The sequence below is a fragment of the Pectinatus frisingensis genome, from assembly GCF_015732285.1.
In the GTDB taxonomy this organism is placed as follows: domain Bacteria; phylum Bacillota; class Negativicutes; order Selenomonadales; family Selenomonadaceae; genus Pectinatus; species Pectinatus frisingensis.
Genome location: NZ_WIQU01000016.1, coordinates 57,672 through 115,342 on the forward strand (window position 1 = coordinate 57,672; position 57,671 = coordinate 115,342).

At 37.4% G+C, this 57,671-nt stretch carries 48 protein-coding genes and 1 pseudogene (1 of these 49 only partly in view); 30 read left to right on the top strand and 19 right to left on the bottom strand.

From position 1 onward, the window contains the following. The 6 genes from I6751_RS02235 to I6751_RS02260 all read left to right on the top strand — a co-directional run. Positions 1–656, top strand: partial view of a M48 family metallopeptidase gene (locus tag I6751_RS02235; RefSeq protein ID WP_196590479.1) — the 3' portion only. Its footprint begins 448 nt before the window's first position; only the last 656 of its 1,104 coding nucleotides appear in the window; its start codon lies beyond the left edge, outside the window; its stop codon occupies positions 654–656. Positions 657–675: 19 nt separating this feature from the next. Next, a complete protein-coding gene (locus I6751_RS02240; protein WP_182185631.1) occupies positions 676–1,410 on the top strand; it encodes a hypothetical protein in 735 nt (244 codons plus the stop codon). A gap of 475 nt (positions 1,411–1,885) precedes the next feature. Beyond that, positions 1,886–3,214 (top strand): tRNA (N6-isopentenyl adenosine(37)-C2)-methylthiotransferase MiaB, encoded by a 1,329-nt coding sequence (gene miaB / locus I6751_RS02245; protein WP_231037803.1) that lies wholly within the window; start codon positions 1,886–1,888, stop codon positions 3,212–3,214. Then, positions 3,204–5,816: a DNA mismatch repair protein MutS gene (gene mutS, locus I6751_RS02250; RefSeq protein WP_231035013.1), complete on the top strand. Its 2,613-nt coding sequence runs from the start codon at positions 3,204–3,206 to the stop codon at positions 5,814–5,816. The genes miaB and mutS overlap by 11 nt, the downstream gene beginning before the upstream one ends. Then, on the top strand, positions 5,813–7,696 hold the full coding sequence (mutL, locus tag I6751_RS02255) for a DNA mismatch repair endonuclease MutL (protein WP_196590477.1): 1,884 nt from the start codon (positions 5,813–5,815) through the stop codon (positions 7,694–7,696). Before mutS ends, mutL begins: the two co-directional genes overlap by 4 nt. 24 nt (positions 7,697–7,720) lie before the next feature. After that, on the top strand, positions 7,721–8,500 hold the full coding sequence (locus I6751_RS02260; protein WP_182185637.1) for a class I SAM-dependent methyltransferase: 780 nt from the start codon (positions 7,721–7,723) through the stop codon (positions 8,498–8,500). Between the two features lie 130 nt (positions 8,501–8,630). Here I6751_RS02260 and I6751_RS02265 read toward each other — a convergent pair whose 3' ends face one another. The 5 genes from I6751_RS02265 to I6751_RS02285 form a co-directional block, all read right to left on the bottom strand. Then, complete coding sequence (locus tag I6751_RS02265) at positions 8,631–8,897, bottom strand: pro-sigmaK processing inhibitor BofA family protein (protein ID WP_182185639.1); 267 nt, start codon at positions 8,895–8,897, stop codon at positions 8,631–8,633. A 135-nt stretch (positions 8,898–9,032) separates the two neighbouring features. Continuing rightward, positions 9,033–9,629, bottom strand: a complete 597-nt coding sequence (gene recR / locus I6751_RS02270; protein WP_182185641.1) for a recombination mediator RecR — start codon at positions 9,627–9,629, stop codon at positions 9,033–9,035. Continuing rightward, positions 9,629–9,961: a YbaB/EbfC family nucleoid-associated protein gene (locus tag I6751_RS02275; protein WP_182185643.1), complete on the bottom strand. Its 333-nt coding sequence runs from the start codon at positions 9,959–9,961 to the stop codon at positions 9,629–9,631. Before I6751_RS02275 ends, recR begins: the two co-directional genes overlap by 1 nt. Positions 9,962–10,169: 208 nt before the next feature. Further along, complete coding sequence (locus I6751_RS02280) at positions 10,170–10,565, bottom strand: bacteriohemerythrin (protein ID WP_182185645.1); 396 nt, start codon at positions 10,563–10,565, stop codon at positions 10,170–10,172. Between the two features lie 129 nt (positions 10,566–10,694). Beyond that, on the bottom strand, positions 10,695–11,150 hold the full coding sequence (locus I6751_RS02285; RefSeq protein ID WP_182185646.1) for a CBS domain-containing protein: 456 nt from the start codon (positions 11,148–11,150) through the stop codon (positions 10,695–10,697). Between the two features lie 751 nt (positions 11,151–11,901). Here I6751_RS02285 and I6751_RS02290 point away from each other — a divergent pair. Then, entirely contained in the window at positions 11,902–12,882 is a 981-nt protein-coding gene (locus I6751_RS02290) for an alpha/beta hydrolase (protein ID WP_196598976.1), read from the top strand. 227 nt (positions 12,883–13,109) lie between these two features. Here I6751_RS02290 and I6751_RS02295 read toward each other — a convergent pair whose 3' ends face one another. Continuing rightward, positions 13,110–13,370: a glycine zipper domain-containing protein gene (locus tag I6751_RS02295; protein ID WP_182185650.1), complete on the bottom strand. Its 261-nt coding sequence runs from the start codon at positions 13,368–13,370 to the stop codon at positions 13,110–13,112. 237 nt (positions 13,371–13,607) lie between these two features. On the opposite strand from I6751_RS02295, the gene I6751_RS02300 reads away from it, so the two are divergent. The 7 genes and pseudogenes from I6751_RS02300 to I6751_RS02330 all read left to right on the top strand — a co-directional run bounded on the left by I6751_RS02300 (position 13,608) and on the right by I6751_RS02330 (position 21,310). Continuing rightward, the gene (locus tag I6751_RS02300) at positions 13,608–14,009 is read left to right on the top strand and encodes a DUF805 domain-containing protein (RefSeq protein ID WP_196590475.1); all 402 of its coding nucleotides are present in this window, start codon (positions 13,608–13,610) and stop codon (positions 14,007–14,009) included. A gap of 29 nt (positions 14,010–14,038) precedes the next feature. Beyond that, positions 14,039–15,055 carry a DUF1848 domain-containing protein gene (locus I6751_RS02305; RefSeq protein ID WP_196590474.1) on the top strand — a complete coding sequence of 339 codons (1,017 nt, stop codon included), beginning with the start codon at positions 14,039–14,041 and terminating at the stop codon, positions 15,053–15,055. A gap of 119 nt (positions 15,056–15,174) precedes the next feature. Then, entirely contained in the window at positions 15,175–15,321 is a 147-nt protein-coding gene (locus I6751_RS02310; RefSeq protein WP_196590473.1) for a sugar phosphate isomerase family, read from the top strand. Between the two features lie 946 nt (positions 15,322–16,267). Continuing rightward, positions 16,268–17,188 (top strand): DUF6765 family protein, encoded by a 921-nt coding sequence (locus I6751_RS02315; RefSeq protein WP_196590472.1) that lies wholly within the window; start codon positions 16,268–16,270, stop codon positions 17,186–17,188. A 252-nt stretch (positions 17,189–17,440) separates the two neighbouring features. Next, positions 17,441–20,050, top strand: coding sequence for an HD domain-containing phosphohydrolase (locus tag I6751_RS02320; protein WP_196598977.1), 2,610 nt, complete (start codon positions 17,441–17,443; stop codon positions 20,048–20,050). A gap of 104 nt (positions 20,051–20,154) precedes the next feature. Next, positions 20,155–20,722, top strand: a pseudogene (locus I6751_RS02325) (lactate utilization protein). A 309-nt stretch (positions 20,723–21,031) separates the two neighbouring features. Next, positions 21,032–21,310 (top strand): hypothetical protein, encoded by a 279-nt coding sequence (locus tag I6751_RS02330; protein ID WP_196590469.1) that lies wholly within the window; start codon positions 21,032–21,034, stop codon positions 21,308–21,310. A gap of 170 nt (positions 21,311–21,480) precedes the next feature. Here the strand turns inward: I6751_RS02330 and I6751_RS02335 are convergent, their stop codons facing one another. After that, complete coding sequence (locus I6751_RS02335; protein WP_196590468.1) at positions 21,481–22,008, bottom strand: YfbU family protein; 528 nt, start codon at positions 22,006–22,008, stop codon at positions 21,481–21,483. Positions 22,009–22,368: 360 nt separating this feature from the next. Between I6751_RS02335 and I6751_RS02340 the strand changes: the two genes are divergently transcribed. Both I6751_RS02340 and I6751_RS02345 read left to right on the top strand, forming a co-directional pair. Then, on the top strand, positions 22,369–22,599 hold the full coding sequence (locus I6751_RS02340) for a hypothetical protein (RefSeq protein ID WP_196590467.1): 231 nt from the start codon (positions 22,369–22,371) through the stop codon (positions 22,597–22,599). A 409-nt stretch (positions 22,600–23,008) separates the two neighbouring features. Beyond that, positions 23,009–24,163, top strand: coding sequence for a DUF362 domain-containing protein (locus I6751_RS02345; RefSeq protein WP_196590466.1), 1,155 nt, complete (start codon positions 23,009–23,011; stop codon positions 24,161–24,163). Between the two features lie 391 nt (positions 24,164–24,554). Here the strand turns inward: I6751_RS02345 and I6751_RS02350 are convergent, their stop codons facing one another. The 8 genes from I6751_RS02350 to I6751_RS02385 all read right to left on the bottom strand — a co-directional run bounded on the left by I6751_RS02350 (position 24,555) and on the right by I6751_RS02385 (position 36,880). After that, the gene (locus tag I6751_RS02350) at positions 24,555–26,612 is read right to left on the bottom strand and encodes an alpha-glucoside-specific PTS transporter subunit IIBC (protein WP_196590465.1); all 2,058 of its coding nucleotides are present in this window, start codon (positions 26,610–26,612) and stop codon (positions 24,555–24,557) included. Between the two features lie 176 nt (positions 26,613–26,788). Beyond that, on the bottom strand, positions 26,789–28,123 hold the full coding sequence (locus I6751_RS02355) for a 6-phospho-alpha-glucosidase (protein ID WP_196590464.1): 1,335 nt from the start codon (positions 28,121–28,123) through the stop codon (positions 26,789–26,791). Between the two features lie 227 nt (positions 28,124–28,350). Beyond that, positions 28,351–29,121: a MurR/RpiR family transcriptional regulator gene (locus I6751_RS02360; RefSeq protein ID WP_196598978.1), complete on the bottom strand. Its 771-nt coding sequence runs from the start codon at positions 29,119–29,121 to the stop codon at positions 28,351–28,353. 494 nt (positions 29,122–29,615) lie between these two features. After that, entirely contained in the window at positions 29,616–31,205 is a 1,590-nt protein-coding gene (locus I6751_RS02365; RefSeq protein WP_196590462.1) for a type I restriction-modification system subunit M, read from the bottom strand. Then, positions 31,198–31,827 (bottom strand): protein adenylyltransferase Fic, encoded by a 630-nt coding sequence (gene fic / locus I6751_RS02370; RefSeq protein WP_196590518.1) that lies wholly within the window; start codon positions 31,825–31,827, stop codon positions 31,198–31,200. Before fic ends, I6751_RS02365 begins: the two co-directional genes overlap by 8 nt. A gap of 22 nt (positions 31,828–31,849) precedes the next feature. Further along, positions 31,850–33,061, bottom strand: coding sequence for a restriction endonuclease subunit S (locus I6751_RS02375; protein ID WP_196590461.1), 1,212 nt, complete (start codon positions 33,059–33,061; stop codon positions 31,850–31,852). 28 nt (positions 33,062–33,089) lie between these two features. Further along, positions 33,090–36,308: a type I restriction endonuclease subunit R, EcoR124 family gene (locus I6751_RS02380; protein ID WP_196590460.1), complete on the bottom strand. Its 3,219-nt coding sequence runs from the start codon at positions 36,306–36,308 to the stop codon at positions 33,090–33,092. Next, positions 36,305–36,880 carry a restriction endonuclease subunit S gene (locus tag I6751_RS02385; RefSeq protein ID WP_196590459.1) on the bottom strand — a complete coding sequence of 192 codons (576 nt, stop codon included), beginning with the start codon at positions 36,878–36,880 and terminating at the stop codon, positions 36,305–36,307. The genes I6751_RS02380 and I6751_RS02385 overlap by 4 nt, the downstream gene beginning before the upstream one ends. Positions 36,881–37,529: 649 nt before the next feature. Here I6751_RS02385 and I6751_RS02390 point away from each other — a divergent pair. The 10 genes from I6751_RS02390 to I6751_RS02435 all read left to right on the top strand — a co-directional run bounded on the left by I6751_RS02390 (position 37,530) and on the right by I6751_RS02435 (position 48,627). After that, positions 37,530–38,264, top strand: coding sequence for a GntR family transcriptional regulator (locus tag I6751_RS02390; protein WP_196590458.1), 735 nt, complete (start codon positions 37,530–37,532; stop codon positions 38,262–38,264). A gap of 144 nt (positions 38,265–38,408) precedes the next feature. After that, positions 38,409–39,785 carry an aminotransferase gene (locus I6751_RS02395; RefSeq protein WP_196590457.1) on the top strand — a complete coding sequence of 459 codons (1,377 nt, stop codon included), beginning with the start codon at positions 38,409–38,411 and terminating at the stop codon, positions 39,783–39,785. A 14-nt stretch (positions 39,786–39,799) separates the two neighbouring features. Continuing rightward, positions 39,800–40,615, top strand: a complete 816-nt coding sequence (locus tag I6751_RS02400) for an ABC transporter permease (RefSeq protein WP_196590456.1) — start codon at positions 39,800–39,802, stop codon at positions 40,613–40,615. An 11-nt stretch (positions 40,616–40,626) separates the two neighbouring features. Continuing rightward, positions 40,627–41,661, top strand: coding sequence for a taurine ABC transporter substrate-binding protein (locus I6751_RS02405; protein WP_196590455.1), 1,035 nt, complete (start codon positions 40,627–40,629; stop codon positions 41,659–41,661). Between the two features lie 21 nt (positions 41,662–41,682). Next, the gene (locus I6751_RS02410) at positions 41,683–42,492 is read left to right on the top strand and encodes an ABC transporter ATP-binding protein (RefSeq protein WP_196590454.1); all 810 of its coding nucleotides are present in this window, start codon (positions 41,683–41,685) and stop codon (positions 42,490–42,492) included. A gap of 194 nt (positions 42,493–42,686) precedes the next feature. After that, positions 42,687–43,688: an aliphatic sulfonate ABC transporter substrate-binding protein gene (locus tag I6751_RS02415; protein WP_196590453.1), complete on the top strand. Its 1,002-nt coding sequence runs from the start codon at positions 42,687–42,689 to the stop codon at positions 43,686–43,688. 16 nt (positions 43,689–43,704) lie between these two features. Further along, the gene (locus tag I6751_RS13855) at positions 43,705–44,481 is read left to right on the top strand and encodes an ABC transporter permease (protein ID WP_196590452.1); all 777 of its coding nucleotides are present in this window, start codon (positions 43,705–43,707) and stop codon (positions 44,479–44,481) included. 11 nt (positions 44,482–44,492) lie between these two features. Beyond that, the gene (locus I6751_RS02425) at positions 44,493–45,263 is read left to right on the top strand and encodes an ABC transporter ATP-binding protein (RefSeq protein ID WP_196590451.1); all 771 of its coding nucleotides are present in this window, start codon (positions 44,493–44,495) and stop codon (positions 45,261–45,263) included. 31 nt (positions 45,264–45,294) lie between these two features. Beyond that, the gene (gene hpsG, locus I6751_RS02430; RefSeq protein ID WP_196590450.1) at positions 45,295–47,781 is read left to right on the top strand and encodes a (2S)-3-sulfopropanediol dehydratase; all 2,487 of its coding nucleotides are present in this window, start codon (positions 45,295–45,297) and stop codon (positions 47,779–47,781) included. 3 nt (positions 47,782–47,784) lie between these two features. Further along, on the top strand, positions 47,785–48,627 hold the full coding sequence (locus I6751_RS02435) for a glycyl-radical enzyme activating protein (protein ID WP_196590449.1): 843 nt from the start codon (positions 47,785–47,787) through the stop codon (positions 48,625–48,627). A 173-nt stretch (positions 48,628–48,800) separates the two neighbouring features. On the opposite strand, the gene mnmA is transcribed toward I6751_RS02435, so the two are convergent. Continuing rightward, positions 48,801–49,889 carry a tRNA 2-thiouridine(34) synthase MnmA gene (gene mnmA, locus I6751_RS02440; RefSeq protein ID WP_330998244.1) on the bottom strand — a complete coding sequence of 363 codons (1,089 nt, stop codon included), beginning with the start codon at positions 49,887–49,889 and terminating at the stop codon, positions 48,801–48,803. Next, positions 49,882–51,039 (bottom strand): cysteine desulfurase family protein, encoded by a 1,158-nt coding sequence (locus tag I6751_RS02445; protein ID WP_231037801.1) that lies wholly within the window; start codon positions 51,037–51,039, stop codon positions 49,882–49,884. Before I6751_RS02445 ends, mnmA begins: the two co-directional genes overlap by 8 nt. Before the next feature lie 422 nt (positions 51,040–51,461). Between I6751_RS02445 and I6751_RS02450 the strand changes: the two genes are divergently transcribed. Further along, the gene (locus I6751_RS02450) at positions 51,462–52,655 is read left to right on the top strand and encodes a trans-sulfuration enzyme family protein (protein WP_196590448.1); all 1,194 of its coding nucleotides are present in this window, start codon (positions 51,462–51,464) and stop codon (positions 52,653–52,655) included. Between the two features lie 141 nt (positions 52,656–52,796). On the opposite strand, the gene amrS is transcribed toward I6751_RS02450, so the two are convergent. Both amrS and amrA read right to left on the bottom strand, forming a co-directional pair. Continuing rightward, entirely contained in the window at positions 52,797–53,654 is an 858-nt protein-coding gene (amrS, locus tag I6751_RS02455; RefSeq protein WP_196590447.1) for an AmmeMemoRadiSam system radical SAM enzyme, read from the bottom strand. Positions 53,655–53,755: 101 nt separating this feature from the next. Beyond that, positions 53,756–55,102: an AmmeMemoRadiSam system protein A gene (gene amrA, locus I6751_RS02460; RefSeq protein WP_196590446.1), complete on the bottom strand. Its 1,347-nt coding sequence runs from the start codon at positions 55,100–55,102 to the stop codon at positions 53,756–53,758. Between the two features lie 425 nt (positions 55,103–55,527). On the opposite strand from amrA, the gene I6751_RS02465 reads away from it, so the two are divergent. The 3 genes from I6751_RS02465 to nifH are packed head-to-tail and all read left to right on the top strand — an operon-like array spanning position 55,528 to position 57,659. Continuing rightward, entirely contained in the window at positions 55,528–55,878 is a 351-nt protein-coding gene (locus tag I6751_RS02465; protein ID WP_196590445.1) for a NifB/NifX family molybdenum-iron cluster-binding protein, read from the top strand. A 21-nt stretch (positions 55,879–55,899) separates the two neighbouring features. Beyond that, positions 55,900–56,775, top strand: coding sequence for a radical SAM protein (locus tag I6751_RS02470; RefSeq protein ID WP_231037800.1), 876 nt, complete (start codon positions 55,900–55,902; stop codon positions 56,773–56,775). 41 nt (positions 56,776–56,816) lie between these two features. Further along, positions 56,817–57,659 (top strand): nitrogenase iron protein, encoded by an 843-nt coding sequence (gene nifH / locus I6751_RS02475; RefSeq protein WP_196590515.1) that lies wholly within the window; start codon positions 56,817–56,819, stop codon positions 57,657–57,659. Positions 57,660–57,671 lie beyond the last annotated feature (12 nt).

Sequence of the window (57,671 nt, forward strand, 5' to 3'; positions counted from 1 at the left end):
TTGTTGTTGGGCATGAAATGGCACATGGACAGCAGGAACATGTAAAAAAAGGAATAAAAAAATCATTGCCGATAAATATCATTGCCAGTGTTTGGGGATCACAGGCAGGCAGCAGCCTGGAAATCATAGGTATAGATGTACTTGCCAAACAGGCTGATGCCAATATTATTACCAAACCACAAGAATGGCAGGCAGATAATATTGGTTATGGTTATGCAGTCGGTGCCGGTTATAATCCGGGTGCAGGTGCCGCCGTATGGCAGCGATTTATTGAAAAAATGGGAAAAGACCGATCCAATTTTGTTGGCGAAATATTTTCTCCTTCGGACCATCCTAAGGAAGCTGACCGACGTGACAACTATTCCCAAAAAATCACTCAGTACAGCAATAATCATGTCACGGTAAAAGATGGTATAGTTAAAATCAATGGTAAAGAATTTTTACATGCCGCCAATACTGAAATAATGAGTGGTGATGAACGGGCTTTTCTGATTGGCGGTGCATTGGCTGCTGTCTATCACAATAACACTACCATACCTCAAGCATATATAGGTTCAAATAATTATCTCTATTTGGGCAATCAGGACATTTTTATCCCGACAGTAAATGATGGAGCTCCACAATTTCTGGTAAATAAATTAAATATGATAAAATAAATGAATGTGAGGTTAAAAATTGCTTAACAAGAAACGTAAAGTATTAATCGCCGCATTATCCACTGCTATAATTGTTATCTGCGGCCTAATTGCTATTTATTCTATGCGGGGACTTTCCCTGTTAAACACCAGTGTTGATGATTCCTTAAAAATCTTCACACAAATAACTTTACAAAATGATTTCACAGATGCTTCTAAAGTAGGTCTTGGCAGCCCGGCAACTATAAAACAATGGCAGGATAATAACTTACAAATAAATAAAGATTACTTTAAAAATGAATTTAAAAATACTTTGTCAGACGAAAAGCTTAACCAACTGGCAGCTGCTGAACTGGACATGAATAAAAAACGTATTATCAAAATAAGTGATGTAAAAATAACCGGCGATACCGCTACTGCTACCGTAAACATCAGCAAAGTAAATTACAGTGCCATTGTCGATACAGCTGTAAAAAATCTCACCGCGCGAAAAGAGCAGGAAAACCTCTCTTCACCGGAAAAATTATCAGCCGCACTGGCCGATGAATTGATCAGCGGCTACGAAAACGCCAAGCCATCCGATGAAATGACAAGTTTTTCTGTCACTTGTCAAAAGGGCCTTATTAATAATGATGTAAAACATTCCGGTAATGATTTAGCTAAAGCATCCGATACGTTGGCAAAATATATTTTGCCATATATAGCAGGACATTATTGGTACCCACAAAATTTTGATGATTACTTTGCTAATGTTACCAGAGCCGTTGAATCGTAAAATAAAGAGTTGGGCTAAAATGATTTCTCTCATTTTCCCAGCTCTTTACTTTACAGTTGAAAAACCGGCATTAACCACTATAAAATTGCATAATTATGGACAGGTTCATTTGTACCACCAGATATCCTGCACTGTATTCATCATCAATATTATCTACCGTCACTCGTCACATCCACTTGCACATGAGTTTATCATTATCAGCAAAACCGGAATACAGCTTTCTAAAAGTGTTCGATTTAGTAGTATAACAATTTTTTAAAAGACTGACAATATAATATTTGTTCAGCATCTTTTATCGATAATTTATCTTTTTTACTTTTATTAAAAGTTCATGTGTATCCATATCATATTCCTAGCTTATTTATTTTTATTATACAATATTTACCGCTTTTTAAAATATTGCACATTATATAATATTTGGGCTATAATAATTAATGACGACGATTTATAAATAGTTTTTATGGGAGCATTTTTAATGAAATATAATGACACATACAAGATCTTAACTTATGGATGTCAAATGAACGAAAGCGATTCGGCCCGCATGAGTATGCAGCTTGAGAGCATTGGTTATAAAGCTGTTGATTCGTTGACGGATGCCGCAATAATTTTAATAAATACCTGCTGTGTACGGGAAAGCGCTGAAAATAAAATTTATGGTAAGATCGGTGAAATAAAGCACCTGAAACAACAAAACCCATCTTTAATTTTCGGCGTTGTCGGCTGCATGGCGCAAAAAAATGGTGAACAATTATTCCACAGGGCACCGCATATTGACTTTGTCCTCGGTACCAATAAAATACACGAACTAAATAATGTAATCAATGAAATAAAACACTCTGGGCATCACTTGACTGACCTTGCACCGGCTGACGGTGGTGTACCTCAGGAAGTTTTGCCACCAAGCAACAACAATTTTTCAGTATGGGTACCAATTATGTACGGTTGTAATAACTTCTGTACTTATTGTATTGTTCCTTATGTCCGCGGCAGAGAACACAGCAGATCTTTACAATCCATCCTTACTGAAGTAACAAATCACGCCAAAAATGGTGTCAGGGAAATAACCCTGCTGGGACAAAATGTCAACTCTTATGGCAAAGACCTGCCGGATACGAATTTTGCCAAGCTATTATACGAATTAGATAAAATCACCGGCATTGAACGTATTCGCTACATGACTTCACATCCACGTGATCTTAACGATGAAGTTATCAATGTAATAAAAAACGGCCGTCATATATGCACACATTTCCATTTACCCGTCCAGCATGGCAGTGACCGCATTCTTAAAGCAATGAATCGCGGCTATACCACAACAGAATATAAGACTCTTATAAAGAAAGTCCGCTCTGCTGTTCCTGGCTGTAGTTTGACCACAGATATCATAGTAGGATTCCCTGGTGAAACAGATGAAGACTTTATGTCAATGCTTAACTTTCTTCGGGAAATCCGCTATGATGCCGCCTATACTTTTTTGTATTCTCAACGGTCAGGTACCCCGGCAGCCGCAATGGCTGAACAAGTACCGGAAAATATAAAAAAGAAACGTTTAAAGCAATTAATGGATTTACAAAATTCCATCAGCCTTGACATTAATAAAACATTTTTGGGAAAAACCGTTGATGTTATGGTAGAAGGTCCCAGCCGGACTGACGCGCAGGTATATACCGGTCGTACATCGAATAATAAAATTATTTTGTGGAAAAAATCAGGCAATGAAAAACCCGGTGATATCGTAACTATAAAAATTACTCATCCACAAACCTGGGTGCTAAAAGGTGATGCACAATATGCCAAATAATGATGCAGATCTTAAAACTGCCGTACCGACAGAAATAACCCCAATGATGCAGCAGTATTATGCCATGAAAGAACAATCCGGTGACTCTATTTTATTCTTTCGTCTGGGCGATTTTTATGAAATGTTTAATGATGATGCCAAAACTGCCTCGAAAGAGTTGGAACTGACACTCACTTCCCGAAGTAAAATGCCGATGTGCGGCATTCCCTATCATGCAGCTGAAAACTACATAAACCGCTTGATAAACAAGGGATACAAAGTAGCCATCTGTGAACAGATTGGTGACCCCAAAGCTAAAGGTCTTACCAAAAGAGAAATAATCAAAATCGTAACGCCTGGTACTGTGATGAATGAATCAGCTTTACCCGGTGTTCAAAATAATTATATATCCCTTATTTACGAACATGATGGACAATTAGTTTTAACCGGTGCCGATATTTCAACCGGTGAATGTTTCTATGGAATATACGAGGGAGCTGACCGGTGTCAACTACTGTGCGATGAACTTTACCGTCTGATGATGGCAGAGCTGCTGCTTGTAGGACAATTCCCCTATGAGAGTATTCTGCAGGAATTTTTAAATTTGCGAATTCCTAAATGTGTCATTACTAAAATGACCTCTGTTTCAGAAAATATCAGTGATCGTATCACTGAACATTTTGACGCAGCCAACCGACCGTCAAATAAAAATGCTCAAGCCGCCATTGCAACATTACTTGACTATCTGCATGAAACGGTAAAAACTGATTTAAGTCATTTAAATCGTCTGACATATATTGACACTTCCTCCAGTCTGGTCATTGACACATATACATTACGTAATTTAGAAATAACCCATAACCTGCATGACGGCAGTAAAAAAGGGACTCTATTTTCCGTTCTCGATTTCACATCTACGGCTATGGGCAGTCGCAAACTGGCCAAATGGCTGGAGTATCCTTTACTGGACCGCTATAAAATTGAACAGCGGCTTGACGCTGTTCAAGAACTGGTCAACGACTTTTCCCGTCGTACACAATTACGGGAACTATTGAAAAATGTATACGATTTTGAACGTCTCTTAACCAGAGTAGAAGTTGGTACGGCCAATGCCCGTGACATGCTGGCATTAAAAAACTCTTTGTATGCTCTGCCACAAATAAAGACCAGTTTAAGCAACATAAAAACACAGTTATTACAAAATGTTTCTGCAAACATAAGTGTTTATACAAGACTTGCTGATTTATTAGAAAAATCAATTGCTGAAAACCCAGGGTTATTACTCAGGGACGGTGGTATAATAAAGGACGGTTTCAACGAAGAACTTGATGAATATCGACGGTTGGCATCCGACAGCCAGTCACTCTTGCAGCAGATGGAAGAACAACAACGCCAGATAACCGGTATAAAATCACTGAAAGTCGGTTATAATAAAGTATTTGGTTATTTTATTGAAATACGCAAAAGCAATATTGATCAAGTTCCGCTCAATTATATTCGCAAACAGACATTAGTAAACACTGAACGATATATAACACCTGATTTAAAAGAATTTGAAACTAAAATATTAGGGGCCAAAGAAAAAATTCTTCAGATAGAATATCAATTATTCACACAGGTACGGGAAGAAGTAAAAAAATATATTCCCAGCATTCAAGTAACAGCACGTAATATTGCAACACTTGATGTCATCACCGCTTACGCAGAGGCTGCATCTGAATATAATTACATTCGACCGGCAATAAGCAATGATGGTAATATAATTATTCGTGACGGCCGTCATCCGCTTATCGAACGCATTCTCACCCGGGAAATATTTGTACCCAATGATACAGTACTTGATAATCAGGAAAATGAAATTCTGATCATAACCGGACCCAATATGGCTGGGAAATCAACATATATGCGTCAAAGCGCTCTTTTGACACTTATGGCCCAAGCAGGCAGTTTTATTCCGGCGCGCGAGGCAATAATCTCCCCAGTTGACAGAATATTTACCCGGATAGGAGCCAGTGATGATCTTGCCAGTGGACAGAGTACTTTTATGGTTGAAATGAATGAAGTAGCACACATACTAAAATATGCCACTAAAAATAGTTTGATCATTCTCGATGAAATAGGTCGTGGTACAAGTACTTTCGATGGTATGAGCATTGCCCGAGCGGTAATTGAATACATTCGTGATAAAATCAGTGCTAAAACTTTGTTTGCTACTCATTATCATGAACTCACCGATTTGGCTGATAATCAACATATTAAAAATTGTTGCGTTGCCGTCAAAGAAAAAGGAAGTAAAGTTGTATTCCTGCGCCGCATTATCAGTGGAAGCGCTGATAAATCATATGGTATCCATGTAGCCAGGCTTGCCGGCTTGCCAAAGCCAGTAACAGACCGTGCTGAAAAAATACTGACTGATTTAGAAAATAATGAACCGGCTAAAACTTCTGCGGTTAAAACCGATACTGATAAATCGATCTCAGCACCGGCAATGGATACATTGTTCACTGCAACGCTGCCGGCTGAACTGCTAAAGCTTGATGTCATGACTATGACGCCATTGGAAGCAATAAACACTCTATATAAATTACAACAACAGGCCCGGCAGGAGGCGGGAAAATTATGAACAAAGTTCATGTACTCGATGAAAATACAATAAATAAAATAGCCGCCGGTGAAGTAGTCGAACGTCCTTCATCTGTTGTTAAGGAACTTATGGAAAATTCCATCGACGCCGGAGCCACTAAAATTGAAGTAGAAACAATGGCCGGCGGTACTAGTTTTATCCGTATCAGCGATAATGGACATGGCATGAACAGAGATGATGTACAAATAGCTATACTGCGTCATGCAACAAGCAAGATAACAGCTGTCGATGATTTGCAGCATATTTCCACATTGGGATTTCGCGGCGAAGCTTTACCATCCATTGCAGCCGTATCACGCTTTTCTATTCTAACACGGCAACCGCAGGATGAGCTGGGAACCAGTGTGAAAATAACGGGAGGTCATCTTGAAGACATTGGTGCGGCAGGTTGTAATATCGGTACCACAATCAAAGTGGAGGATCTTTTCTTTAATACACCTGCCAGAAAAAAATTTCTTAAAACCAATAATACCGAATCTAACAAAATCAATGATTTTGTAATAAAATTGGCTTTCTCCAATCCCCAAATAGCTGTAAAACTGATTAATAATAATAAACTTACTATAACCACACCGGGGAATGGCTCACTGCGTGATGCCATTCAAAGTGTTTACGGTCGAACCGTAGGACAAGAACTTTTGCCACTCACGCTCAATGATGAGACAATAACCATAAATGGTTTTATTACTAAACCTGCTGTAATTAGAAGCAGTCGTGCATGGCAGACTTTTATTGTTAACGGCAGAATAATTTCCAACAGCATGATCAGTCGTTCCATCGATAACGCATATCATTCCCTATTGCCTAAATCCGGTTATCCACTGGCAGTGTTAAATATTACCGTTCCAAAGAATAGTGTTGATATAAATGTTCATCCACAAAAAATTGAAATGAAATTTGCCGAAGATAGCTTACTATTTAAAGCCGTATATAAGTCAGTACTTGATGCTGTGCGTCCTGATAAAACAGATAATGATAATTCATTAGGATCATTTGCCGCACCGGCAGACTATATAAAACCCCATTATGAAGAAAACAGCCTGCTTATTCCTAAAAAAATAGCTTCGGCTCCAATGACAACATTTACAGCTAAAGCATCTGTTCCACAGCAAAGTCATAACTATTCTCCTGTCAATGGTATAGATCAACCGATCCTGAGAGAAAATACAGCCGATTTCGATATAGCCAGAGAAAAAATATATGCCATCAAAAATACTGCTATCTTAACACAAAACATGAATGATTCCAATATTCTCGACGACCCTCAGTCGGCAGAATCTATTGCCGCGGGCAATCTGATGCCTCTGGGACAAATCGACTTATGCTATATCATCGCCCAAGGTGAGGATGGTATGTATATCATCGACCAGCATGCGGCACACGAAAGAATATTATATGACAAATTTGGCTTGGCTAAAGATCGAATCGTATCACAGCAGCTTTTAATTCATTTGATACTTAATTTATCACCCGCTGAATATGATTTATTGGAAAATAACCAAGAAACCCTCTATAATCTGGGATTTCGTATAGAAGCCGCTGGTCCGCAGCAGTTTCGTCTTTGTGAGCTGCCTGCCGATATACCGCAGGATGCTGCCGAAAATACTATCAGAGATATTTTAGCATCATTAGAAGAGATGCATACGCCCACACCGCAGGAAATACGGCATACCTGTCTGGCTACAGCAGCTTGCAGGGCAGCAATAAAAGCCGGTGATAAATTGACCATTCAACAAATGAAAATTATTTTAGACGAATTAGCCAATACTAAATTGCCATATACCTGTCCACATGGCCGACCGACTATAATTAAATTTGAACACCATGATTTAGCAAAAATGTTCAAACGAATACCATAAATTAATGTAATACTATAGGGAAAAATGGACAAATTTTTTATAACTACCGGACGAAATACCAACGCATCATGTATAAAGAAAGCCGAGCTATTGGCTGCACAGCATAATGTTCCCTTTATTTTTCGTTCCGACAAATCATTGCAGCAGCTAAAGGCCGAACAAACTTACGCTGTTGCCTTATTAGTGAAAAAAACCGGACTATACATTGATACACCGAACGGCACAATTTTTTTTCATCCTAATATGGCTCAATTGCGCATAAAAAAACTATTGGAAAATAAACCTGATAATATGATCACAGCTATGGATCTGCGAAGGGGAATGTCAGTGCTTGACTGTACCCTTGGATTTGCATCAGACGCACTAGTCAGTGCTTTCATTTGCAAAACCCCTGTGATAGGTCTTGAGAGCAGTTCTCTTTTGTATGCGGTAATTACTGATGGTCTGCAGAATTTTTCTTCAAATATTCCGAATATAAATGAAGCAGCCCGGTTAATCAAACCTGCCAATCTCAATCATATTGACTATCTGAAAAAACTGCCTAATAAAAGTATAGATATAGTATACTTTGATCCAATGTTTCGCCATCCTTTAATGAACAGTACGAACCTACAGCCATTGCGCTGTCTTGCCGACACTGCACCAGTAACATCAAAAAGCATTCATGAAGCCTGCCGTATTGCCCGACATCGAGTGGTATTAAAAGAAAACAGCAAGAGTCACGAATTTCTCCGGCTGGGATTTAAAGAGCGTATAGGAAGCCGCTACAGTTCAGTGCATTATGGTATCATCAAGATTGAATAATATAAAGCAAATCAACAAACATTCGAATAATCACATGCTAAAAAGCAGCTAAAATCGTCTCACACGATAATAGCTGCTTTTATTTTACAATTAGTTCTACTGAAATAACTTTAATATTGATTGACCAAAATCATTTCAATAAATAATATACCGTTACCAACAAAACACCAGGAATACCAAAGATACCAGCAATTAAAGCTGTAACAAACTTTATTGGGATCGCTGCCAAACCCAGGATTCCCAAAAGTATATTGACACCCCAAAGACATATGGCACCAATAATACTATTATAAATCATTTTACACAACAGTCTCACTGGTAATGATAAAATTTTGGTCACCAAACACAAAATTAACAATCCAATAAAAAATGCTGCAATTAAAGTAAAATCTAACATATTTGATCCTTTACAAAATTTTATTATTACACTTGTCATTGCAATAGAAAAAATTACACTGCATCTCCAGCTTTCGAACCTGAATAATAAATTCAATTGAATTTTAGTTATACAGCATAAATAAAACTATATTAATCAGATTTCACGGCGATTTTCCAACGCCTTGGCCAATGTAATTTCATCAGCATATTCTAAATCACCACCGACAGGCAAACCATGCGCTATACGAGTAACTTTTATTCCGGCGGGTTTTACCAATTTTGCAATATACATTGCCGTCGCTTCACCCTCAACGTTGGGATTAGTAGCCATAATCAACTCTCTTACCGAGGTTGTCTGCAGACGTACTAAAAGTTCCTTTATTCTTATATTATCCGGTCCAATTCCATCAAGCGGAGATAGTGCACCATGCAGCACATGATAAACCCCCTTATAATCACGCATGCGTTCCATAGCCGCCACATCACGTGGCTGTTCAACCACACAGATAATTGAATGATCCCGGCTGGGTGAAGAACAAATGCTGCACGGATTTACATCACTTAGATTAAAACAGGTATTACAAAAACCAATCTTTTCTTTTGCTTCTATTATTGATTGAGCCAACGCCTTAGCCTGTGATGGTTCCATATCAAGAATGTGATAAGCAAGACGCGCTGCCGTCTTGGAACCTATTCCCGGCAGTGCGCGCAAATGCTCAATTAATTTGGCCAAGGGTTCAATATACGGCATTAAAACATCCCTGGTGGTATATTAAGTCCATTGGTAAGTTTGCCCATTTCCGAAGCCATCATGTCATCAACTTTTTTAATAGATTCATTTATTGCCGCCGAGATCAGATCTTGCAGCATTTCCACATCCTGTGGGTCCACCGCCGCCGGATCTATTATTAATGATTCTACCTGCTTTTCACCATTCATGACAACTTTTATTACACCGCCACCGCTGGAAACTTCAACTGTTTGTTTCTTTAAGTCATCCTGCATCTTAGCCATTTGCTGCTGCAGTTTCTGTACTTTTTTCATCATGCCGGCCATATTGCCGCCACCCATAGGATTGAACATTAATTATGCCTCCTGTGAATTTAATTAACTTCCTTCATCAGGACAAAAATCTAGCCTGACAATTAATATGTATATTATTCAGTTTGCACCACTTTCAATATTATACATTTAATAAGTATATAATATCAGTGAAATACTTGCAAGTATACCTCATAATATGCAGCATAATAACCGGAAGTTACAAATCGGTATGAAATTGGCTATATACTTATTTATCGGCAAAAAAATCACTATATTGTTTATCATCATGGCAAATATGATTAAGCAGCCAATTTCTTAAAGTATTGAGCAGCTGTATAGGTGACAATAAATGTCTTTCATGCAGCTTAATGTCCCTTTTTACTTTGTCAACAAAATCATCATGTATTTTCTTATGCCATGCGTATTTAGAATAATTGTATTTTTTCATTAACTCTTCCTCATGGGAAAAATGCGTGTTGACATAGTCAACCAATCCATCGAGAAGCGGCGCTATCATTTCATCACCACGCCCCGCCTCAATGGCATCATGTAATTGATTTATCATCCTGAGCAATTTCTTATGTTCAGCATCAAATTTCGCAACTCCAACAGAATAACTTTGATCCCAGTCAATGTAAGACATACGATTACCCCCTTGACAAATAAAAATTAATATTCAATAGTAATTATGCAAAATTAAACTATTTTTAACTTAATTACTATTGACTTATTCTCCATTAATAAAGAAAATCCTATTAAATGAGCATATTTTTTAATTTGCAATTGCAGGAGTTATTTGTTTTATTTGTGAAGCAATATTATTACTATAATAATATTGCTGAGCAAAATAACCGATAATTTCCCGCCGTCTTATTATACCTATAAATATATTTCGATCGTCAATCACCGGAACAAAATTTTGGTTCATTGTCAAAACAAGCAAATCTTCAATTTCAGCATCTATATGAACTACTTTATTATTAATATGTTTATTAATCATTTGCAGATTTATATGTTCCAAATTTTTACTATTAATATTACCTTTATCAGTCAGTGCCCATAATAAATCGCCCTCCGTAAGTGTACCGGCATACTTTCCTGCATCATCTATTAATGGAATTGCAGTATAGCGATGATACTTCATTTTTTCCATTGCCTGTCTTATTGTTGATGTTGCATTAAGATATACTACCTTATCCTTAGGAGTTAAGAAAAAAGTTATTTTCATTACCTTGCCACCTTCCAGCGTCAATCCTAAATATTATTTTCATAATTTTCTCATAAGCTTATTACTCTTCAATTCTATACTAAAGACAATCGGCAATTCAAGATAATAATTACGGCAAACTAGCTGTCGACGACCGGTTTATTGTCATATAAGCATTTTGTGTGCGATATCCGCAGCTTATCTCGTAAATTCATACAATATACCCACTTGCAATAGAAAGAAAACAATGGGTTATAAGGTAGTATAAAACAGTTTATGTTTTTAGAAAAAATCTATAAATTCAGTAAAATAATAAACAAAACTTTTTGTATAGACAATACTATGTTAATTGACATAACATTTTTTAAAGTGTACACTGAATCCAAGATAAAATCTGTAAATAGATTTTTTATACTGAGTGGCATCTGGAATTTTTCAGCGGACACACAATTGATCAATATAGTGAAAATGTGCAATGGTTAATTGAATATTTGGATTTATATGATTTAATCTTAATCGGATAACCGCTGAGAGAACCGATCATACTCTCATATTAAAAGCAATATAATTTTAACACCATTTAAAGTGGTCAGGGCTTGAATTCTCTGCATGTTTTTGACTGATAATGAACATTATCCTATTCAATAAAAAATCGACTATTCTTATGATATTTATCATCATAACCATTTACTACCGCTATAATTGCAATGTATAATTATTGTCGAAACCATCATATTATCCGAATTCTACTATTTATAAGGGAGCAGATATTTTGTTAAAGCATAATTTGAATTTAATTATAATCATATTATTTTTTATGTCTTCAGCCTCAGCTGCCAGCATATGCTCTGCCACTTCTATAGAAGAAATGCCACTGCAGCTGCCAGTTTCGTCAGGCAGCCTGACAGGTACTTTGGAAATGCCGTCTACGGTTTCCCCTCCCCCCGTGGCACTGATCATTGCCGGATCAGGTCCCACAGACAAGAATGGTAACAATCCGTATGCCGGAAAAAACAATTGTTTAAAAATGCTGGCTGATGGACTGGCCCAAGCCGGTATCGCATCACTGCGTTATGACAAACGGGGAATCGGTGAAAATAATTTTGATCTGTCCGAGCAGCAACTGACTATTGAAAACTATATTGACGATGCTGATGCATGGATAAAAGCTTTACAGTCAGACGGCCGTTTTTCTAAGGTCATTGTTATCGGACACAGCGAGGGATCTCTTATTGGTGCAATATCCGCCAGACAAGCAAATGCAGCAGGATTTATTTCTCTGGAAGGTCCCGGTTTCCCATTATCAAAAATATTATTATGGCAGATATCACAACGAGCTCCTCAATACTATGACGAAAGCAGTAAAATTCTGGCACAGTTAGAACAGGGGAAAACCGTCAAACCTATCAATTCTGCTCTGCAACCGCTTTTTCGTCCCAGTGTCCAGCCATATTTGATATCTGAACTACGTTACGATCCGACCAAAGAAGTAGGTAAATTAAAAATACCAGTGCTCTTAATCCAAGGAACGCATGATTTACAAGTACAGGTTAATGATGCAAAGGCATTGCAAAATGCTGCCCCCGCAGCAAAAATGGTAATAATAAAAAATATGAATCATATTCTAAAAACTGTACCTGATGATCCAAAATCAAATATCAAATCTTACGGTATTCCTGATCTTCCATTAAGCAAACCATTACTCCCTGCTATAGAAAAATTTATTTTCAGCATACCTGCCGCAGACAAATAGTTTCATCATTAAAATACCTTTTATACAATAATTGCATAAAAATAAGGTTGTCGCACAAATGACATTGACTTCATAAAATACGGTTTACCATCACTATGAGGCTCCCCATCCTTTTAAAAATGGACAGAGAAAATGAAACACTGCGTATTATAAAGAAAATGTTTACATGCGACAGCCCTTTTAAAATAAACTTATTTCCCACCCGATATCATGAATATAATCAAATTTTAGGTATTATGTGCTATAGCTCCTCCAACGACAGCCCCGATGGCTGCATCAGCGATAGCATGTGCAGTATGTCCTTTTTTGCTGTTATGTCCGATGAGCGCACCAGCTATGCCGCCGGCTATAGCCCCGGTAGTTGTTTTGCTGTAAGTGGGTGCTGTTGAACTTCCTTCAAAAGCAGAAGCATTGGTTGTACTTATTCCAAGTGTTCCCAACACAAACAAACAAGAAAATGTAAGTGACAGAATTTTATTCAATTTCATTTTTATCACATCCTTATGCAAATTCAAGTATATCAGGTGGATTTATTTTTCAGTGTAGCACTTCATATCATAATTGGCAAACTAAACTTTTTCAATCATAAAGACTTCAAGTCTAATTGATAAACTGAAAATCACTAAATATATTTTCAAACCGTATAGCAGCTGTATCCGCTAAAAAATCATATGAGTACGTAATTTTATAACGATTTATAAAAAAATTCGCAAGGGAGTATTATAATGAATTTTATCAGTGACATAAAACGATATTTGGAGAATTTGGAGTACTCACTTTTTTGTCCTGGCGGTATGAGTATAACCGATAAGATAAAGTTATTTTTTAGAGAACGCCTTGGTAGAAAAGAATTTGCTATAAGGCTTTTTATTTATATCATTATATATATCATACTAAAAAATATAGATATATCACCTTCGTTGGTATTTCCTGTTACAATGATTTTTTTTGCTTATTTTATTTCCATTGTCATACGCCGCTGCAATGATATTGAATTATCTCGTATGAAGACTATTTTGATTATAATATTAAATATCATTCCTGTGGCATCTGTTCTCAGCGTAATTTATCTAATGCTTGCTAAAGGGAAAAATGCGTCTTCTGAAATAATTGTCAAAAACAATTAAATAATAAATCACAAAGCAGGAATCCATCTATGAAATTCAAAGGTTGGGAGAAAATATTTATAAAAACCGATTTTGGAGAAAAAGTTGAGGCCATAGCTCCTGTAATATTATCTGCCAGCAGGGCTACAGATATTCCGGCATTTCATTCTGACTGGTTTATAAACCGCTTAAACAAAGGTTACATCAAATGGATAAATCCGTTTAATAAACGACCTCAATATGTGTCATTCAAAAATACCAGAGTCATAGTGTTTTGGAGTAAAAATCCGAAAAATATGATTAAGTATTTAAATATTATTGATGCCAAAAATATAAATTACTATTTTACATATACAATAAATGATTATGAAAGTGAGAAATTGGAACCTAATATTCCTCCCTTAAAAGAAAGAATAAATACTTTTATTAAATTATCAAATCTAATTGGCAAAGAACAGGTTATATGGCGGTTTGACCCTTTAATATTAACTGATACTATCACCCTTGATAAATTGCTGGAGAAAATAAAAAATATTGGCAATGCCTTATATAAATATACCAACAAACTTGTTATAAGTTTCGCCGATATCAATATTTACAAAAAAGTTCAACATAACTTGCAAAGGGCAAATGTTAAATATAAAGGATTTGATAAAAATGATATGATTTATATTGCTGAAAATTTACAAGAATTAAATAAAAACTGGCATTTATCAATAACCACATGCGCAGAAGACATTAATTTAAATAAATATAGCATTGAAAAAAATAAATGTATTGATGATAATCTAATGGTTAAATGTTTTTCTTCTGATAAAACACTAATGAAATTTCTGGGAAAGGAAAATACAGAAATAAATTTATTTACCAATAACGATTATAATAAAAAAATAGATTTGAAAGATCCCGGGCAAAGGGATTTTTGTGGATGTATAGTAAGTAAAGATATTGGGCAGTATAATACTTGTATGCATTTATGTGCATACTGCTATGCTAACACTTCGCAAAATCTTGTAAGAAGAAATTTTGAAAAACTAAGTAAAACAGGAGAATCCATTTATATATAGTTTATTTTAAAGTAGAACCAGTATTTAATTTATTGGCTATTAACGGTTCTTTTATCATTTTGGTGAATTCCAATAATTTAAACAGCTATTATGAAATCTTAATATTCCAGGAGGCAAATATGAAACATTCAGAACAAAAAAAATGGGCCGGACAAAAAGCAGCGGAGTATATAAAAATTGGCATGATATTGGGACTAGGAACCGGCTCTACAGCCTACTATATGATTAAAAGGGTCGGAGAACTGGTTAAAAATAATTTCATTTAATTGACTTAAAATGTCATGGAATTTTCTCAATCATTATTCTTTAATTTTTAAAATATAAATCTTTCAAGATAATAAATATTCTGCGGACCATATTTATTATCTTGTCCGGAAATTCTAATATACCAGAAAAATAATATTATTTTCGGCTAAATGTAAAATATCAATTGTGATGAAAAACTTTCCGATTTATAAAGCACTTTAGGTAAACGGAATTATACAGGGAGTCAACTATGATGTATGACCGATTGGAAAAGAACATTTCTAATGTAAGAAACCACTTATTGGAGTTTAATCTTATTAGCTTATTTTTATGTGCCATAAGTTTTTATTTTATTGATACCTACATGACTGTGAACTTGTCTCATTTATTGCGCGAAATCGGTAAAGCATTTGGAAGTATCGCTGCTGTTTGTGCTGGTATATGTCTTTCTTACTACATATTCCGAGAAATATACGTACATAATGGGAAATCATTGTCCACCTCAATAAATAATATTGCAAAAAAATTATTGACTATTTTAAGATTATCTCATCCGATACTGGGTATACTAATGTTTTATTTAATAGTTCTGCATGGAAGCACTATGGTGCTGAGTGAAAGTAAATATTGGGCCAGTATTTTTATATTTGGAATAATTACAGCGGCTATAAGTTTTCTGCTTATGATTATTGGTATGAACATTAATAAAAGTAAAGCTCTCAGGCAATATCATAAAATATTATCATTTTTCTTTATTATAGGATATTTGGGTCATATATTTCTACGGTTTTAATTTTACCGTCAATTTAATATATAAAACCTGTTTCATGAAAATTATCTGTCTTAGTATAGATGATACAAAAACGCCGGCAATTTTGTAATTATATTCCTTAGCCCCATTACTTCGTAAATGTTATATAGTAATTATTAATAAATTACAAATTATTATAAAAGGAAGGTAGTAAAATGGACATTGATTTTCATTTTGGAACTATTTATGTATTGTCACGCTGGGCAGGTTTTAATGCGTTGGATGCAAAAGCATTAGCCACAACTTCGCAACTTGTAGATGATAACATACCAGCTTTAAAAGTTAGTATAAAGCATCGCAGTTCAGGGCATGAACCATTAGAAAATCTGTATGACTTAAAGGATAATAACGAAATATGGTTTCCATTTCATTTTTTACCCAACTTGAATGAAAATACTGCCAATAGATTAATTTGCAAGAAAAACAGCAATTTGTCCAATCAACTATCAGATTATTTGAAATCAATAGTTGATTTACAAGCCAATAAAAATTTGTTTAGATTGGGTATCGGCCTGCATGTTTATGCTGATACTTGGGCACACCAGGAATTTTCAGGACATATTTCCAGTGATAATATAATAACCAATCCTGATGTTATTTACCCTAGAGAGGCTCTATGGGAACGAACTGAAGATTCATTCATACACGACCTTCCTCCATTGGGACACGTGACAGCTATTCATTGGCCTGATCGTCCTTATGCATTTTGGAAATGTACTCCCAAATTTCCTGACGGAAGAAAAAACTGGTTAGAATTCATCGAAGCTGCCAGCGCAATATACTCCATATTAACAACAGTAAAAAGTTCGGAAAATACATTGACAGAAGAACAACAAGCTGTATTAACCAACTGTTTTAAGAATTTCACCGATGAAGACTGCAGCCATCGCAATACCGCATGGATAAATTATATTAATCAAGGAAATTTTGGATTTAATGATTCTCTCGAGGAATATGATAAAGATTATATATTGGGAGATTCAGACTTTTGCCCACAATTTTATGAAGCGATTGACGATCATTATTCCTGGGTGAAAAAAAGGCTTGAAACAGCAAATATAACTATACTAAATTAATTTTAAAATATTATCAAACAATATTGTTAATCATATGTGCCACTATAATATGATTAATTTAAACGAATGTTAATATTTTAACAAACTCTATCGCATCTAACACTGATTTTATTATACAAACCTCTAGTACCTACTGTATCTAAACAATAATCGTATACAAAAAACAAAAATATTTTACAGGAGAATTAATTTCAATAGAGAAAAATATCTAGTATATAATTTGTTTTATGTCATTTAAAGGGGGAGTTTGTTATGATAAATCAGGCTATTGGCAGTGTTTTACAAAGTGAGTTTAACAAAATAAAAAAACGAAATGAAATTCTTGAAACTTTGAAAAAACGCGTTGATATTATTTTTAACGGAACTCATGATGGCATGGGATTAATTATTTTTGACAAAACCAGTAATATATTTCGTTATTTATTAGTAAATAAAGCCTTTTGCAATTTTTTAAATATTGGTATTGAATCAATTATTAACAAAACACCATTGGAAATTTTTGGAATATCCGGAGGAAATCAAATAATTGATTCTTATTTTAAATGCCTCAAAGAAAAACATACTATTGAGATTGAAGAAGTGTTATATATAAATAATAAAAAAACATATTTTCAAACTAAGCTTACACCAGTGTATGAAGAAAATGATATGTTTATTATTGTTTCCAAAAAAAATGTCACCAAAGAAAATGAAAATGAATTAAAACTAAAATCTGCATTACAAAAATTAAAGGCAATAACAACAGGAATTCCTGATGTCATCTGCACTGTAAATACGAACTTTATTGTAACATATACAAATAATAGAAGCTTTGCTTATAAAAATAGACCAACAATAGGAAATAGTCTGGAACATTTCTTCATTTATCCATATAATAGGCTTTTAATCGAAAAAATAAAAAAAGTATTCAATAAAAAGTATATAGAAATTTGTGATTTATATTTAAAAAGTAAAAACAGTGAAAAGTATATTTACCGCACCAGAATATCACCAATAATATCTGAAGGTAAAGCATTAGAAGTCATTTTAATTTTTGAGGACATTTCCAAGGAAGTCGTACAAAAAAACATTATGGAAAAATGGTTTGAAATATTTGATGCTGCCGGTTGGGGAATAGTTACCAGTTTACCCAATGGCATTAATTTTGATTTAGTAAACCCTAAATTTGCAGAAATGCATGGTTATACAATCGATGAAATAAAAAAAATACCAATAAAAAATTTCTTTTCTAAATCTGAACGCAGAAAATTATTAAACACTACACCAGAAAGTAGTAAATATGTACATGATGCCTGGGAGTCAACACATATAAGAAAAGACGGCTCTCGTTTTCCGGTACTGATTGATGCCACAGTTATAAAGGATAAGAATGATATATTAAGCTATCAGGCTATAAGTGTGCAGGATATTACTTTTCTTAAAAATGTTGAAAGAAAACTATATCATGAACGTGCATTATTTGAAACAACAATTCAATCCATTGGTGATGGAATTATTTCAACTGACAGGAATGGAAATATTATTTTAATTAACCCTATTGCTGAAAAAATTACTGGCTGGTCTAAATCAGAAGCCATTGGACAAAAAGTAGATCTCGTATTTAAAATTATATCCGAAGACAGTAGGGAATATATAGATAATCCAGCAATTAATTGTATGAAGGAAAATAGAACTATTATTTTAGAAAATGATGCTATACTTATAAAAAAAGATAAAAGTGAATTGCCAATAGAAGACAGTGCCGCACCAATAAAAAATATTGACAACGAAACAATAGGCGCCATTATAGTATTTCGTGATTATAGTGAAAGAAGAGATAAGATCATGAAAATTGAATATCTAAATTTTCATGATCAATTGACAGGTCTATACAATCGTAGATATTTTGACGATGCTTTAGCAAAAATGAATGAAAAGAAAAAAATGCCGGTATCCATTATTATAATTGATGTTAATGGTCTGAAATTAACAAATGATGCATTTGGGCATACCGCGGGTGACAAACTACTTCAAGTCGTTGCAAACACTATAAAAAAAATCTGTCGCATAAATGATGTAATTGCAAGGATTGGTGGAGATGAATTTGTATTATTACTACCGCGGACCAATAATGATGCTGTTATTCATTTAAGCAAACGTATTTATGCCGAGTTTGAACATGTATCTCTTGATAATATTATAATCTCGGTGTCATGTGGCTTTGCCACTAAAACTCAAGAAACTGAAAATATTGGTGATATACTTGTAAAAGCAGAAGAAATGATGTATCACAAAAAAATTACCGAAAGCCAAAGCATGCGCAACGATACTGTCAAATTCATTATTAATACATTAAATGAAACCAATGAACGTGAACGTATTCATTCGGAACGCGTCAGCAAACTGGCCAAAAGGATTGCCCTAATGCTTCACTTAGACAGTGAAAACATCAAAAACATTGAAACAGCCGGCCTGTTGCATGATATAGGCAAAATAGCAATAAATAAGGATATACTCTATAAACCAGATAAACTTACAGCTGATGAATACAAAGAAATTCAGCGTCATTTAGAAATAGGCTACCAAATAATAAGATCAGTGCATGCATATACAAACTTGGCCGATTGCATTTTATCACACCATGAAGCCTGGGACGGATCCGGATATCCCAGAGGACTTAAGGGCGAACAGATTTCTTTAAGTGCCAGGATCATAACGATTGCAGATGCATACGAAGCAATGACATCTGATCGTCCTTACCGTCGTGCTCTCAGCAAAAAAGTTGCCATTGCAGAATTAAAACGTTGCGCGGGAAAACAATTTGATCCAAAATTAATTGACGCATGTGCTAAAACAGATTGGAAGGTATTAACAGAAATATGATAAACAATTCATTACAAAGGATAATATAATATGGCTGATATACTATATCCTAGTATATAGTATATCAGGTAAAACGAACAATAGACAGTCTTAGAAAAAATAATATGTATGGAGTATTTGCAAACAACGCGGCAGAGCTTAAACAACATATAAAGCAATTAATTCCTGAAGGTTCCACAGTTGGAATAGGAGACTCTATGACACTATTCGATACAGGAATAATTAATTTATTGCAAAATGGTTCATATAATTTTCTGGATAAATACAGAAATAGAATTACCAGTGAAGAAAAGAAGAAATTATATAGAGCAAATTTCAGCAGATACATTCTTATCTGGAACAAACGCCATAACAGAAAATGGTGAACTATACAATATTGACGGAAACGGCAGCAGAGTTGCCCCTATGATATATGGACCAGAGCAAGTTATTATTGTTGCAGGAATAAATAAAATAGTCAAAAACCTGGATGAAGCTGAAAAACGAGTAAGAAATTATGCTGCCCCATTAGATGCCAAAAGACTAAATAAAAAGACACCATGTTCCAGTTTAGGCTATTGCACTGATTGTAAAAGCCCGGAACGTATCTGCAATGATTTTGTGGTTATTAAAAAACAATTTATAAAAAACAGGATAAAAGTAATTATTATAAGGAAACATCTAGGATATTGAATATCATTGATCGGACTTTAAGATTTTTTGATTTATAACAGGATTGGAAAAGAACGTGTATTTTGCTATAGAAGTGGACGGATTTCATTATCACAAGCCTGGGACACCACAACGCGATCTAATGAAATATCACATTCTAAGTCTATATGATATTCCTCTTTTACGTTTTGCAACAAACGGAAGCAACAAAATAGGAAAATTTAAGCAGGCACTGGATGAGTATGCAGAGAAAAGTTAGCTAATTATCACCCATGTTCGTAGAAGTTTTATAGGGAAGACAAAAGTTATAAGTTTTGGAGGAATTATCAAATGATTTTTATTAAAGGCATAATCAATTCAATCGTTTATGGTGGTTTTCCTGTGCATCTTTTTGTCCTGTGCATCTCGGTTATTTTAGGAATCATGCTGCTGCAGTTATTTTCCAAATGGGTATTCCGAAAAATTGCTAAAAATGATGAAAATACATATGTATTACTTAATCAGGGTTTTCGTGGAATTCCCAGTCTTTTAGGAGTATTGGCGGGAATTTATGTGGCAAAAAATTTTCTGGATTACAAACAATGTGATTGGGATGGTCTATTTTTTTGAGTCCCAATTTGCCATGATAAAAAGGCCTCCTATGATTAAAATTCTACCATAGAAGACCTTATCACTTCGAGAGAACGTTAGTTTACAGAAATTTTTTATAAGCTCTTTAACCATTTTGGGCATAGTAAACAATATATATCCCCACCGCTTCCAACGTCTGACAACATTTATCAATTTTTATTTTTCAATATTTTAACAATATCATCTTTGCTTAAAGATATTTTGCCATTTAAAGGTTTGTAAACCGTATACATCTGTTTATAATTTTCAACCATAGGTACACGAGAATTAAGTTGACAATCTTTGAGAGATTGAAATTTATGCATTTTTTGTGTTAAAAATCCAGCGACTCCCATATAATCACATTCTGTATTTCCACCAAAACCTTTAAATATAAAGTTCTCATCAAAATTGGTAACTGCATTTTTTACATATTCTTTATCTTTAGTAGGTAAAGATTTATACGACCGTTTTATATCATCGCACATTTCAAGAATATTTTTCGTAAAATCAACTACATTTCTTTCGACTTCAGATTTAGACAAAAGTACACTATATTCTTGCTCTATTGCCCATGTATTTCCTGAAGAAATCGCATTTTCAATAAATTCACAGTCGAAATCACTTTTTATTTTTTGTTTTTTTGCCAGATCGCATAATATTAATAATAAAAGTTTTTCTACAACACTAATTTCCATATGGATATCACCCTCATCAAATTTGTAACAGCCGCTTATATATGATAAAAATAATCCCTGCAATCTGCTAAAAAATTATTTATGCATAAGAAAAACCGTTTGCTTTTCAGCTACGGCTGTCACTAAGTCTCTATGCCATTAGTATATCACAGATTTCAGCGAAAAACAGGACAAAAAACATCTTATCCTAAAAAGATCGCATTTTGCTGTAAATGAGAATTTGGGCAGTTTGGGGGCAATCTATTCATCAACAAATACTTCAAATATTATTAATAAATGTGATGATTTATAATATAAAAACTTCAAGAAGATCCATTGACAGATGGAATAAGAATGCTATACTAAGCGAGTATTAAAGGGGTGATTAAAATAAAAGATTTAGCGATATTGTCTATCATAACTGCTTTTATCGGTGGTATAGTACTTTCTTTGATAGCTGATACGTGGCTTATGTTAGCAGCATCATTGATTTTTATAGGATGCAGCATATTAATAAGTTATTTGGGTGGTGTATTGGCCACTGCGGAAAATAGATCTGGTTGTGAAGATAAAAAAAATATATATCATCAGCATGTATATGCTGATAAATGATACACTTTGAATTAATCAACAGCCTGATCATGTATTTTCGTGTTAGCAGCGCGAAACGGCTGAATTGTTTTATTTTTATAGTGGCATATAGATAATACAATATAATCTGATTTATTGAATTTAAGAGGCTGCCTATTCTGGGCAGCCTCTTTCTTTGGTGCATTTAGTGTGCCCAGCATGGGCGCAGTCTAACGGGTGAAAGTCCAGAGCGCAAGTTAATAGTGCCAAGCGCATGGCTTAAGGCAAGAGTGTCCAGCATGAGATAGAATCTGAAGGAACCCGGCGGCAAATCTTTGGTCTGACGATAAAGTGGTAAACTAAAACTGGACATGGAGGGGTGAATTTAGCACATTTTCTTTTGCGGGAACATGCTATACTTAGAAAAATGGAAATGTTAATGGAGGATAGAATGGAAAAGGTCATTATTAAAAAGTGCAGCTCTTATAATTATCAAGAAGTAGAAAGAGCCGTTTTCTCCAGTATGGAATATTGTCCGGCCTTAAAAGGAAAGGAAAAGAAGACGGGAAAAGCATTGCTTAAGGTAAATTTGTTAAAAAAAAATGTACCGGAAGATGTGGTAACAACACATCCTGCGGTAGTCGAGGCAGCAGTCCGGTATCTGCAGAACCAGGGATGGAAGGTTATCATCGGAGACAGCCCCGGAGGTCCCTTTTATAAAAAACGCCTGTATGAGATTTACAGAGCAAGCGGGATGGTAAAAGTCGCTGAAGCTACAGGCTGTGAACTCAATTATGATGTAAGCTCTGTGGAAGTGAAGAACGAAAAAGCGGCAAAGCTCAAAACAATGGAGATTATCCGCGTAGTGACTAAGGTAGATTTGATCGTTTCCATTGCTAAGTTTAAAACACATTGTATGATGCTGTACACTGGTGGCGTCAAGAATTTATTCGGTGTCATTCCAGGATTGACAAAGGCAAAATATCACTTTAAAATGCATACGATAGAAAATTTTGCAGATCATTTGATTGATATTTGCGAATACGTTCGTCCAGATTTTTCCCTGATTGATGCGATTGAAGGCATGGAAGGGAATGGGCCCTCTTCCGGCACAAAACGGCATGTCGGGTTGTTGCTGGCAGCTGAAAACCCGTATGCGCTTGATACAGTCGGAACCTATATTATGGGTATGGACCCTCTTAGCGTGCCTACGGTCCAAGCTGCCAGAAGACGTGACTTATTCAATGGTAAGTTGCATAGTGTAAAAATCGTTGGGAATGATGTTGAAACTGTTCCGGTCACTCCATTTAAGCAACCGGGTTCCATCAAAAAAAGTCTGATCAGTGGGATCGTTCCGCGTAAGGTGGAAAATTTTTTTATCAAATCTTTACGTCCAAAACCAATTTTCTATCATGAAAAATGTATTTCCTGTGGCGATTGCCTGCGGGGCTGTCCAGCCCGAATCATTGCAATGAAAAATGAAAAGCCCGTTGCTGATTTGGATAATTGTATCAGTTGTTTTTGTTGTCATGAATTGTGTCCTGCTAAAGCCATTGACATAAAAGTTCATTGGCTCTATAAAATATTGTTTGGCCGTAAACGATAAAATTTATAGTTTTCGATTAAATACAGCGTGCTAGTGTCCCGACTTCACGAAGGACACTGGAATATATTAATTTGGATATTATTAAGTTTCAAATGAAAAAAATGGCATGATTTATCATAGTTCAACTCATGGGGTAAGGTTTTCTGTGTATTTCACAAAACGATTCCGGAAACATTGGTTTCGGTATTGATAACGGCAAAGAAAGATATTTTATTAGTACGGCACTTCGGGCAGCCTGACCCGAAGTGCGTTAGGATTGAGGAGCTTATGAAGTCTTTTCATTTCACCTGCACTACCAATATGAGATTAATAGAATCTCCACAATAAGCCTCAGTTACCTACTCACATTAAAAATCTGAGTATAACGCAAGGATAATTTGGATAACAAATTCTAATAGGTAGCTATTATAGAAATACCGGCTTTTACTTTTTGCAGTGATTTAAATTCTAAGGCAGTATACTGGTCAAAATTTGTTATAACCATAATTGTAATTGGATTTAAACCAGCTTGTTTTATTTTTTCAAGATCAAATTCGATTAATTTGTCACCGGTGGTTATATTGTCGTTGGGGTTAACCAATGTTTTAAAACCTGTTCCGTCTAATGTAACGGTATCAATACCGATGTGAATAAGTATTTCCATTCCGGTAGTCAGCTTTATACCAAGTGCATGACCGGTTTTATCGGCAGTCATTATTATGGTGCCATCAGCAGGTGCAGTGATAATTCCTTTTTCAGGGATTATAGCAATACCATCTCCCATGGTTTTTTCTGAGAAAGCTTTATCTGGAACATCATCAATTGATACTACTTTGCCGGTTGCAAAGGCTAATAATGAAGGAGATATGGCATTACTTTCATTGTCAGATATATCATTTTGCAGCAAATTTTCAAACCGTTCGCGAATTTGAGGAACAGATAATCCGACAATAACCTGAACGGCATTTTTATTATGAACTAATCCGTGTGCACCGGCGGCTATGAATGTCTTCGCATTAGCTACTAATGTGCCATCTTTTACATTTACGCGTAGACGTGTAGCACAGTTGGTTACATCAACAATATTTGTTTTTCCACCAAGTCCGTCTAAAAATGCTTCTGCTTTGCTATCATACTCATCATTGGCTTTCTTAGCCTTATAATCGGCTTTGGTATATAGTTTGTCTTCTTCATCATCACCGCGTCCCGGTGTCTTGAAATCAAAGTGCAGTATCAGCCAACGAAATACAACGAAATAGATTGCCGTAAAAGCAAATCCAACTATGAATTGAAGAATATAGGTCATAGGATGATATTTGAACAAGGGAATCCAGTTTTCTACGGCACATTCAATTATCCCGCCGTCAAAAACACCTACTACACCGAAAGCATATGCAGTCATAGCCATTAAACCGGCTAATACGGCATGTACTAAAAATAAGACCGGTGCTACAAACAGAAACGTAAATTCAAGCGGTTCGGTAACACCACAAAGAATTGCAGTGAACGTAGCCGGAATCAATAGGCCGGCAATAATTTTCTTTTTCTTTTTTTTGGCTGTAGCATAAATTGCCAGGGCAATACCTGGACAGCCAAACATTTTTGACATTGAAGTTAAATCAAATCCGCCTTGTGGAAACATTTCCTTTAAGGTATGGGCTGATGTCGAAAATTCAGGCAGATGTTGAATGAAATATTGTTTGGTACCACCGTCAACGACGGCAGGGCCATATATGAAGGGCATATATATAAAATGATGCAGGCCGGTAGGAATAAGAATGCGTTCGAGAAAGGTATACAGCCATACGCCCAGTAACCCGCTGGTTTTCATAAGACCCTGAAGTGAAACAATAGCCAGCTGTACCTTAGGCCAGAATAGGCATAAAATGAATGCGACAGGCAGCATTATGAAAAAACCGGCAACTATTACCAAAACTGAGCCTCGGAAAATTCCAACTATTTCAGGCAGATTTACATCATACAATTTATTATGAAGATAAACACTTACCGCGGCTATAAAAATAGCACCAAGCATACCCATATCGAGAGTTTTAATATTGGCGACCATTGCTAAGCCGGATCCCGGTACAGCATCTTGAGCAAAATCTACATTGAACATTGGCCCCCATAATTCCAAAAAACCCGATATAAAATAATTTACTACAAGATAAATGACTAAAGATTCCATTGCGGCCCGTCCAGAATTTTTTTTTGCCAATCCGATAGGTAGGGCAACTACAAATAAAAGTGGTAATTGTGAAAATACAGTCCAGGCACCTTTTTCGATAATAAACCAAATATCATACCATATGGTTCCTTTATCAGCGATGCTTCCCATTATAGCTGTATTTTTGAATAATATTGATAAGGCAGCCATTATACCAAAAAATGTAAATAATAAAACAGGCGTAAACATTGCTCCACCGAAACGCTGCACTTTTTGCATGACAATATCTTTGTTTATGGGCATTAATAGAGCTCCTTTCTATATAAGGCAATATTGTATACAGACCATTGTTAGATTTTTCAAAAAATAGCAGACGTACTTTTACAAAGCTATATAGTCAGATTAATATACAGCTTTGTTTAAAATAGTTTTGAATCCCGGTAAATATAATAAACAGCCGGAATTCAAAACTGTCAAATTTATTTCAAGATTGGCCAGTAATCTTTATTGGCTGTTATTAAATCATCCAATATTTTTTTAGCTATTGAAACACTTGGAACAGTTTTTGATAGACTCATTGCCTGCCAAAGTTTTTGATAACTGTTGCTTATCCAAGCATCAACAACTAATTTTTCTACGGAAACTTGTTGTTCCATCAAGCCTTTTTGAAATTGAGGAATTTTACCGACGCAAACACGTTCATAGCCATTAGTACCAACAATACAAGGAATTTCTACCATTGCGGTAGGATCGAAATTAGAAATAGCACCGTTATTTTCTACAATTAGCAGCATACGGGCTTTTTTGTTAAATGTTATTGCTTCAGCTAAATCGACAATGTAGCTGGCATGCTCATCACTATGGAAGTCACAGCCGTTGGAAGTATTTTTATCTACAATTTGTTTAGCAGCAGCAAATACGTTTTTTTCACGATACTCCATGACTTCATTGGCACGAGTATGCTCAGGATGCTGATTGTCATGAGCAAATACATAATCCGGAAATAAATAATATTTAAGATAAGTATTTGGCAGTGTATCAGGATCTATAGCATAAACATCTTTGGCTTTGGCATAGGTGTCATTCCAACTGGCTTCCGTTTCGCCATGTTGTTGAGGATTGACTATGTAGCCGTATTTGGCAACATGTTCTTTGATTTTTGGCATTAGATCATTGCCCTGCTTATCACGGATATCTGTCCACCAGCCAAAATGATTCAGACCGTAATAACGAATATCCATGTCTTTACGACCGTTAGGCAAGTTTAGAATTTCGGCCATACGGTCTTCAATGCCAACTGGCATATCACATATATTTATGATTTTGGTATTGGGACGGATACGTCTGGTAGCTTCGGCTACAATAGCAGCTGGGTTAGAATAATTTAGCATCCAGGCATTTGGCGAATATTTTTCCATGAAATCAATTATTTCAATTATGGCACCTATGGAACGCATCCCGTAAGCTATGCCACCGGGACCACAGGTTTCCTGCCCGAATACGCCATATTTCATAGGAATTTTTTCATCCTTTTCACGCATGGCATATTTGCCTACACGAATATGTGCCATTACAAAATCTATATTGGTGAAAGCTTCTTTAGGATCAATCGTATAAGAAAATTGAATTTCAGGAGCACGTTCCTTTAAGAGAATAGCACAGGCTTTGGCAATTTTTTCCTGTCGGCTGGCATCATTATCATAAAATTTTATTTCTCTGATAGGAAATCTGTTCAAGTGTTCTAATAACATCATTACAATGCCGGGGGTAAAAGTACTGCCGCCACCGGCAATTACAATCGATGATTTTTTCATTACAATCCTTCCCTTCTAAAATGGAGCATTTGTATACTTATCAATTGCTGTCAAAGATATACAGCGGATAGTATTTAATTCCGGATGAAAAATTTATCCGGGACGATTCCTTATGTCCATAATAAATATAAAACAGCCCATAATCAATAGACATGGGCTGTTACGGGAACTTTCACGCTATAATGTAATTCATCACGTTCTATGTGATAAATTACATTACAACAATTTTAACAATTGTCTTGAAGCTGTTCTGTCAGATAGCGGCTATAGCTTATATACCATACTTCAACCACCAGAAAAAACATCAGCATTGATTCATAGGCAGTATCCACGGCAGTCGGCATTGCTATAGGGGTAATATAGATATGTTCCGTACTTAGACTGGCCAGTGTATTGCTTTTCAATCTGGTTAAAGATATAAAGGGAATCCCGTTCATATGTAACTGATTACCAAAATCAACCACATGTAATGACTCACCGCTAAGGGATATTATGATAAATAAATCAGTTTGGTCAATGTTTTTGAGTATCCGTTGGAACTCATCAATGCCTTTAATTTCATAAATTAGAATATTGCAGCTGATAAACAAACGTTTCATTTCATTAGCAACATTTTCCTGTACATATCCCGATGAATAAATAAAAACTCTGGTGGCTTTATATATAAGTTTATTAGCCCTGTTAAAATCTTGTTTTGCAACTTCTTCACCAACCTTTTTACATAAATCAACGGCAGCCTCACCTATATCAATCGATGGTGAAATATCATCCTGTCCCAATTCCATTTTGAGTATCATTTTAAGGTCAGAAAAACCATCTAATGATATTTTTTTAGCAAATCTGAGTATAGTTGTCCTTGAAACATTACACTCTCGGGCAATATCATAAATAGATATGTGACAGCACTTTTTTTTATTCTTATAAATATAACGCCATATTATTAAGTCTGTTGGGTTTAGTTTTCTTAGATTATGGCTTACCAACTCATCTAATTTCATACAGCAGCCTCCTATGAGTTTATGATACATATAGGTATATAGGTAAATGTTTAATAATATTGTAGCATACTATTAAATGAGCATAAAACTAAGGCAGTTTCAGCAAAATAGCCAAAACTGCCCGCGAACAATTGAATAAATCACATAAAAAACATTTACTTCGACAGCATTTAATATTTTTGTATCATGTTGATCATCTCAGCAGAATGTACAAAAAATACAGCAATACAAACACTGCATCTTTTCCAATTTAAAAAACAAAGATTACAATTTCAGTATATCAGTTCAGTTATAAGTGAACACTAATTCTTTACTTTCAATTTCAAATTTGATTCATTAAGAAATTTAATTTTTAGGATCTCGACAAGCATGCCACTATATGCAGCTGTTTGTAATTATATTTATATTTATCATATCCGTTACTCATATTAGATTCGTTTTGCAATCACGAAGTGCCTGTTCAAAATATTGGGGAATACCCTGTTTATATTGCCTCAGGGATCCACTCCCAGTATCTTCAGCTGTTCCTTGATCTCCGCTTCCAGTGCGGCAATTTCTTTATTGTCCTGTTCCAGTTGGCGGTTGACTTCGGTCAGGTCGATTTCGGCTTCTTCCTCAAAGGTGTCTACATAGCGAGAAATGTTGAGGTTAAAGTCATTCTCTTTGATTTCATCCAGGGACGCCAGATGGGCATATTTATCAACATCCTGACGATTGAGATAGGTCTGGATAATTTTTTCGATAGCGTCTTCACTGAGGTTATTTTGATTTTTGCCCTTGATGAAGTCCCGGCTGGCATCGATAAAGAGGATATCCTTGGTCGGACGTTTCTTTTTGAGTACCAGAATAATAGTCGGAATACTGGTTCTATAGAAAAGATTGGCCGGCAGGCCAATGATGGTGTCGATGCGATTTTTTTCGATAAGTGTCTGGCGAATCTTCCCTTCGGCGGCACCGCGAAAAAGCACGCCGTGCGGCAGGACGATGGCCATGGTCCCCGTGTCATTCAAATGATACAGGCTGTGCAGTACGAAGGCATAGTCGGCTTTGGAGGCCGGTGCCAGTTTGCCGTAATCACTGAATCGCGGGTCTTTGAGTTTGGAAGCGTGATTATCCCATTTCGCGGAATAGGGTGGATTGGCTACGACGGCATCAAAGCTGCGCGGCCGGTCGACGCCCTTGCTGTCCGGACCATCCGGCCAGTCATTTTCGAGGGTATTGGCATTGCTCAGCGTCATGTTGGTATAGGAAACATTATGCATCATGAGATTCATGCGCGCGAGGTTGTAGGTCGTCGTATTCAATTCCTGCCCATAATATTTAACAGGTGTACCTGCCGGCAGCTCCTGTCCTACGGTTAGCAGCAAAGAACCAGAACCCATCGCCGGGTCATAGAGCTGGAAAAACGCGTCTTTTTTCACTGCCCCCTGCGTAACGATCTTGGCCAGTATCTGGCTGACCTGATGCGGTGTGTAGAATTCGCCGCCCTTCTTGCCGGCGCTGGCAGCGAACTGGCCGATGAGATATTCATAGACTTCCCCGAGAATATCCTTGCCATCCGCACTCTTGTACTCCATCCCATCCACAAGTTTCACGATATTATTCAGCGATTTCGCCCGTTCATTCGTCGAGCTTCCAAGACGAGTATCACCTAGATTAATGTCATTGAAAACGCCTTTAAAATCCTTTTCCGCCACAGCATTGCGCTCGGCATTCGCATTGAAATGATCGAATAAGTCCTGATAGTCGCTAGGAATGACCTTTCCTTCGTTGATTTTGTACAGCAGGGACTTCCATGTATCTGCCGGGGCAATGGCATACCCAAGGCTTGCGGAAATATCTTCCAAATAGTCAGCTAAATCCTCTTTGCCAGCCTGTCGGGCATAGGCATCATTGACCGATTCACCCTCATTCACGTCAATGGCATTGCTATTGACAAGATAGTACTCCTGATGCTCGGACAGATAGCGGTAAAACATAAATGCCAGGATATAGTTCTTATACTCTGAGGCGTCCATCGTTCCCCGCAGTTCGTTGGCCATAGCCCAAAGCTTACCGGTAATCGTCTGTGTTGTATCACTCATGAATCTTATTCTCCTTCTGTAAATCACTTGTCTTATACACAATATACCCCTCGTAAAAATAGCTCATATCGATACCTTTCATATAGACCTCACGATCATGTATCTTATCCGTTAATGCTGCCCGCAACACATGTTTGATCTCGATATCCTTGACCGGACTGCGTTCCATAGCCAGCAGATAATCGGTCTTGTCCACCAGACTCCAATCCACGACCTGCTGGAGCTCCTTTCGAAACAATACATCCAGCCATATCCGCATACTCCGGCCATTGCCCTCACGGAACGGATGCGCGATATTCATTTCTACGTATTTTTCAACAATTTCATCAAAAGTTGACTGTGGCAGCTGCTCAATATTCTGCAGCGCCGCCTCTAAATACATAAGCGACGCGAAGCGAAAATTTCCCTTGGCAAGGTTCACGGTACGCAAGACACCGGCAAAATCGTAGATATCTTCGAACAAAGTGCGGTGAATCTCCACTAATGCCGAAAAAGTTCCCGGCTTTAAATGCTCCAGTTCACCGCTTTCCCACAAATGAATTGCCTTCTGCTTGCTGATTTTCTCTTCGATACGAGCCAATTCAGCCGCATTGGTAATATGAAACTTATTTTCCAAAGTCATAGTTGCTGACTCCTTTCGATTATTAAACAAACATTTGCTGCAATAAAGCTTTTTTCTGGGTTTGCAGATGGGTTAGTTTACGCTGATGAAGAGTGATAAGGTTATCGAGTTGCTCAAAACAACATCCTATTTGCTGTTGTTCTGCAATCCGCGGAATACTGATTTCGGCTTCTTGTAAATCTGCATTATGCAAATGAACAACTGATTTTCCTTGAGCACGCTTGGACATTTCTTTTTTAGCATTGCCATTTGATAGTTGCACAGCAAGAAACACAGAATTCAACGTTTGATAAGGATAAACAATATTAAGGTCTCCCCCCAGCAATATTCCAGACTTCATCACAGCTGATGCAATCGATATGTCTTCAGCCGTTTCGCCAGAAGCAGGTACTATTACTTCTTTACCTGTACTATAAACAGAATTTGACTGCTCCGCTACAAACGTATCGACGTTGATAATCTGTGTCTGATACTTCGTATATAGCCTACCATATAGAATAATTGGTATTCCTTTATCGACCAAATCATCCTTACAATAGCCACTTCCCTTGGAAAACTTTGCAACTTCTCCCAGCTTACGCTGTTCCCAAGCGTCAGTAAATCCCGGGAAACGAAGTTCTGGGAAACACTCGCCTTTTTTCGGAAACATTTTTTGCAACAGGCTTTTCTTTTTTGCTTGCAGATGTGTCAACTTGCGCTGATGAAGGGCAATAAGGTTATCGAGATTGTCAAAAAATACACCGATTTTTTTTTGCTCTACATAAACAGGATAATATCCTTTAAATTTGATTACATCATTTAATAACAAATTTGTTTGTTTTACTCCATCATCGAATTGCAAAAAATATCTATTTCTATTCATTAAAAGATACAAAAAATATGGATAGATATTATCATTTGGAGTAATTCCCGCAATTCTTTGATTAAGTGTGTATTTATTAGTTTCGTCAACTAAAAATGCACGCGCAATAGCTTGCCCATTTGGAACATCACTAAGGACAAAAGCAATTTCATTTTTTTGTAATGGTTCAATTTGTTGATTAGAATATTTTCTAACATTGCCATTAGTTGATATAAATTTTGAATTAATAACAACATATTTTCCACTTACAGATATATCTTTTTCATGTGCTTTACCATTTCTATATTGTGCAATCTCCTCTAGCTTCCGCTCCTGCCATTCTCCCGTAAATCCAGGAAATCTTAGCTTTGGTACTTTTGCTTTCTTTTCCATGCCCTCTATCTCCATTTCCATCTATTTGTCAGCATTCGGCCAGTTCATCGGCCAACTTATAGATGGCTTCTCTGAGGCTGTTGCGATATTTTATCTTCGACAACTGTTGCACCTTGACATCATGTGCGAGATTCCTATAGTCGACACTGGCCTGGGCGATGATATTGCGAAGCTGGTTCGTATCATCGAGATCCTGCACACCATAGTGATGGCTGCTGAACCATTCACGCATCTGGGCACTGGTGATGATGTCGACAATGCCCCATTGGATGCGGAAATCCAGGAACTGGCGATCCAAACTGACAACATTCGCGGCCTGAATCACCGAATCACTGTCCTTCAACTGAGCCGGATAGCTGAATTTCTGCCCTTGCGGTGGATAATGCCCATGCAGGATAGCCGAGGCCGCATTGCGAATCTTGCCCGCATAGCTTTGGTCTTCCAGACCATTCGCAAACTGACGGATCTTGACATGCGTTTCTTTGGCTTTCTGCTGTCTGCCTTCATGTACTTCATTGAGCAGATTTTCCAGCAGCTCGGTCAGATAATCATAATCGATTTTTACATCCTTGACATGGGTCATTTTGAGTTCAATCTGATAGACGGAAACCTTCTTTTCCTTGGCAATCTGCTGCTTAAGCTCATTCGTGAGCACAGTAGTGAGCATCGTTTCCTGGTCACTCGTCATACCGAGCTTTTCAATGAGCTCATCCGGGCGGTCATAGTCAAAGCCCGCAATCTCTCCTGATACCTCTTCTGGCTTGTACTGCTTGAGTTTAGCCATGCCGGCATTATAAGCACGCAGCAATTCCAGCATATGCTCCCGCTGCTTCTCCGAGGGCGGCAGCTGTTGAAACGCACTCGTAAGCACCGCCAGCTTGTCCACGGTCTCTTTGACTTCCCCAAACACATCTGGAAAGGACTTAGCAACAATGCCGTCCTTCAGATTCTGCGCCTGCTGCTCTTCCTCGGAAAGAATGGCCGAATCCTTGTTGGCATAGATAGCCAGCGCCTGATTCATGAGCTTTTCATTCTGTGCCGGCCAGCGATAGTTCACAATACGTCCCCATGGCTTTTCCTGCATATCCGCAATGCGGTTCGTCCGTGAGTAGGCTTGTATCAGCCCGGCTTTTTGCAGGGTGCGGTCTATATACAGCGTATTCAGCTCCGGCGCATCAAAACCGGTTAACAGCTGATCGACGACAATGACCATATCCAGAAATTTCTTATCCGTAGCCGTTTTATTCAGGCGGCTGGTAACATCTTGTGTATAACCAGCCGCATCATCAAGGCCAAAGCTTGTACCGAATTCTTTATTATAGGCTGTCATCGCTTCATGCAGGCCTTCATTCGTTGCCAGCATGCTGTCATTATTGGCGCTATTCACACTGAAGGTCACGGCGACTTTCAATGTCTGCCCGCCTTTTTGCCGGTGGGCTTCATTGACACGCTGGAATTCCCGGAAATACATCATGGCCATCGGCGTGCTCGCCTTACCGCCGCCCACATGAGTTGTGAGCAGCGCATTATATCGTCCCTCATTGGAACGATTTCGCCAATTCTTGAAGATATCCTTCACTACCAATTCCACATGCTGCGCGTTCTCATCATAGAAGCTCGGCTCCACCGCATCATCCATATCCTCCGGGCTCAAGTGCTGTACCTTTTCCTGTATCTGCTTTTCCGTCCATTTCGGATACCGCTCCCGATAAAAGGCCGGCAGGTATTCCGTCCGCATCTGTTCTTCGTCGATAGTCGTTTCAAAATCTACCTTGAATCCCAATACATTGTGGTCAGCAATCGCCTCCCGTATGGTATAGGCATGCAACAGCGGACCAAAGATATCTTCAGTCCGCGGCCCCGCCGTTGTTTCATCAAACATCGGCGTTCCGGTATAGCCAATCCAAGCCGCGTGGCGAAAAGCCTTCTGGATCGCGGCAAAGCTGTCACCGCCCGTGGAACGATGCGCTTCATCTACGATGAATACCAAATGCTTGTCCGGTGCTTTGAAAGATTTCCGCTTGATGAGCGTATCAATCTTCTGCACCGAAGTCACGATGATATTATTATCCTTGCTTTTCAGTTTCCGGCTCAAATCCGCCGTATTCTTCGTATCCTGCACACTGCCAGTTTTCTTCTGTGTCGTTATTTCTTCCTTGGCATCCGGGTCATAGGCACAATATTTTTCGTTGGTCTGCATTGTGAGCGCAATCCGGTCGACAACGAAGATTACCTTATCTACTTTTGGCATACGGCTCGCCAGCCAGGCCGTCTTAAAGCTGGTGATGGTCTTGCCGGAGCCGGTTGTATGCCATATATAACCGACCTTACTTATTCCCAAGTCAAAGTCCACCTTTTTGAGCTGTTCCAGCACATTCTGCGTCGCATAAACCTGATAGGGTCGCATGACCTTCAACATCTGGTGGTTCTTCGTTCCATCAAGGATCATGTAGTTCGTCGCCATCTGATGGGCCATGGGAATACTCAGCATGGAATCCGCAAATTCTCTCCAATTCCGTACGATTGTATTGTCCTTTTTGCGCTGCCAATGGAACGCAAAATCTTTATTGAAGGTCTCCGGAGTGGTATTTGCCATATATTTTACATTATTCGGCGTAATCGCTACCAAAATCTGCAGCGTAGAATAAATATCCCGATACTGACCTTCACCGGCATACTGCTGCATCTGGTTGAGCGCTTCATCAATATCATGGGTATCCCGCTTTTCCTCGATCTGCAGGATAGGCAGCCCATTGATCAAAAGCGTCGTATCAAAGCGGCGATTTTGCTTGCCAATGATTTTAGCCGGACGCTCAATCTGGTTTACAATCTGATATATCGTATCGCCGGCACCAATCTGCCGCTGGTCAAACACCGTCAGATAGACATGACGACCATCATCCAGATCAATTTCCAGCTGTGATACGCCATTCAGACCATACAGGAATTGTCCTGCTTCATAGGGCGTCGGGATATCCGAAATCTGCCGCTTTACCTGGTTGAACTCCACTACGCTCAATGGATGCTCCAGCGTTCCCTGATTGTGATATTCGAGGATTTCCTTAAAATTCTGCCAAAGCTGTTCTGTCGTCCTTATGCCTGGCTTATACTGCCAAAGCTTTGTCTTGATGCAATATTCACTCGCAGTTTCTCTAGTCTCCAAGCCCCTTTCCACTCTTTTTTTCACAGATATTGTCCCTGATGTCAGATACTGAATCAGCTCTGTTTCAAATCGTGTTTCGTTCATCGCCTGCCCGCCTCCGCTAAGTTTGCCAGACATACTATTTTTTCTAATTCTACCACTCGATTTTTCAATGCCGTCAAATGCAGCTGTTTCAAATAAAGCTCCCCAATTTGCTGCTGTCTGTCCAATGGAGGCAGTTCCTCTATTCGGATTTCTTTTAATTGCTGCAGGGTATATTTCAATACCTGCGAACCTTGCAGGCCAATAAAAAACTGCTTGCGTATGGATTTATCCTCATTGAGCAAATAGACTAAAAAACCCGCATCAATAGTTGATGTTGGTAACAGCTTGATATAATTCTGCGTATAAAGATATCCATCATGAGCCCGCCGAACAATAGTCGCTTGACCTGTAATCAGGCTGAAAACAACATTCCCATAAGAAAGGGTATGAACCTCATCCTTGGTCCGCACTTCTTTGCTATCTACCTGAATCGAGCGCATACTCATTAAATCATCCATCAAATCACTTTGCCCATAATAAACATAACGCGGCGCATTCGTAGCCAGCGACTCCTGGATACGAAATTGCGGTGACCCGCTAATAAATGTGACTAATTCACGCAGTGTTCTCATAAATATTGTGCCTTTCTAAAATCACTATAATCTTTATCATAATTTTATTATAACACATTGCAAATTTTTTCAATCATATTTTTGTGATTTTTAAAAATTACTTTCAAAACGTCGATTTCAATTCTCATTTTTTATATATCGCGGGGCACTGCCGTTTTTCTACAAAGGGCATATTTTCATTTATTCTCTCCGGCCTTGCTAGAGATGTCCCTCCACTACGTAGAGAAAAAGTGCCGCTAACCTTTTATGGTAATTACAAGGACTAGCGGCATTACCTATATATTTACGATTGCTAGCTACAATTATATTTCCTCAGAATATTGTAATTCGGGCTTCGTCTTAATTTATGGGTTCATTATAGATGTCTGTGTAATTTATTTGTTTTTCTAGCTTATTTTTTGTCTTCTAATTTCAGAAGGGCATAAAACATAGTAACTGCATTATTTTATAAAATTGTCGTACATACGACTTACATGGTGAAAACTTTATGTTATTGTATATAGCAATAAAGTTTTATTATTCGTGTTTGCCAAGCAGTAATCTGCAAGTGATAACAGTTTCATAAAATTTTATAACAGTGATGGTTATGTGGTTTTATACTTGTCCGGACAACATAACAGCACATAACAACAAATAATTTGGTGATACTATGGTTTTTTTGGATAAGAATAATGCCATACCATTGTATTTGCAGGTAGGCAGCTTTTTACGGAATGAAATTTTAAAAGGCACTTATGTAGATAAACTTCCATCTGAACATGAATTAATGGATTTTTTCCAAGTTAGCAGAGCAACTATCAGACATGCAATAAGGAAATTAATCGAAGAAGGTGTATTGGAAACACGCCAGGGATTGGGAACATTTGTTTTAACCAAATCAATAGAAGAATGGCTTGGTCATTTGAGTACGTATTTTGATATTGTCAATGAAATGGGAATGAAACCAAACATAAAGCTGCTTCATAAGGGACTAGTAAAAGCCCCTCAGGATGTTTTATCAATGTTCGGTACAGCGGAGATATATGAAACTATCCGCCTGCGTTTGGCAAATGACATGCCGATCATCCTTGAAAAACAGTATTATCCATTGGAAATAGGACAGAAATTATCAAAATATGATTTAAATAACATTTCTACATATGATATATTGGAAAATGAATTAGGCATTACTCTCTGGGAAGCAAAACAGACTATTTCTGCTGTAATTACAACTTCTGAAGAAAAAAAATTACTTAAATTAGTTGATAACATGCCCTGCTGTGCGCTTTTATCTACAAGACTAGTTGTTGATGTGCAAAAAAAGCCATGTGAATATGAAAAAAGCATTTATCGTGCCGATATGTACCAATTTTGCATTAATCTGACACGAAGGATGAAAAAATAATTTATTGTCTGCTAGAGTAAACTGATAAAAAAATTACATATAAGAGTACTGCAAATCGGTTGATTAGAAAACTAAAGGCCGGAAGGTAATCACATTGTTTATGATTGCCTTCCGGCCTTTTATTTTTATAGGAGGAATAGATAATTGAAAAACATTTTACAGCCAGAAGAACTTATAAAAATGGACAAAACCCATTTATGGCATCATATTACGCAGCACAAGGTTTTTGATAGCAAGGAACCACTGATTATTACCGAAGGGAAAGGTTGTTGGATAAAAAATATCCATGGGCAGGAATTTCTTGATGCTGTTTCCGGCGGTGTGTGGTGTGTCAATGCAGGCTACGGACAGGAAAGGATTGCGCGGGCAGTATATGATCAGCTGATACAGCTGCCATATTATTCAGGCAGTGCCGGAAATCCACCAGCCATTTTACTGGCGCAAAAACTTAGTGAGATGGTTCCATATCTGCAGCGTATTTATATATCAAACAGTGGTTCTGAAGCCAATGAAAAAGCCTTTAAATTATCAAGGCAGTATAATCACCTAAAACATCACGATCACGATAAATATAAAATACTTTATCGTGATCGTGACTATCATGGAACGACATTAGCAGCACTGAGTGCGACCGGACAAAATGAACGCACAAAAGGTTATGGTCCGTTTGTTCCGGGATTTAAGAACATACCATCAGCATATTGCTATCGATGCCCTTTCAATAAAAAATATCCTAACTGTAATATCGAATGTGCTTATGCTTTGGAAAATATCATCAAAAAAGAAAATCCCGATACAGTTGGTGCCTTGATACTTGAACCTATTACTGCCGGCGGCGGAATAATTATTCCGGTTGACGAGTATTTTGAAATCATTCAAAACATATGCCATAAATATGATGTCTTACTCATCATTGATGAAGTAGTTACCGGATTTGGCAGAACTGGTAAAGCCTTCGGACATTTTCACTGGAATGTTAAACCTGACATAATGACCACAGCCAAGGGCATTACCAGCTCATATATGCCTTTAGCCGTGACAATGACCACAGAAAATATTTTTAAAGAATTTTTGAATGCTGAAAGCAATAAAACGGACTATTTTCGTGATATCAGCACATTTGGCGGGAGTGCCGGAGCATGCGCGGCATCTCTGGAAAATATAAAAATAATGGAAGAAGAAAAGTTATTTGAAAATAGCGCTGTAATTGGTAAATATCTACTAGACAAACTTAAAGAATTTGAAGATATGCCGATGATTGGTGAAATTCGCGGCAAAGGGCTGTTTATCGGTATTGAGCTTGTCGAAGATAAAAAAACTAAGGTCCCAGTAAGCGAACATTATATGACGCAGATAGTTGGCAATACCGCTGAGCAAGGTGTTCTTATCGGTAAAATGAATCGCAGCGTACAAGGACACAACAATGTACTCACCTTAGCGCCAGCGCTTATATTAAATAAAAATGAGGCTGACAAGATTACAACAGCAATTTATAATGCTTTAGAAAAAACAAAACTATAAGGAATGAAACGTATATGCTTCCGCAGACTTTACCGACAAAGATAAAACAAAGTATAAAGGCACAGTTGAAAATTGAACGCTTGATTACATTGCTGACAATAAGCATCGTTTTTGTAACATGGTATATCGTGACTGACTTGCAAATATTTTCTAATGTTATCATACCATCACCATGGAAAGTATATAAAACATTTATTGATATTATTGCAGAGGGATACAAGGGTTCAGCACTTTCACGACATTTATTTGACAGCCTTGAACGATTATTGATAGCATTTGGACTTGTCTGTATTACGGCTGTTCCCATTGGGCTTTTGAGCGGGTATAGTTCAAAGATCAGGGCTGTTTTTGAACCTTTGGTAGAATTTTACCGGCCTTTACCGCCACTGGCATATTATACTATGCTAGTCATTTGGATGGGAATAGGAAACAGTTCAAAAATAATGCTGTTATACCTAGCCGGTTTTGCTCCGGTATATCTTGCTTGTATTTCCGGGGTAATGAAAATTAGGCAGGATTATATTTATGGTGCCTATACTCTAGGTGCAAATAAATACCAAATATTTTTCTATATAGTTTTCCCGTCATGTCTTCCTGATATTTTTATTGGATTGAGAACAGCATTGGGATTTTCATATACAACTTTGGTTGCAGCAGAAATGGTGGCTGCGGAAACAGGAATAGGCTGGATGGTTCTTGATGCTAGTAAATTTTTGCTCAGCGATGTTATTTTTGTAGGCATTCTAATTATGGGAATTACCGGAATAATATTAGATGTTCTATTGAAATTTATAGAAAACAGGCTTGTCCCATGGAAAGGAAAAGAGTAAAGGAGAGAAAAATGATGAAAAAAAGTGTAGTAATTTTAAGTATTTTGACTTTGTTTATTCTTGCATTCCAGCTTACAGGATGCGGAACTGACCAAGCTAAGAAGGATGAAAGCGCGAGTGCTAAACCTGAATCAATTACTATTGGATTGCAGGCAATACCAAATGACGAATTAGTTGCAAAACAATGGTATGAAAAAGAACTTGGTGTCAAAGTTAACTTCAAACAATTCGATTCAGGCAGAGATGTTAATACAGCAATGACTTCTGGTAGTATTGATATTGCAATTTTAGGGTCTACTCCTGCAGCAATCGGTATCGCAAAAGGAATTCCCTATGAAGTTTTTTGGATTCATGATATAGAAGGAGACAATGAAGCATTAGCCGTAAAAAACAACGCCAATATAGCATCAATAAAAGATCTAAAAGGTAAGACCGTTGCTGTTCCATCAGGTTCAACGACTCATTACAGTCTGCTCAATGCGCTTAAACTTAATGGTGTAGCCCCAAATGAAGTAAAGATTCTTGATATGCAGCCACCTGAAATTTTTGCTGCATGGCAGCGCGGTGATATTGATGCTGCTTATGTTTGGCAGCCTACTTTAGGAAAACTGCTTGCTGATGGAAAAATCTTAGTTACCAGTCGTGAACTGGCACAAAAAGGTGTAGTTACTGCTGATGTTGGCATAGTAAGAACTGAATTTGCCCAAAAATATCCGGATATTGTAAAAAAATACATTCAACTTCAGGAAAAAGCATTCAATCTTTATAGAGACAATCCTGATGAATCTGCACAAACTGTGGCGACAGAACTTAAAATTGATAAAGAAGAAAGTTTAAAAGAAATGAAAGAGCTTGTATGGCTGTCAGGAGAAGATCAATTAAAAGAACAGTATTTAGGTACCAGCAATAAAAAAGGCGATTTCGTTAAAACCTTAAAAGATACTGCTGATTTTCTGGTAGAGCAGAAAGCCATTGATTCAGCCCCGGATATTGATGCATTTGAAAAAGCAGTGGATCCATCATTCATTGAAGCTGCTTCAAAATAAACAGCAAGCAGGGATTACAATATGACTTTTTTAAAGCTGCAAGATAATCATTTTTTAAATGAAAATGTAATAACGCTCAATAATGTGGCATTGGCATATTCTTCAAAAACTATGAATGTATTAGAAAACATTAACCTCCGTTTAAATGAAAAAGAATTTGTATGTGTGCTGGGGGCTTCTGGTTGTGGTAAAAGCACACTGCTTAAAATCATTGCTGGTTTTATATCGCCTACGCAGGGAAATGCCAATTTTGATAATCAATTAATCACTGGCCCTGATTGGCAGCGCGGCGTTGTTTTTCAGCAGCCGCCGCTTTATCCCTGGTTGAGCGTAAGCGAAAATGTAAAATTTGGTTTAAAGATGCGGCATTTTTCTAAAGAACTATCAGAAAAATTGGTGACAGATTATTTAGCTAAAGTAGGTCTACTTGACTTCAAAAATCATAAACCATATGAATTATCCGGTGGAATGAAGCAGCGCGTGGCGATTGCCAGAGCATTGATCAATAGTCCCAAAGTATTGTTGATGGATGAACCTTTTGGAGCGCTGGATGCTTTAACAAGAGGACAGATGCAGTCATTGTTGAGACATATCTGGCTTGAATTGGGAAATACCATCTTATTTATTACGCATGATGTTGACGAAGCATTATCTTTAGGAACAAGAGTAATAGTTATGTCAAAAGGTCCCGGGAAAATAGCAAAAGAATATCAAACAGATTTTACTTATTCTATCGCCAAAAATAATGCAGAACAAATTTATCACAGTAAAGATTTCTTAAAAATAAGAGAAGAAATTCTGCAGTTAATACGACAAACTATTATTCTGTAATAGTTTACATTTCATCACTAAAATCTATGATAATCGCAATTGTACTGCCAAATATATATTACTATGTATTACATTTATTTTTATTTGTATTGGCTGCCTGAAACCCCCAAAACCCTGTGCTATTTATATTTATGTGTAGATAATATAATGCTTTTTATTTTTTTAAAACTACTATTTATATAGGAGAAACCATTATGAAAAAAATGATTATGATTTTACTGTTTACAGCTATTACCATATTATTAGCCGGCTGTAGTCCGAATAACAGCGGAAACAATGATTCCGCTGATAAAAGCGGTGAACCCAATGTTTTGCGCATAGGTGCTCAGCCATATCCATTATATGCATCAGTTTATGTTGCCAAAGAAAAGGGTTATCTGGAAGACGAATTAAAAAAAGTCAATGCAAAATATGAATGGACAGATTTCAAATCAGGTCCATTAGTTAATGAAGCAGTGGCTTCCGGGCATGACGATATAGGTTTTATGGCTGACATGCCTGCTATTTTAGCAAAGGATTCCGGTCAAGATATACAGATAATAGCTAATGTAGCATATGGTGAAAAAGCATTGGCTTTATTAGTTAATTCTAATTCAGATATCACCTCAGCAGCACAATTAAAAGGTAAAAAAGTTGCTTACGGAAAGGGTACTTATGCCCAGCATTTATTGTCACTTTTGTTAAAAAAAGACAATTTAACATTTAATGATATACAATCGGTAAATTTAGCCGCCGGAGACATACCCGCAGCACTCGAAAGCGGTCAAATCGATGCCACAGTTATATGGGAACCTTTTATTTCACAGCTGGTATCTGAGGGTAAAGCTAAAGTCATTGCCGATGGAACAGGTATAAAGCGTGGCAATCTTGTAACCTATGCCGTAAGCCCATATGCTAAAGCGCATCCGCAGATTATAACTGCTTATATCAAGGCATGTCAGGAAGGATCCGATTATATTAAATCAAATCCTAAAGAAGCAGCTGAACTGATAGCAAAGGATATGAAAGTTGAACCTGCAATATTGGAAAATACATTTAAAAATCTTGATTATAACCCGGTATTAACAATAGATGACATAAATGAAATAACAAAAGTTAAAGATTATTTACTCCAGCAGAATCTTATTCAAAACAACATTGATATGGACAGTTTCATTAACTTGGACTATTCGAAAGCTTCCGGGGTAGAAAAATGAATGTGAGGTAATCCACGTGAAAGAGGTTGCTACTAATCATTATGGGAAAATAATTAAATATTGGAGCTTATATTGGATATTTCCAATTTTAATCCTATTTGTATGGAAAGGTACAACCATATTAGGAATAATCCATAATTATACGCTGCCGGCACCGGATAAAGTGATACAAACAGCAGTAGTACTGACTACTAATGGCACATTAGCCGGGAATATAATCATCAGTATATTACGAGTACTAGAGGGCTTTATAATAGCGTTGGCCGCTGCCCTGACTATTGGAATAGCAGCAGGATTGTCAGTAAAATTTGAAATAATTACTGATTTTGTTTTGCAGGTATTAAAGCCTATACCGCCGATAGCATGGATTCCGCTGGCAATTTTGTGGTTTGGTATCGGAGAAGCATCTAAGATATATATAATTTTTATCGGTGCTTTTTTCCCGATTTTTTTAAACACACTAGATGGTATAAAAAATATTGATAAAAAATATATAGAATTGGCCCGTGTTTATGAGGTCCCCCAAAAAAGAGTAATCAAACATATTATACTGCCAGGTGCATTGCCATTTATAATGACCGGTACCAGGCTGGGACTTGGCAGCGCATGGATCTGCGTAGTAGCTTCTGAAATGATTGCAGCTACAAGTGGTGTTGGCTATATGCTCATGGATGGGCGTGATTTATCCAGACCTGATATGGTTATTCTGGGAATGCTGATAATAGGAATTGTTGGTAAATTCATGGATGATATATTAAAGAAACTATCAAATCGGATGATAAAATGGAATTGAGTGGATAATGTATGACTGAGCCAATTATTAAAATCGAAAATTTGAATAAAACTTTTGTTTCTAACAATCAGGAAAAACCTGTTCTGAAGAATATTGATTTGGCTATAACAGTAGGAGAATTTATATCGATAATTGGTCCAAGCGGTTGTGGTAAAAGCACTTTACTGCGGATTATCGGTGGTCTGGATACTGAATTTAAAGGAACAGTGCAATTTGAGAATAAACCAATTACAGGTCCGGGACGCGAACGTGGATTTATTTTTCAGGATCATCGATTGCTGCCATGGCTGACTGTAGAAGAAAACATAAAATTCAGTTTACCGGAATCAGCGGAAAATGTTGATGATATAGTTTCTAAAAATTTGGAGATAGTCGGGCTTCATGATGTCAAAAAAAATTATCCGCGGCAGCTTTCAGGTGGAATGGCACAGCGTGTAGCAATTGCGCGGGCATTATCGAATCAACCCAAATTACTCTTGCTTGATGAACCTTTTGGGGCATTAGATGCAATAACTAAAATACATTTACAGGAAGAAATGCTGCGATTATGGGAATTAGAACATATAACAATGATTATTGTGACACATGATATTGACGAAGCCGTTTATTTAGGTCAGCGGGTCATTGTTATGAACACGCATCCCGGCAGTATCAAGCATATTTATAATGTTGAACAATCTGTGCCTCGCAGCCGCACCAGTCCAGATTTTCACTGCCAAAGAGATAAAATATACCAAGAATTTTTTGAAGAGAAATCGCAAACATTTTTTTATAATATATAAATTTATGCTGAAAATGCAAACGGAGGTTAATATGTCTAAAGAAAAAGTCCTTTCTGCACAGGAAAAACGTATCCTGTTTGAAATTAATGGAGAAAAAAATACTTTATATAACAAAAAAAACAGAGCCTTTGATTTATTGAAACATGTGCAAGGGGAAAAACCCGTCATTGATATTGAACGTGGTTTATATTTTACTCGTTCGTTTAAAACCACAGAAGGTCAGCCGCTTATTCTGCGCTGGGCAAAAGCTCTCAAGTATTATGCCGAACATGCTAAAGTATACATTGACGATAATCAGCTGATAATAGGAAGAATAGGCCGACCTGGCCGTTATGGTATATTATATCCTGAGCTTGACGGTGATATTCTTGGCGATGCCATAAAACAATTGCCCGAACGGGAAACATCACCTTTTAACATTGATCCTAATGATGCTAAGATTATAAGCGAAGAAATTGCACCGTATTGGAAAGGAAAAACATTTCATGAAGACCTAATAAAAGCACTTACACCAAAAACGGCAGCTCTAACTTATAACCAGGATAAAGATTTTACCTCTCGCTTTATCGTTAATGAAACAGCGTCTTTTCGTTCCTCAATACAATGGGTCCATGACTACAAGATCGTTTTGCAAAAAGGGTTTTCCGGCATACGCAGGGAAATGGAAAAAAAGCTAAATGAACTTGATGAATTCAGTCCTGTCGATCAAACTGAAAAAAAACCTTTTATAGATGCAGTTATTACTGTATGCGACGCAATTGTTCTATGGGCTCACCGCCATGCCAAGCTGGCTGGGCAGCTGGCTGCTAAGGAATATAATACTGTACGCAAGGCTGAATTGGAAAAAATAGCCAAAATCTGTTGGCAGGTACCGGAATATCCTGCGAGAAATTTTCGTGAGGCAGTCCAGTCCCAATGGTTTACACAGATGTTTTCCCGGGTAGAACAAAAAACAGGCACCGTTATTTCCAACGGACGCATGGATCAGTATCTATATCCTTTTTATAAGAATGATATAGAAAAAAGCCTGATCACTGATGATGATGTTCAGGAAATATTTGACTGCATGTGGGTTGCTATGTCTCAATATATAGACCTTTATATATCAAGTGCCGGAGGCGCCTTTAATGAAGGCTATGCCCATTGGGAAGCCGTTACTGTCGGTGGACAGACTTCAGATGGAAATGATGCTGTCAACGATCTGACATATATTCTGCTGAAATCAAAACGTGAATTTCCACTGAATTATCCGGATTTAGCAGCACGTATCCATACACGCAGTTCACAGCGATATTTGGCAGAAGTCGCAGAAACCATAAAAGAAGGTTCCGGTTTTCCAAAACTTATTAATGATGAAGAAGTTATACCGCTGCTGCTTTCCAAAGGCGCTGATTTTGAAGATGCATATGATTATAGTGTATCCGGATGTGCCGAATGCCGTATGCCTAATCGCGATACTTACACCAGCCCGAATGCTTATATAAATTTTGCAGCAGCTTTGGAAATGACAATTTATAACGGTCATATGCTAAAATATGGTGATGAACTTATAGGCTTAAAAACAGGAGACGCTGAAACATTTACTGACTTTGATGAATTTTTTGCAGCATATTTAAGGCAGCAGAAAAATTTTCTTAAGCATGCTTTTATTCAGCAGCATGAAATCATCAGATTACGCGCTAAGCATTTTGCCAGTCCATTAGGATCGGCACTTCATAAATTATGTCGTGACACACTTACTGATCTTCATCAGCCGCATATTAAAGGCGGCATAGATCTCGGTTACTTCGAATTTATTGGATATGCAACTGTAATAGATTCACTGGCAGCAATAAAAAAAATAGTCTTTGAAGAAAAAAAAGCAACATTAAATCAGGTAAAAAAAGCAATGCAGCACAATTTTACCGGATATGAACTGCTGCGGCAACGTCTCGTAAATGCACCTAAATATGGTAACAATGATCATTATGCCGATGAAATAGGTCGTACTCTTGACCGTGAAGCATTATTATTTACTAGGCAATATTCGAAAGAATTGGGTATAAATCTTGATTTACGTTATGTTCCTTTTACATCACACGTACCATTTGGCAAGGTAGTCAGTGCTACACCGAACGGAAGATTAGCTTGGACACCATTATCAGATGGCTCCAGTGCATCTCAAGGTGCAGACTTATATGGACCAACTGCAGTATTACTATCAAACTTTGCCACTAAAAATTACCAATATCACGAACGCGCAGCACGGTTGCTCAATGTTAAATTAAGTCCTGCCTGCGTACAAGGGGAAAGCGGTACACAAAAACTTGTTCAATTTATTGAAGCATGGCGTGACTTGAAATTATGGCATATACAGTTTAATGTAATAAATCAGGATACATTAATCGCTGCACAAAGGAACCCGGAAAATTACCGAAATCTACTCGTGCGTATTGCCGGGTATAGTGCATACTTTACTGAGCTGTCAGTTGATTTACAGAACGATATTATTGCGCGTACGCAGAATGAAGCCATTTAGCTTATGGGAAAAAAAGGATTGGTTTTTAATATACAGCATTATTCATTGCATGATGGACCTGGAATACGGACAATTATTTTTTTTAAAGGATGCCCGCTTCGCTGCCGCTGGTGCTGCAACCCGGAATCACAAAATCACTATCCTGAAATTTCTTATGATGAAAAACGCTGTCTTGGCAATGAAATATGCTCTGAATGCCAAAAAGTATGCGAGAATAATGCAATTATGTTTTCTTCTGAAGGCAAAGCCATTATTCAAAGAGACAAATGCAGTAACTGCATGAAATGCATAGCTGAATGTCCGGCCAAAGCTTACAAAAAAGAGGGTATAGAGTATACTGCAGACGAACTCCTTGATATTGTCGAACAGGACAGTATTTTTTACCGCGGTGGTAATGGCGGATTGACGGTCAGTGGCGGTGAACCATTAATACATGGTCAATTCCTGATTGATTTACTTAAAGCAGCCAAAAAATTACGTCTGTCAACTGCAATGGAAACCTGCGGTTATGCAGATTATTCCATATTAAAACAGACTGCTGAATATTTAGATACAATCCTGTTCGATATAAAATCGCTGGATAATTTCAAGCATATTATTTATACAGGTAAATCAAATCAAGTAATATTAAATAATTTTGAAAGTCTCTGTAATGATTTCCCACATCTGCATAAGCACGTCAGGACACCTGTAATTCCAGGGTTTAACAATTCTATAGAAGATTTGCAGAAAATTGAGGACTATTTAAAAGATAAACCGGCAGTGACTTATGAAAAACTTTCATATCATCGCTTCGGCGTTGGCAAATACAAAACCTTAGGACGTAAATATCCAATGGACGATTGATTTAAATGAATGATAATCCATATATCAATGTATCAGCAGTTTTACCAAAAAATCCCTAAATAGAATAGGACCAGTATTTTGTGGATAATGTTGCTGCTGCATAAAAATAAATTAAAGGGGCTGTGGCAAAATGAGTACTCATTTTGCCACAGCCCCTTTAATTTATTTTTCTCTTAGTCGTTAGTAATAACACCGCCGCCCAGGACACGTTCACCATCATACAATACTAATGCCTGTCCGGCTGTTACAGCCCGCTGAGGAATGTCAAATTCAACATGTAATTTATTTCCATCAGGGTAAACTGTACAATCGGCTTCTTTGGCTGCATAACGTATTTTCCCCTTGGCACGGAAAGGGAGGATATCATCTGGCAAACCTTCTATCCAAGACACCTCATCGGCATATACGACGCGAGAAAACAATTCATCCTGCGGACCTACAATGACCCTATTATTGGCAGTATCAAGCGCTGTCACATAATAGGGACCGCCAGGACCGCCCAGATCCAAGCCGCGTCTCTGACCTATTGTATAGCAAGGTATGCCTTTATGCCTGCCAATGCAATTTCCCTTTGAATCCACAAAATTTCCTGCTTGAAAAGAAGCAGGTATCTGCCCGCGTAAAAAATTTTTATAATCATTGTCTGGAATAAAACATATATCCTGGCTTTCTGATTTATTAAACACTGGGAGCTGAAAACTTTTAGCTAATTCCCGCGTATGTGTCTTTTCCAGTTCAGCCATAGGAAGCAGTATATGAGCCAATAAATCCTGCGATAATTGATATAATACGTAAGACTGGTCTTTATGCCTGTCTATGCCGCGCAGCAGTTCATACTTACCACATTGATCATTATATATGATACGGGCATAATGCCCGGTAGCCAGAAAATCAGCACCAAACTGCTGTGCCTTTTCCCACAATAAACCGAACTTGATAAATTTATTACAAGCAATACAGGGATTAGGAGTATATCCTTTTGCATACGATTTCACAAAATAATCGATAACATCATTTTTAAATTCATCCCGAAAATCCAAAGTATAATGGGGGATGCTAATTATTGAGGCAACAGCCTTGGCATCGTTCACAGAATCCGCTGAACAGCAGGCGTGAACATTATCTATTACCTCGCAGCTTTCACCTTCTTCCCAAAGACGCAATGTAATACCAATAACGTCGTAGCCATTTTGTTTTAATATAGCTGCTGTTACCGAACTGTCTACACCGCCGCTCATAGCGACAGCTACTCGCTTATTCACAAATTTTTTCCTTCCTCATTATATCATCTACGGTCTGCTTGATAGCAGTTACTACCGATTTTATCTGTTCTATATTATTGCCCGTGCCAAATGATACACGGATACTTCCTTTTGCCCAGGCATCAGCAATTTTCATAGCCTGTAGTACGTGCGATGGTTCAACAGCCCCGGCTTCACAGGCAGATCCTGCAGAAACTGCTATTCCCTGCATATCCAGAGCAATCAGAAGAATTGCGTTATCAATACCGGCAATACTAAAATCAAGAATATTAGGCAAAGCATGCTCCATGGTACCATTAAGGCGAAAATTATTATTTGCTGCAATCAAATGCCTATACATATATTTTTTTAAAACTGCCGCATTGTCATACCGTTCTTGGCGTTCTATCTCCAAAACGGCGGCTGCTGCACCAAGGCCGACAATACCAGCAACGTTTTCTGTGCCAGCTCGTAGATTGTGCTCCTGTGGGCCGCCATGAGCTTCTGATGCCACTTTGATACCTCTGCGAATATAAAGAGCTCCCATTCCCTTGGGACCATAAATTTTATGGCTGCATACAGATAACAAATCTATGTGCTCTTTACCGGGAAATACCGGCAAATATCCAAAAGCCTGGACAGCATCGACATGAAAAGCAATATCTTTTGCGTAAGTTATTTCACCAATTTCTTTTATAGGCTGAATCGTGCCAGTTTCATTATTGGCATACATAACAGAAACAAGTACAGTATCATCACGCAGCGCTGCTTCCACATCTTCCGGGCATATTCTTCCGACAGCGTCAACAGGAAGTACAGTAACATCATACCCATATTCGCTTAATGAATGAAAAGTATTCAAAACAGCCTGATGCTCGACCGCAGTTGTAATCAGATGTCCGCCGTGCGGATAATTGGCACGCAGATATCCTAAAATTGCTAAATTATCAGCCTCTGTACCGCCGCTGGTGAAAACAATATCAGACGAATTAACATCAAGGCAGTGCGCTATTTGCTCTCTTGCTTTTTGAACAGCCGCCCTTGCCTGTTGTCCCCAAAAATGCAGGCTGGATGGATTACCATATTCTGTTGTCAAATACGGCATCATCTTTGCTAAAACCCGTGGATCAAGCGGTGCAGCTGCAGCATAATCTAAATAAATACGATCCATTATCTCTACCCTTTCCCGTAACATATTTTATATCATATCATAAGATTACTTGAATGTCATTTAGCGACATTCACATCTTTTCAAGTGTACTAATGCTATTATCTGCTGATAATTGTTCTTGACATAATTACATGTCCAATATATAATACTGACTATCTGATATATCTATATATTCCTGTATTAATGATAATATAACATCCATACAGGGCTATAATTCAAACTATGTTGGACTGTGGCTGTTTTATCTTAAAAAATGTTTATTCTCATTAGCTGATTGGAAAACCAAAGGCTTCGTACTATTTATATCTATATGTAAATAGTATGAGGCCTTTTTTTATACAAATTCCAGTCTATATGCCAGGGGCATAGTGATCAATTCAAGATATACGGCTGAAATATTTAAAATTTACGGAGGTATTCACATGGGTAAGAGGACATATGGCAAAGAATATGGTTTTCAAACACGAGCTGTACATACGGGTAATGATGTAGATGGTGAAACCGGTGCAATAAAAAGACCTATTACCGTTGGCAATAGCTATGAGCTTCCTTATGACCCATCAGATTTAAATTGGAGCAGCGCGGGCAAAAGTCTTTATACCAGGAACGGCGGCAGCAATCAGAAATACCTTCAGGAAAAACTGGCATCATTGGAAAACGGCGAAGATTGTGTAGTATTGGCAAGCGGCGTAGCCGCACTGTCAGGATTATTTTTTGCATTGCTGAAAAGCGGCGATCATGTAATTTTTTCCAGTGTAACATATATTGCCGTATACCGCCTGTTTAATGAGCTATTAAATAATAAATTTAATATTGAAACGACAATTGTTGACACTACAGATCCAGAAAACGTGAAAAAGGCAATAAAATCCAATACCAAGCTGATACATATTGAAACACCAGGCAATCCCACATTGATGATTTCTGATATAGCTGAAATTGCCAAAATTGCCCATAAAAACAATGCTTTGCTTTCTGTTGACAATACCTTCGCCTCACCATTCAACCAAAGACCGATCGACATTGGTGCTGACTTTGTAATTGAAAGTCTTACCAAATATATAAACGGTCATGGTGACGCACTGGGTGGAGCAATTATTGGTAAAACGGAATATCTGGACATAATCCGCCAGCAATCACAGATAAACCTGGGTGGAATTATCAGCCCATTTAATGCATGGCTCATTATGCGCGGATCTGTTACGCTGCCGCTGCGTATGCGTCAGCATAATCAAAATGCACAACAGGTAGCCGAATATTTGGAAAAATTGGATTGCGTACGCTTTGTTGCTTATCCAGGGCTTGCGTCGCACAAAGGACATGCTGCAGCTAAAAAACAAATGGTTCCTGGTTTTGGTGGAGTATTATCATTTGGCTTAAAAGCGGATCATGATACGCATAATCGCTTTGTAAGTTATCTAAAGGTCATTACATCCGCAGTATCGCTTGGACATGATGAAAGCCTGATCGTATTTTTAGGTGAAAATGATGAACGGCAGTATCTCTATCCTGAAGAATTCCATGGCGGTTTTTTCCGTTTCAGCGTGGGGATCGAAGATATAGAAGACATTATTGGCGATATTAAACAAGCATTGGAAAAAACAGGTCTTTTATAATTATATAAGCGGCACACCGCCTGAACTTGATAGTATTGATATTAAAAATGCCTGCAAAATTTTTTACGAATCATTGCAGCAGAACGCCTTCTGAAATTTAACTTATTCAGAAGGCGTCTATTTTTATCAGACACTTTATATTCAAATCTGCGGCATATTGCCAAGATAGACATTTTTTAAATATTTTTGTGCAGCATTCTGCAGCTGGTACATTGTCCTTATCGGTGTAGGCGGTGATTCCATCTTATAGTTAGGGAAATACCGCGATAAATGTAAGGGCATATCAGCATCTAAGCCTGCCAGCCATTCGGACAGAGAGGCAATTTCCTCTTCACTGTCATTTAAACCGGGTATGATAAGAGTAGTTATTTCAGTATGGCAGCTCTTAATGGCTACCTCTATATTTTGCTTTACAAAAGAAATATCACCGCTGCAGATGCTGGAATAAAAATCATTATTAAACGACTTCAAGTCAATATTGACAGCATCAATAAGCGGCAGCAGCTCATTAAATAGCAGACTGTTGATAAACCCGTTGGTTACCAATACGTTTTTTAACCCAGCTTTACGAATAAGAGGTGCTGTATCACATATATATTCATACCATACGAGCGGTTCAGAATATGTATAGGCAAGACCAATATTTTTCTCACCTGAAGATAAAGCAATTTTAGTTATTTCCTGTGGTGCAATATAGCGCATAGGTGCTTTTTGCTGAGATATTTTGTAATTTTGGCAAAATTTACAAGAAAAATTACAACCCCAAGTGCCGGCAGATAAGATCGAATATCCGGGATAAAACTGATAAAGCGGTTTCTTTTCTATAGGATCAATAGCAATAGACGTACACATGCCATAATTTTCAGCATATAATACATTGTCCTTGTTTAAACGAGTCTGGCAAAAACCAGTGCTGCCTTCCTTTATAATACATTTATGCGGACACAGATCACATATTATATAATTTTTTTCATGATGATAATATGAAGCTTCGTGCATTTTTTCCTCCTGATGATTTGGGGTCAGCTGTTCACTCAAGATATGCCGTAAATTATATCTTTTTTATTGGCACTTTAATTTAATCAATGCCCCATTAAAAATTAATAGTGACGCATAACAGTAAAACGATATATGTCAAATTTTTCATGTAAAAAAATATGTCCTTTTTGCAATGCCACCGATATTTGTTCATCAACAGTGTCTACTCCATCCAGCATAGGTAAAAGCAACCCTTTTTTACCGCTCTTGGTAACTGTAATAACTCCGTACTTTTGCGGATCAAGCTTTTCTTTTGTAGTCAATTCCGGTGTACTCAGTATATCAACAGAAAAAACGATATCATCTGCTTCTTTAAGTGTGACCGGTGAGAAACGTGGATCTTGTGTCCCCGCATAAACAGCATTGTTTATTATTTCAGATACTATATTATCCTGTGTTGGCAGAATAGTGCCAATACACCCGCGTAAATGCCCAAATTTTTTCAATGATACAAAAACACCGGCTTTAGCCGACATTTCCTTAGATATATCTGTTGGCAACGGCAATTTTTGGCCGGTTTTCAAATAATGTATCAAAGAATTCTTTGCCAGAACAACTTCATCACTGTGTGTTATATCTTTAATTCCCTCACACATAAATAATACCGTACCATAGCCGACTCCAAACGGTCCATCATAAGACACAAACTGCGGCGTACTCTTTATTCCCTGCATAGCACCCAGCAGGAAAAATATCGGGCGAAGGCCGCATTCACCGGCGCTGTCTATAAGCTGCTGTTCCATGCTGAGCAGAGCCTCACTGTCTAATTTTGGCAATGCTGACATTATATTTTGATCAAAAATTTTTCCACTGGGTGAATATCCATTAGGTGAACCTTTAAGCAAACGATGCGATAAATCTCCTGATGCTAAAATAAAGGTGCGTTTTTTACTAAGCTCGATAGCATTTTTTACTGTATTGCCGAAAAGCATCATTTCTTCATAAGATATAAAACCCATGCACAAATGAATTATTTTACCCTTAAACCCAGCTCGATGTAAATAATATAAAGGTACAAATGAACCCTTATCAATTCCTAGATGAATTCTGGTATTAATACAAAATTCCTTATTAATAGTTTCTAAAGGAATATTTTTTTCCTGGCAGCATACAGCAATTTTTTCTGCTAATTCAAAATCCACTTCGTAGGTAAGCGACAGTTCATGGTGCCCAAATTCATCCATTGAACCACTGAGTTTTTCAGCAAAGCTCATTCCTACAGAATTTTTAAAAACAGGCGCATGCGGAGAAATAATGACCAATGTCTGCGGATCGGCATTTACAATTTTCTTAGCTATTTTCTTCACAGAATCGACTGTTGTCGACATTTTTCCCAGCTCACTGCCGCCTATTTCTGGAATCATTATCGGCGGGTGTGGTAAAAGTGCTGATCCTATAAAGTACTTCATGCTATTACCTCCATCAATACTTTAATCAAAAACAAGAAGCCAATTTTTATTTTCATGTGCAGTAAAGCACAGTTTTATTTACTCTAATGCGTTTTTATTATTGGAAAGCGGTAGCAAATTATCCAGATTAAAACAATTACCGCATAATGTCTCGATACTTTTTATTTCGGACATAAAACATATTCAACAGACTAAAACCCAATAGTAAAAAAATAATGCAAATTTGTCAGATTGGCGACTTACATAATTACAAATTTATATTATTATATATGCAGTAATATATTTTCCCTTTTATTACAGCCATATATTTACTGAACAGATAACTGTAGGTATAGATACATCCTTAATGGAAATGTCTATGCCTTATTTTTTTGTAAATATGGTATGGAAAATGTATTTAATATATTTTAAAGGAGGAACATTATATGAGCTATAAAATTGCAACAGCGTCTTCTAATGGACAACAAGTAGATAGACATTTTGGACATGCTGGTACATTTTATATTACAGAAGTTTTAGATGATGGCACATATTTCTTTCTGGAAAAGCGGATAGTAGAATCGCCATGCCGGCATGGTAAACATGATTCAAGGATTATGCAAAAAGTCATAGAGAAAATTGCTGACTGCAAATATGTTTTGTGTGAAGCTGTTGGGAGCGGTGCAGCAGCAATATTAGCTCAAAAGCATATAACTCCACTGGAAACGGATAATATGATCAATAAAGCCATAGGCTGCATTATCTTATATGATAAGCGTTTACAACATTTATTATAATACACCGAGGGAGAAATGGAAATGAAAAAGGTGACCAAAATGAATGTCTTACGGGAACAGCATCCGTGTTTCGGTGCCAGAAATAATCGTGGCCGTATGCATTTGCCGGTATGTCCCGGATGCAATATTTTCTGCCGTTTCTGTGAACGCAGTATCAATACTGAAGAAAATAGGCCAGGAGTTGCCGCAAAGGTAATAACACCGAATGAGGCTTGTGAGTATGTAGAACGTGCCATAAGATTCTGCCCGGATATTACAGTAGTTGGTATAGCAGGACCTGGTGATACACTTGCGTCAGACAATGCCATAAAAACATTTGAGCTTATAGGCAGGCAATTTCCCAAGCTTTTAAAATGCATGAGCACGAATGGACTGCTTCTTAAGGAAAGGCTGCCGGATATTTTACGAGTGGGAGTAGATACACTGACAGTAACAGTCAATGCTATTAATCCCAAGATCGAAGCTCAGCTGAATGATGGGATAGTTTATCATAAAGAAAAAATTATGGGTGAAGCCGGGGCCAGAATCCTCATAGGTAATCAGCTTGCTGGTATTAAAGCTGCCGCAGATGCAGGAATAACAATCAAAATAAATACTGTACTTGTAAATGAGATAAACAGGTTTCATATAAAGGATATAGCAAGGACAGCAGCAGAATGCGGTGCAGCAATTTATAATATCATACCGCTTATTCCACAGCATAAGCTTAAGGCTTTTTCTGTGCCAAGCTGTATCGACATAGAAACAGTCAGACGCGAAGCTGGTAAATATATAGATGTCTTTCGGCATTGTCAGCATTGCCGTGCTGATGCTGTAGGCATACCAGGAAAAAACAATTTCAGCCAGCAAGTTTATTTTGATAAAATTCCCGTTAAAGAAACATTTTCACATGGCTAATTAAAAATAAAGGAGCATAAAAATTCATGGGTGATAAAAAAATTCGTCAGATTGCAATATATGGAAAAGGTGGTATCGGTAAATCAACAACAACACAAAACTTGACTGCAGGACTGGCAGAACAAGGAAGGCACGTTATGATTGTTGGCTGCGACCCGAAAGCAGATTCAACCAGACTTTTATTGGGAGGATTGGCTCAAAAGACAGTTTTGGACACATTACGGGAAAAAGGACAAACTTTTGATATCGGCAATATTGTAAAAGTTGGATTTAAAAATATACGCTGCGTTGAATCGGGCGGACCGGAACCAGGCGTTGGATGCGCCGGACGTGGTATTATAACATCCATAGGCTTATTGGAACGTATGGGCGCTTATACGGAAGATTTGGATTATGTTTTTTATGATGTACTTGGCGACGTTGTCTGCGGTGGGTTTGCCATGCCGATTCGTGAAGGCAAGGCCAAAGAGATATATATAGTAGCAAGCGGTGAAATGATGTCATTATATGCCGCTAATAATATTTCAAAAGGAATTCAAAGGTATGCAGTAAAGGGCGGCGTACGGTTAGGTGGAATAATCTGCAACAGCCGTAATGTCGACAGAGAAGCGGAATTGCTGCGGGCTTTTGCTGAAGCATTAGGAACTCAGCTTATTCATTTTATTCCGCGTGATAATATTGTACAGCATGCTGAAATAAGACGCAAAACAGTTATTGAATACAAGTCGGATGCCAGACAGGCTGATGAATATAGGGAACTGGCCAAGGAAATTGAAGAAAATAAATCTTTTGTAATACCTAAACCATTGGAACAGGACGATTTGGAAAAGATTTTAATGGATTATGGTTTGTATGACAATATAGAAGGCAATTATGCGATATAAATAGATTGCTAT

Excerpts from the sequence above, each read along its gene's own strand:
- I6751_RS02375 (WP_196590461.1), bottom strand. The coding sequence starts at position 33,061 with ATGGAAAAGAAAGCAAAAGTACCAAAGCTAAGATTTCCTGGATTTACG.
- fic (WP_196590518.1), bottom strand. The coding sequence starts at position 31,827 with ATGACTTTGGAAAATAAGTTTCATATTACCAATGCGGCTGAATTGGCT.
- I6751_RS02415 (WP_196590453.1), top strand. The coding sequence starts at position 42,687 with ATGAAAAAAATGATTATGATTTTACTGTTTACAGCTATTACCATATTA.
- I6751_RS02305 (WP_196590474.1), top strand. The coding sequence starts at position 14,039 with ATGAAATTCAAAGGTTGGGAGAAAATATTTATAAAAACCGATTTTGGA.
- I6751_RS02450 (WP_196590448.1), top strand. The coding sequence starts at position 51,462 with ATGGGTAAGAGGACATATGGCAAAGAATATGGTTTTCAAACACGAGCT.
- I6751_RS02465 (WP_196590445.1), top strand. The coding sequence starts at position 55,528 with ATGAGCTATAAAATTGCAACAGCGTCTTCTAATGGACAACAAGTAGAT.
- I6751_RS02310 (WP_196590473.1), top strand. The coding sequence starts at position 15,175 with ATGAAACATTCAGAACAAAAAAAATGGGCCGGACAAAAAGCAGCGGAG.
- mutL (WP_196590477.1), top strand. The coding sequence starts at position 5,813 with ATGAACAAAGTTCATGTACTCGATGAAAATACAATAAATAAAATAGCC.
- I6751_RS02405 (WP_196590455.1), top strand. The coding sequence starts at position 40,627 with ATGATGAAAAAAAGTGTAGTAATTTTAAGTATTTTGACTTTGTTTATT.
- I6751_RS02330 (WP_196590469.1), top strand. The coding sequence starts at position 21,032 with ATGATTTTTATTAAAGGCATAATCAATTCAATCGTTTATGGTGGTTTT.
- I6751_RS02355 (WP_196590464.1), bottom strand. The coding sequence starts at position 28,123 with ATGAAAAAATCATCGATTGTAATTGCCGGTGGCGGCAGTACTTTTACC.
- I6751_RS02265 (WP_182185639.1), bottom strand. The coding sequence starts at position 8,897 with ATGTTAGATTTTACTTTAATTGCAGCATTTTTTATTGGATTGTTAATT.
- I6751_RS02435 (WP_196590449.1), top strand. The coding sequence starts at position 47,785 with ATGGGAAAAAAAGGATTGGTTTTTAATATACAGCATTATTCATTGCAT.
- amrS (WP_196590447.1), bottom strand. The coding sequence starts at position 53,654 with ATGCACGAAGCTTCATATTATCATCATGAAAAAAATTATATAATATGT.
- I6751_RS02445 (WP_231037801.1), bottom strand. The coding sequence starts at position 51,039 with ATGGATCGTATTTATTTAGATTATGCTGCAGCTGCACCGCTTGATCCA.
- recR (WP_182185641.1), bottom strand. The coding sequence starts at position 9,629 with ATGCCGTATATTGAACCCTTGGCCAAATTAATTGAGCATTTGCGCGCA.
- I6751_RS02380 (WP_196590460.1), bottom strand. The coding sequence starts at position 36,308 with ATGAACGAAACACGATTTGAAACAGAGCTGATTCAGTATCTGACATCA.
- miaB (WP_231037803.1), top strand. The coding sequence starts at position 1,886 with ATGAAATATAATGACACATACAAGATCTTAACTTATGGATGTCAAATG.
- I6751_RS02335 (WP_196590468.1), bottom strand. The coding sequence starts at position 22,008 with ATGGAAATTAGTGTTGTAGAAAAACTTTTATTATTAATATTATGCGAT.
- I6751_RS02360 (WP_196598978.1), bottom strand. The coding sequence starts at position 29,121 with ATGAAATTAGATGAGTTGGTAAGCCATAATCTAAGAAAACTAAACCCA.
- amrA (WP_196590446.1), bottom strand. The coding sequence starts at position 55,102 with ATGAAGTACTTTATAGGATCAGCACTTTTACCACACCCGCCGATAATG.
- I6751_RS02425 (WP_196590451.1), top strand. The coding sequence starts at position 44,493 with ATGACTGAGCCAATTATTAAAATCGAAAATTTGAATAAAACTTTTGTT.
- I6751_RS02410 (WP_196590454.1), top strand. The coding sequence starts at position 41,683 with ATGACTTTTTTAAAGCTGCAAGATAATCATTTTTTAAATGAAAATGTA.
- mutS (WP_231035013.1), top strand. The coding sequence starts at position 3,204 with ATGCCAAATAATGATGCAGATCTTAAAACTGCCGTACCGACAGAAATA.
- I6751_RS02390 (WP_196590458.1), top strand. The coding sequence starts at position 37,530 with ATGGTTTTTTTGGATAAGAATAATGCCATACCATTGTATTTGCAGGTA.
- I6751_RS02320 (WP_196598977.1), top strand. The coding sequence starts at position 17,441 with ATGATAAATCAGGCTATTGGCAGTGTTTTACAAAGTGAGTTTAACAAA.
- I6751_RS02260 (WP_182185637.1), top strand. The coding sequence starts at position 7,721 with ATGGACAAATTTTTTATAACTACCGGACGAAATACCAACGCATCATGT.
- I6751_RS02315 (WP_196590472.1), top strand. The coding sequence starts at position 16,268 with ATGGACATTGATTTTCATTTTGGAACTATTTATGTATTGTCACGCTGG.
- I6751_RS02385 (WP_196590459.1), bottom strand. The coding sequence starts at position 36,880 with ATGAGAACACTGCGTGAATTAGTCACATTTATTAGCGGGTCACCGCAA.
- I6751_RS02345 (WP_196590466.1), top strand. The coding sequence starts at position 23,009 with ATGGAAAAGGTCATTATTAAAAAGTGCAGCTCTTATAATTATCAAGAA.
- I6751_RS02285 (WP_182185646.1), bottom strand. The coding sequence starts at position 11,150 with ATGAAAATAACTTTTTTCTTAACTCCTAAGGATAAGGTAGTATATCTT.
- I6751_RS02400 (WP_196590456.1), top strand. The coding sequence starts at position 39,800 with ATGCTTCCGCAGACTTTACCGACAAAGATAAAACAAAGTATAAAGGCA.
- I6751_RS02470 (WP_231037800.1), top strand. The coding sequence starts at position 55,900 with ATGAAAAAGGTGACCAAAATGAATGTCTTACGGGAACAGCATCCGTGT.
- I6751_RS02295 (WP_182185650.1), bottom strand. The coding sequence starts at position 13,370 with ATGAAATTGAATAAAATTCTGTCACTTACATTTTCTTGTTTGTTTGTG.
- I6751_RS02300 (WP_196590475.1), top strand. The coding sequence starts at position 13,608 with ATGAATTTTATCAGTGACATAAAACGATATTTGGAGAATTTGGAGTAC.
- hpsG (WP_196590450.1), top strand. The coding sequence starts at position 45,295 with ATGTCTAAAGAAAAAGTCCTTTCTGCACAGGAAAAACGTATCCTGTTT.
- I6751_RS02280 (WP_182185645.1), bottom strand. The coding sequence starts at position 10,565 with ATGTCTTACATTGACTGGGATCAAAGTTATTCTGTTGGAGTTGCGAAA.
- I6751_RS02275 (WP_182185643.1), bottom strand. The coding sequence starts at position 9,961 with ATGTTCAATCCTATGGGTGGCGGCAATATGGCCGGCATGATGAAAAAA.
- I6751_RS02365 (WP_196590462.1), bottom strand. The coding sequence starts at position 31,205 with ATGAGTGATACAACACAGACGATTACCGGTAAGCTTTGGGCTATGGCC.
- I6751_RS02350 (WP_196590465.1), bottom strand. The coding sequence starts at position 26,612 with ATGCCCATAAACAAAGATATTGTCATGCAAAAAGTGCAGCGTTTCGGT.